This is a genomic window from Streptomyces sp. BK239 (genome assembly GCF_004217285.1).
Classification (GTDB): Bacteria; Actinomycetota; Actinomycetes; order Streptomycetales; family Streptomycetaceae; genus Streptomyces.
In genome coordinates this window covers 397,632-450,826 of the sequence record NZ_SHKS01000004.1, presented here as the reverse complement: position 1 = coordinate 450,826, position 53,195 = coordinate 397,632, and the positions used below count along the sequence as shown (strand labels likewise).

The following is a 53,195-nucleotide window of genomic DNA, read 5'->3' as shown; positions in this document are numbered from 1 at the left end:
CCGATTCTGCGCCCGGGTACGCAAGCAGCCCGACCTGCCGTCCGTTTCCATGCCGGACGTCTACAAACACCCGACCGTTCGAAAGCTCGCAGCCGCCCTCACCGACGACGCTCTCACCGCTGACCCGAGGGACGATCCGGCCACCCTCGCCAAATGCGAGCAACGCTTCGCGGGGGTGCTGGCCGACATCGTGGGCACCGACCACGTGTCCGTCGACAGTCACTTCTTCGACGACCTCGGCGCCGACTCCATGCTGATGGCCCGATTCTGCGCCCGGGTACGCAAGCAGCCCGACCTGCCGTCCGTTTCCATGCCGGACGTCTACAAACACCCGACCGTTCGAAAGCTCGCAGCCGCCCTCGCCGACAGCAAGACCAACACCAAGACCGCCGGCAAAACCAGGCCTGCCTCGCAGCGAGCAACTCCGGCGGCTCGCAATGAGCCGTCGAGGCGGGTGCGCAATGGTGAGTACGTCCTCTGCGGGGCGTTGCAACTCCTGTTCCTCCTGGGCTACCCCGCCCTCACCACGATCGTCGCGGTGAAGGGCTACGAATGGGTCTCGGCCGGCCCGAACCCGGTCGACGTCTACCTGCGGGCGGTCGTGTACGGCAGCGCGATGTTCCTCGGCCTCTGCTCCCTTCCGATCATGCTCAAGTGGCTGCTCATCGGCCGGTGGAAGCCCCAGCAGATCCGCGTCTGGAGCATGGCGTACTTCCGCTTCTGGCTCGTCAAGACCCTGGTCCAGCGGAACCCGATGGCGCTGTTCGTCGGCTCACCGCTCTACGTGCTCTACCTGAAGGCGCTGGGCGCGAAGGTCGGGCGCGGCGCCGTCATCTTCTCCAGGAACGTGCCCGCGTGCACCGACCTGCTCAGTGTCGGCGACGGCGCGGTGATCAGGAAGGATTCGTTCTTCAACGGCTACCGGGCCCACAACGGCATCATCCAGACCGGCGCGGTCAGCCTCGGCAAGGACGCGCTCGTCGGCGAGATGACGGTGCTCGACGTCTGGACCTCGCTGGGTGACGGGGCCGAGCTGGGGCACTCCTCCTCGCTGCACGCCGGACAGACCGTGCCCGACGGGGAGCGCTGGCACGGCTCCCCCGCACAGCCGGCCGACGTCGACAGCCGGCGGATCCCCCCGGTGGACGTCAGCACCCGGCGACGGGTCGTCTTCACGACCGTGCAACTGGTGAACCTGCTTCTGGTGGGTACGCCGTTGATGTTCGTCATCGCGGTCCTCGCGCTCACCAAGATCCCGCAGCTCGTCACGCTGTCGGCCGCGGAATCGGTCTCCTTCACGAGCTGGGCGTTCTTCCGCGACGACGCGCTGGTCATATCCGCCGTGTCCTTCTTCGGCGCCGTGATCGTCGGCCTCGTGTTCGTGGGAACCGTTCCGCGCGTGCTGAATCTCTTCATCAAGCCGGACAAGGTCTACCCGCTGTACGGGTTCCACTACTGGATCCACCGCGCGATCGCCCGCATGAGCAACAGCAAGTTCTACCTCAATCTCTTCGGTGGCACCTCCTACGTCATCCACTACCTGCGCTGGCTGGGCTACGACCTTCGCGGGGTGCGGCAGACCGGTTCGAACTTCGGCGAAATGGTCAAGCACGACACCCCGTTCCTCAGTGCGGTCGGCAGCGGAACGATGGTCGCGGACGGGCTGTCCATCATCAATGCCGATTTCTCGAACTCGTCGTTCCGGCTGTCCCGCGTGTCGATCGGTGCAGAGAACTTCCTCGGGAACCTGATCGCCTATCCCGCGCAGGGCAAGACGGGCGACAACTGCCTCCTCGCGACGAAGGTCATGGTTCCCGTCGACGGACGGGTGCGGGAAGGCATGGGCCTGCTGGGCGCGCCCAGCTTCGAGATCCCGCGGTCGGTCCGGCGTGACAGGCATCTGGACGTGGAGAGCAAGGACGAGCTGCGCGGCCGCCTCCGGGCCAAGAACGTCTACAACACCATCAGCATGGCGCTGTTCCTGCTGGCGCGCTGGCTCCTCATCTTCCTCGTCACCGCGTTCTACCTGGCCGCCATCGACCTCTGGGCCTCCCTTGGTGCGTTCGGGTTCGCACTGGCCACCGCCGGGGTCTTGGTCGGCACAGTCGTCTACAACGTCCTGGTCGACCGGATGATCACACCGCTGCAGGCCTTGCGGCCGCAGGGCTGCTCGATCTACGACCGCGCCTTCTGGCGGCACGAACGTTTCTGGAAAGTGACCACCCTCGGCTATGTCCTCCTCTTCAACGGCACCCCGCTCAAGAACGTGATCTGGCGGCTGCTGGGTGTGCGAATCGGCCGCCGGGTCTTCGACGACGGCCTCCGCATACCCGAGCGGACGTTCACCACGATCGGGGACGACTGCACCTTCAATGTGGACACCGTCATTCAGTGCCACTCGCAGGAGGACGGAGGATTCAAGTCGGACCACATCGTGATCGGTGGCGGCTGCACGCTCGGTGTCGGCACACTCGTCCACTACGGCGTGACGATGGGCGACGGCGCGGTGGTCGCCACCAGCTCCTTCCTCATGAAGGGCGAGGAAATGCCACCGCATGCCCTGTGGGGCGGAAACCCGGCCAGGAAGACGCGTGAGCAGTCGGCTGACCTTCAGCTGCGCAGGAACAGTCTCGACGACCGCGCCGACGCGCTCGTCCGCGGCGACTGACACCCGGCGAACGTGGAACGTAGGGACGATTCGATGGACGATCGGATTGAAGCCGGCCGGGAGTCCTGGCGGGCTGTCCCGCGCGCGGGCGGCGCGACCGCGCTCCCCCGGAGGACGCTCGACCCGGCACCGGGCGTCGCAGAGCGAATCCTTCTACTCCGGCCGGGCCGTTCGACGCCGAGGGCCTGCGCCACTTCTTCGACCTGGACGGCAGGTCGCTGTCGGCGGTGCGACTGGCGATCGCCCTGGAACGCGCAGTCTCCCCGAGGACCTCACCACCACCCGGTCCTCGCCGGTCCGGCCTGCTGGTCACGACAGGCTCGAGACGGCACCGGGCGTGCAGTGTGTCAACGAATCGGTGGCTCCTTCCCGAGTGGACATCGAGGAATCAAGGAGAAACGAGATGTCGACCTCTTCTCAGGCGGCGCTGCTCGAGGTGGACCTGCAACCCGGCAAACCGCCGATTTTGCACACCAGGCCTGCCGGCGACGCGGTGCGCTGGGCAGCCGAGCACCGGATGGCGCTGCGCGCTGTGGTCGCGGAGCACGGATCGGTCCTGGTCCGCGGCCTCGGGCTGCGCGACGCGGCCGAGACCGTCGCCCTCTTCCACCAACTGGCCCGCACCGGTCTGATGACCGAGAGAGAGGCCTTCGCCTCCCGGCGGACCTACGCGGAGGGCGTGTACTCCTCCTCGAAGTGGCCGCCGAACCAGCCGATGTGCATGCACCACGAACTGAGCTACCGGCTCGAGTTTCCCGGCCTGATCCTCTTCGCGTGCCTGTCCGCGCCCACCGAGGGCGGGGCGACCGGTGTGGCGGACTCGACGGCCGTGCTCGACGCGCTGCCCGGTGATCTCGTCGAACGACTCGAGCGGGAGGGTTGGATGCTCGTCCGCAACTACAACGAGGAGATCGGCACGTCGGTCGCCGAGGCGTTCGGCACCGAGGACCGTGGCGCGGTCGAGAGTTACTGCCGCGCCAATGCCATCGAGTTCGAGTGGCGACCCGACGGAGGGCTGTGCACCTGGCAGCGCCGCAGCGCGGTGGTGCGGCATCCGGTCACCGGGCTGCGCTGCTGGTTCAACCAGATCGCCTTCCTCAACGAGTGGACGCTCGACCCAGAGGTGCACGAGTTCCTGGTCGACACCTACGGCGCCGAGGGGCTGCCGTTCACCACCCGCTTCGGGGGCGGCGACCCGATAGGAGAGGACGTCGTGCACCTGCTCAACGAGGTGTACGAGGCGGAGACCATGCGGGAGCCCTGGCAGGCGGGCGATCTGATGCTCGTCGACAACGTCCGCAGCGCACACAGCAGGGAGCCCTTCACCGGACCGCGTGAAGTCCTGGTCGGGATGGTCGACCCGGTACGCCTGGCCGACTGCTCGCCGACCGTCAAGGTGAACGCCGGATGACCACGTACGCCGTGGGACCGTTCGCGGTCACCTCCGGTGCCCAGGTCCACCGCGCGTTGCCGAACCCTCAGGGCAGGGGGTTGGGATTCGTCGGCTGCCAGGCAGAAGCGACGGAAAGGAACCCGCCGAAATGATCACCCGAGTGCCGGACCTCGTTGCGAGGTCCGCCCGACGGAACCCCGGCACGCCCGCCCTGACCGCACGAACGATCACGATCTCCTATGCCGATCTGCACGAGCGGACGGAGCTCGCGGCCGCCGGCCTGCGCGACCTCGGCCTCGAGGGTGGCGAGCGCGTCGCGGTCTTCCTCGACAAGAGGATCGAGACTGTCGTCGCGCTGCTCGCCTGCTCGAGGGCCGGTGGCGTGTTCGTCCCGGTGAATCCCGTGCTGCGGGCCAGGCAGGTGAGGCACATCCTCGACGACTGCGCCGTGCGGGTACTGGTGACCTCCGCGGACCGGCTGCGGACCCTGCGCGCCGAGCTCGCCGCCTGCAAGTCACTCGCCCTCGTCCTCGTGCTGGGCGACTCGCTGGTTGAGGACGAGGAAGCCCCTTACCGCGTGCTCCCCTGGTCGAAGGTCGCCGAACCCGCGAGCCAGGCCGTGTGTCCTCCGACGGGCGGCGTCGACACGGATGTGGCCGCGATCCTCTACACGTCGGGGAGCAGCGGGGCCCCGAAGGGTGTCGTGCTGTCGCACCGAAACCTCGTCGTCGGCGCGGAGAGCGTCAGCACTTACCTGAACAACACGGCGGAGGACCGAATCCTGGCCGTTCTCCCGTTGAGCTTCGACGCCGGGCTGAGCCAATTGACGACCGGCTTCTGCGTCGGCGCCCATGTGGTGCTCTCCGACTACCTGCTGCCGGGGGATGTCGTCCGGCTGTGCGCGAAGCACCGCATCACCGGGCTGGTGGGCGTACCGCCGCTGTGGATCCAGCTCGCGGCCCAGACGTGGCCGTCCGAGGCCGTGGCCGGGGTGCGCTACTTCGCGAACACCGGGGGGCGGCTCCCGCGCGTCACCCTGCAACGACTGCGAGCGATCTTCCCGAACGCAACGCCGTACCTGATGTACGGCCTCACAGAGGCGTTCCGCTCCACCTATCTCGATCCCCGGGAGGTCGACCGGCGGCCCGATTCGATCGGCAAGGCGATCCCGAACGCCGAGATCCTCGTGGTCAGGGAGGACGGCGGCCTCTGCAGTCCGGGAGAGCCGGGTGAACTGGTGCACCGAGGTCCGCTTGTCTCGTTGGGTTATTGGAACGACCCGGAGCGCACGGCCGAGCGGTTCCGGCCACCGCCGAACCGTCCGGCCGCGCTGTGCACGCCCGAACTGGCGGTCTGGTCCGGCGATGTCGTCGTCCGCGACGAGGAGGGCTTCCTGTACTTCGTCGGACGGCGTGACGACATGATCAAGACGTCGGGATATCGGGTCAGCCCGCAGGAGATCGAGGAAGTGGCCTACGAGACCGGCCTGGTCCAGGATGCCGTCGCGCTCGGCCTAGAGGACGAGGCACTCGGCCACCGGATCGTCCTCGTCGTGACACCCTGCGATCCCGCCGGATTCGACCCGGCCGCGGTGACCGCACGCCTGCGGCAGGAACTACCCGGCTACATGGTGCCCGCCGAGGTGATGGTCCTTGACGTCCTGCCCCGATCGCCGAACGGCAAGTTCGACCGGGCATTCCTTCGCCACGAGATCGCCGCCTCCCGCCCTCAGGAGCCCGCATGACCGCAGGCGCCTGTGCGTACCCCGCGATCAGCCGGGTGGCTTCGGACGGGTCATCCGCAGGAAGTACCCGGTCGCCATCGCGAACCGAATGGACGTCCCGGCTGCTGGGACTGTCGGCGTCTTCGACGGATGGTGTAGATCCCAGGCCGCCGTATGTGCACGACCGATGAGGAGAAGCCATATGACTCGCTCGCCAGAGATCTCGCAGGCGGTTTTCGAGGACGTCAAGGCCGTCGTGGTGGTCACGCTGGCCATCGAGGACCGGGCCGATGACCTCGGGCCGGAGACGGAACTGTACGGCAATCTTCCTGAGCTCGACTCGCTCACCGTCGTCAAGCTCATCGTGGCATTGCAGAAACGGTTCGGGATCGAGATCGGGATCGAGATCGTCGGTGAGACCTTCGAGACCCTCGGGCGGCTGGCGGCCTTCGTGGAGTCCAAGGTGCGCTGAGAGCCGCTCCGCGGAGTCGAGTGCTTGGGGGAGGTCGTTCTCGCGGGTCCGGGCCGCTCTGTTGTCTGTCAGTGCAGTCCGCTGTAGGCGGCCATGATGATCTCCATGCCGCGGTCGTCCTCCTGCCGGTCCCGGTCGATCATCTGGTTCATCACATAGGCCACCGTCATGCGTGAGTCGGGGTCGCTCGCGACCAGCGAGCCGCCCCAGCCGCCCCAGCCGAAGGTGTTGCCGAACTTGCCGAAGCCCGCCGTCCAGCACATCGGGGTGCCCAGCACGCGGTCCCCGCCGCGGAACTCTTCCTGCCAAGCGGGCTCGCAACCCCGGGGGGACAGCAGGCGCACGCCGCCGGCCGAACCCCGGTTCGCCAGTACCGACTGGATGAGGGCGACGGAACGAGCGTTGCCGAAGCCGTTCACCGCAGGGATCTGGGCACGGCGCCAGGCCGCGGAGTTGGCATCCCTGACCCGGATCGCGGGACCGGTGTTCTCCCGGGACGCGCCATCCGGTCCGGGCGGTGCGGTGGCGGCGTACTCGTCGGTCAGTGACGGCGGCGGGATGAGCAGTGCGACGCGGTGGTCATGTTCGGGGGAGAGCCCGATGTGGAAGTCCGCGCCGAGCGGTTCGGCCACTTCCTCGGCGAAGAACTCGCCGAGGCTGCGGCCGGTGACGCGACGGACGATCTCACCGACAAGGAAGCCGAAGGTGAGCGCGTGATAGCCGGCGGCCGTTCCCGGCGCCCAATCGGGCGCCTGCGCCGCCAGAGCCGCGCACACGCTCTCCCAGTCGTAGAGCTCCTCGACCGCTGTCAGCCCGGACACGTCCGGCAGCCCTGCGGTGTGCGACAGCACGTGTCGCACCAGCACGTTCTCCTTGCCGGCCGTGGCGAACTCGGGCCAGTAGGCGGCGACCGGGGCGGACAGGTCGAGCTCGCCCCGGTCGGCCAGGATCAGCGCGCACAGGGCGGTCATGTTCTTGGTCGTCGAGTTCACGCCGGCCAGGGTGTCGCGCTCCCAGCTGACGGAGCGGTCGGCATCGGCGTACCCGCCCCAGATGTCGACCACCGGCTCGCCGTTGACGTAGACGGCCGCCGAGGCACCCACGTCGTCCTTGCCGAGCAAAGCTGCAAGAGCCGCCTGGACCGCCTCGAACCGCGGCTCGCAAAACCCCTTAACATCAGTCACGGGCGTAAGCCTCGTGCCAGGTCAGGGCATCCTGCCCGACAATTCCCGCACTGATTTTGTCGGGTGGGCGCGATCACGTCTTCTCTACTCCAGCAAGGCGGCCGCGGGCGCAGCGAGACTCCGCCGTGGGTGTTCTGTGACGGAGACAAGAACGAAGGGCGGATACGCGTGCTGGAGCGGCTGAATCAGGCGCTGGACCACCTGGAGGCCTGCCTCGACCGGGAGATCGACATGACAGAGGTGGCCCGGATCGCGGCGGTGTCGGAGTACCACTTCCGGCGGCTGTTCTCCGCTCTCGCCGGGATGCCGCTCCCGGTCTACGTGCGGCGCCGGCGGATGACGCTCGCCGGGGCTGAGGTGCTGGCCGGGGACCTGACGCTGCTCGATATCGCGGTGCGGTACGGGTACAGCTCGGGCGAGGCGTTCGCCCGGGCATTCCGTTCGGTGCACGGCATCGGCCCGGGCGAGGCCCGGCGCAGGGGTGCTGTGCTCACGGCACAGCCACGCATGTCGTTCCGTGTCGTCGTCGAAGGCAGCACGACCATGCGCTACCGGATCGTCGAGAAGGAGTCGTTTCGGGTCGTCGGCAGGAAGGCCCGGCTCCCACTCGTGCCGGAGGGGCTCAACACGGCGGCCGCGGCGCACTTGGAGAGCCTGGACGAGTCGGTGATCGTGCGGATGAAGAAGCTGGCCGGCCGGGAGCCGGACGGGATCCTGTCGGCGGTGGTGTACCTGACCGACAGCCGGGAGGAGGGCGCCGAGGCGGACTACTGGATCGGCGTGGTGACCGGTTCCGAGGTGGCCGCCGAGGAGCTCGACGCCCTCGACGTTCCGGCCGGGACCTGGGCGGTCTTCGACCATCACGGGCCCTATCCGAGTGGTCTCCAGGAGCTGTGGCGAGACGTGTTCACGCATTGGTTCCCCTCGAATCCGTACACGAGCCGACCAGGTCCGGAGCTCTTGCGGACGCAGCCGGTGGAGATCGGCGCGGAGACCGAATCCCAGCTGTGGATCCCCGTCGAGCGGGAGCGCGGCAGCGCCGGGGCCTGACGGTCTTGGCCTTGTCGAGGTGCCCGTACACCGGGGAGCGGGGGACGCCGAACGGATCGGCGATCTGCTGGACGCCGTTTCGCGGGCGTCGTAGAGCTGCTGGGCGAGCACGGCGTGTTCTGTGCTGAGGCGGTTGCCGCCGGTCCGTCAACTGCTCGTCTGTTCAAGGTCCTTCGAGCGCGATCCGACGACAAGGCATCGGCTCGGGCGTTGCGCCGATGCCGCAACGCCCGGCGCTCACCCGCCGTCATCGCGCCCCCGACGGCCCACGCGCGTCGTCCCGCCCGCCGGCGTCACACAGTGCTGAGCGGGTGGGCCGCCGTGGCCGAACGTGGGGGCCAGGCGTGGGGCGCGAGTATGCCCAGGACGTAGGCGCGGGCCACGAGGGCCGGACGGGTGGCGGCGCCCAGCAGGTGCCGCAGGCGGCTGAGGTGGTAGTCGAGCGTCTGCCGCGACAGTTTCAGCGAGGCGGCTATGTCGCTGTTGCTGCTGCCCTGCGCCAGCAGAGACAGGATGCGGATCTGCGCGGCGGTCAGCGGCGGATGCGCCTCATGGGCGAGGCTCTGATGGGTGATCACCGCCCAGACGTGCCGAGCCCGACTGGAGGAATGGCCGATAGTCGTCAGGTGGAGCTCCGCCCGCCGCTGCAGTCCATGGGTGTCGACGAGCACGGCGGTGGTCTCGACACGTCGGGTGCGGCGGGCTATCAGACTGTTCCAGCGACGGTGCAACTGTTCGAGATCGGGTCCCGGTCCTGGGGCCAGCAGTGTGTGGGCGCGGCGGCCCACGAGGTCGGTCAGGCCGAGGTGGAAGAGTTCGGCTGCCGCCACGCTCGCCTCGATCACGCGCCCGTTCGCCGACAACAGGGCGCAGGGCAGGCCGCTGTGGTCACGCAGGGCGCTGAGGTTCTCCTCGGCCTCCTGGCGCTGCGCCGTGGCCCGCACATGGTCGGTGATGTCCACGTAGATGCCGGCGACGCACGTACGGGACTGTTCCCGCACCGGGAAGCGGTGGCCGACCGCGCGGCCCGTGGTGCCGTCCTGACGCACGTAGTGCAGGGTGTGGCGGACGGGCGTGCCCCTGGTGAGTATCTGCTGGTCAAGTGCCCTGAACCGGTCGGCCTCGGCCGGGGCGTCGAAGTCCTCGATGTATCTGCCGACCAGCTGTTGCGGCACGGTGCCGTAGAGGTGCGCGTAGGCGTGGTTGGCCCACAGGTAGCGTCCGTGGCGGTCCCGGATGAAGGCGGCCGCCGGAGCGAGGTCCACGAGGTCCGCGAAGGCGGCGTAGCCGGAGGGTACCGCGAGCCCTGCTCCCTGCTGCCGCGGGTCCGGGGCATGCCGTGAGCCGCCCGGGTCGCCGGAGTCGTCCGACTCACCTGTCCGCAAGGGCCCGCCTGCCTCCCCCTCCCCCGTCTGCCACGGCTCGTCGGCTTCCCTCCAGAACACGGGAAGGTTCTCGAGCAGTGTCTTGAGGCTTGGGTCGCCCACAACGGTCTCCGTTCGCATACGACTGTTTGACGCACAGTCACATGTCGTTGGATATACCGCCCGTTACAGAACACAAGCTCGATTCCCGGCCGACTTGCCGGGAGCTGCCTGGCCCCCGTCGCCTTACCGCTCGGGCCTGGCTCCGGGGACGAAAGTCTGCGAATCACCTCGGCGACTCAGGCATTTGCCTGAGTCGTGAGCGCCCTCTGCGGCGATATGGACGGGTACAGCCTGGTCCCCTGGAGTGTGCGGGCGGACACGCCGGACGCCGTTCCCCGCCCGCGATCCCCGGGCCCGTCACCGCACCACCGGTGCCGAGGAGGGCCTCTGCCGACCAGGTGAATGGAGACGAATTCCTGTGAGCACGGTGCTGTTGGTGCATGCCAAGGGTGGTCCGCCGCTCGGCCATGTCCTGTCCCGGACGGCTGCGAGGGCGGACGTGCACCTGCTGGCGCTCAGCGCTCTTCCCGCCGCCGTGGCGGGTTCCGCCGCCGGACTGTGCGCCTCGGTCACGACGCCGGACGACGCCGACCGCCGCGACCTGGTCTCCCTGATCGTCTCGCACGCCCAGGAGGTGGGCGCGGACGCCGTGCTCACCTTCTCCGAGTACGCGGTCGTGGCCGTCGCCGAGGCCTGCGAGAAGCTCGCTCTGCCGGGCGCGGGCGCGGCCGCCGCACTCGCACGCGACAAACGGTTGATGCGCAGCACCTGGCAGCGAAGCGGCCTGCCGCAGCCTGCGTTCCGCCCGGTCGCCACGGAGGCGGATCTGCAGGCGGCGGTGAACGCCCTGTCCTGTCCGCTGCTGCTCAAGGCGGCCTGGAGCGCGGGATCCACCGCCCACCAGATCATCACCTCCCCCGACGAGGCGTCCGCCGCCTGGGCCCGCTCGCGTCAGGTCATGGCGGAGTCCGCCCAGTTGGGGTACGCGGAGCTGCACGTCGCCGAGGCGAACGCCCACTTCGTGGTCGAGGAGATCGTCAGCGGCACCGCGGCGGACTGGTTCGACGAGCCCGGCTGGGGCGACTATCTCAGCGTCGAGGGCGTCGTGGCGAACGGCGTCTTCCACCCCGTCTGCCTCAGCGGCCGGATGCCCACCATCGAGCCCTTCACCGAGCGCGCCGGCATCACCCCCGCCCTGCTCTCGCCGGCCGCGCAGGACCGCGTCGTGGACCTGGCGCGCCGCGCCGTCGACGCTCTGGGCCTGCGCGACTGCGGGACGCACACGGAGATCAAGCTCGGCCCCGACGGCACCATGTGGCTCATCGAGACCGCCGCCCGGTTCGGCGGCGCGATGACCGTGCCGCAGATCGAGGAGGTCTTCGAACTCGACCTGGTGGGCATGCTCGTCGACCACCTTCTGGGACGCCCGGTCGCCTGGCCGGAGCAGGCCCTGACACCGGCGCAGGCACGAGGGGCGGCAGGCTCCCTCGTCGTCCTCGCCGTGGACGGCCGCGGCGAGGCCTGGCACGACCGCAGGGTCTGGGACTTCCCCGTCGTCGCGTCGGACGTCCCGCTGAGCCCGGGCAGCGAACTGTCGGTGGTGGCGGAGAGCTCCCTGCCCGACGGCAGTGTCGTGCCGGTCTACGACCCCGCCGCGGGCGCCAACACCATGGCGGCCCTGTGCCTGCTCTCCGCCGCCGACCCGCGGACCGTGCTGCGGGACTTCGAGACCCTGGTGGACGCCCTGCCCCGGGTGCTGCCCGCCGCGCAGTCCGAGGAGGTCCCCGCATGAGCACCCACCTGGCCACCGGAGCCGCCGAGACCGCCACCGACCGCACGGTCGTCGACGAGAACCTCTCCCTGCCGCTCTTCCGCACGCTGTCGGGGGTCCTCGCGGGCCACCCCTACCTCAAGGTCGTCGTCGACCGCGCGGAGAACACCTGGCACCTGCTCGACACCGACGCGCACCCCTTTCACGTCAACTACATCGCCACCCGGGTGCTGGGGATGGACCTGGACGCGCTGGACGCGCAGCTGGACGCGTTCAACGCCTCCGTCTACACCGATCCCGAGCGCCGGTTCCTGCTCGGTGTGCTGTCTCTGCACACCGAGCAGAACGACGGCAGGGAGCGGCCGTTCCTCGTCCTGGAGACGACCGAGGCCGACACCATGCACGGCGAACTGCTCACTTTCTTCTACGAGTTCGTCCGGTCCCGGGTGGACAGCAGTCTCCCGCTGCTGCTCAAGCCCGCCAACCACGGACAGGAGGAGGAGCTGTCGGCGATCAGCGAACAGCGCGTGCCCCGCATTTTCAGCCACGAGCTGTTCGGCTCCCGGGAGCGCACACCGCTGAACCCCGGCGAGGCCACCGGGCGGCTGCGCTTCTTCCGGACGGCCGGGGAGTACAGGGCGGCGGAGTCCGGCCTGGGCTGGGCTGACATCGTCGCGATGCCCTGCCTGCCCGACGACGTACCGCGCGTGGCCGGCTTCATCAACACCGCGCCGATCACACCGCTTTCGCACACCAACGTCCTCGCCTCCGGCTGGGGCATCCCCAACGCGATCGTCCGCGACCTGGAACAACTCGTCGACAAGGACCGCCTCGACGACGCGTGGGTGCGCTACCGGGTCGCCGAGGAGGACATATCGCTGCAGCGCCTCGATGACGAACCCGACCTGCGGGCGCCGGCCTGGCACCAGCAGCGCATCCGACTCGAACCGCCGCTGCTCGAAGACGCCCCCGTGCTCTCCCTGCACCGCCTGCGCAGCGCCGACCGCGACCGCTACGGCACGAAGGCCGCCAACCTCGGCGAGCTGCACCACGTCCTCGACAGCCGCACGGTGGACCTGACCTCCTTCTACGGCCGGCCCCGACCGCCGCGCGAGGACCTCTACGGCCACCTCGCCACCCGCCTCGGTCTCAGCGCCTTCACCGTGGAGCAACTCCGGTCCAGGGCAGCCGAGTTCGTCGCCGAGTCCGTCGGAGCCCCGGAGGGCGTCGCCCTCCCCTTCGCCCTCCAGCAGCAGTTCCTCGCCTCCTCTCCGGCCCTCCAGCAGGGCATCGGCAAACTGAAGATGGCGCTCGAACTCGACGCCACCGACGTCCTCGACTCGCTGTGCCTGCACCTGCAGCACCTGATCCGGCACGTCCCCGTCCCCGAGTCGGTCACCCGGCAGATCGACCAGGCCTTTCCCGCATCGGCGGCCACGCGCGGACGACTGGTGGTGCGCTCCTCCTCCAACGCCGAGGACCTCCCCGGGTTCTCCGCGGCGGGCGTCTACGACTCCGTCACCACCGTCCATGGCACGGGTGAACTCCTCGACGCCGTACGCCAGGTGTGGGCCTCCCTCGTGTCTCCCCGCAGCGTGCGGCTGCGCCACCAGGTCGGCATCTCCCTGGACGACACCTACATGGGCGTGATCATCCAGGAATACGTGCCCGCCTCCCTGGGCGGCGTCCTCGTGACCTGCAACCCGACCCGCCGGGACGACTTCCGCAACGTCTACATCAACTGTTCCCCGGGCTCGCCGGAGCAGGTGGTCGACGGGACGGTGCTGCCCCAGCAGTACCTGTACAACACCGTGGAGGGCGGCGGCCGTACCGTCGCGCTGGGCTCGTGGAACCAGGGGCTGTCCGCCGCCGTCCGCGCCCGGCTCGCCGACCTGTCCCTGACCGGACGGCTCCTGCAGTCCCACTTCAGCGAGGCCGACGTGGACAAGCCCCTCGACATCGAGTGGCTGATGACCGAGCAGGGCGACTTCCGGCTGGTCCAGATCCGCCCCTACGCGCTGTGAGGGCGCTTCCCGGCCGGCCTCGCCCCGGCACCGGAGCGGGCACGGGCCTGACCGACACCGCCCGCCGGATCATCCGGCTCAACTACGGCTTCCAGCTGCTGTTCAACCTGCTGTGGTGGATGCCGGTGTTCTACGCCTACCAGAAGGCGGCCGGCCTCTCGGACGGGCAGATCTTCGGCATCCAGAGCATCTACTACGTGGCCTTCTGCCTGCTGGAGATCCCGACCGGGCTGATCGCCGACCGGATCGGCACCCGCAACTGCCTGCGAGCCGGCGCGGTGGTGATGACGGCCGCGAACCTGGCCCCGGTCGTCAGCGCCTCCTACACGGGGTTCCTCGTCCACTTCCTGGCCATCGCCGCCGGCCGGTCGCTCACCTCGGGCGCGGCGAGCGCCTACCTGTACGACGGACTGCGGGCGGAACGGTGCGACGAGCACTATCTGCGCGCGGAGGGCACCGCGCGGGCACTGGGGCTGGCGGCGAAGGTGTTGTGCTGGCCGCTGGTCGGACCGTTGATGACTCTCGCGCACCCGGCCCCGTACGTGCTCAGCGCCGTGAGTGCGGCGGGCTCCCTCGTCTGCGCCGTGCTGCTGCCCCGCCTCACCGGAGCGGAAGCCGGAGCGGACACGGGCCGGGGCGGCGGCGGGCGCCGGGGCGGCGCCTTCCTGCGGGACGCGGGAACCGCGTTGCGCTGCGTCGCCTCCTCACCGTGGCTGGCAATGGTGATGGTGCAGGGCGTGGCGGTCTTCACGCTGTCGCGCATCTGCCAGGTCAACCTCTTCCAGCCGATCCTGCTGGACCACGGCATCGGCGAGGCCTCGCACGGCGGGGTGCTGGCCGCGATGACCGTGGCGGAGGCGGTGGCGTCCGCCCGGCCCCAATGGCTCAGCCGCAGACTGCCGCCGGTCGCCTGGGTGTCCGTCCTGAGCCTCGCGCTGGCGGGCGCCCTGGCGGCCATGGCCCTGGGCGGGCCGTGGACCGCCGTCGTGCTGCTCTGCCTGTTCGCCGCCGCCACCGGTTTCGCGTTCCCCGTCCAGCGCAAACTGGTCAATGACGCGATCCCCGCGCACGCACCGCGGGCCACCCTGCTGTCGGTGGAGAGCATCGTGGACCGCGCCGTGTGTGCGCTGGCCGCGATCGCCGCGGGCGCGTACCTGTCGGCCGGGCGTCTGGACGCCCTGCTGTGGCACAGCGCGCTGGCCACCGCGGTGCTGCTCGGGGTCTTCCAACTGCTGCTGCGCAGCGGGGTGGTCGACCGTTCGGGCCAGGGCGGGAACCGGGCGATGCCGTCGCAGGCGGGCGGTCGCGCGGGAGTCGGCACCACGTCAGCGGGGGTGGGCGACGGTGCTCCCGACCCGGCGGACGCGGGCGCGGCGGCAGAGACCGGCCGCGAGGAGGCCCTCGAACCGGACCAGGCCGCCCGGAGACCGCGTACGACGTGACGGCCGGGTGATCGGACCCGTCGAACCCAGACCGGGCCACCGGCCGATCAGACCTGCGACGGCCCCCGAAACGGCGACCGTGGTGCGGGCGCCGATCCGTCGTCGTACGCCCGGATCAAGGGCGTACGACGACGGGGCGGTCCCTGCTGGGCTACGGCCGCAACAGAGGCCGGGGCTGTGATCAGCCGGGGCGACGGCCGAGGAGTTCGACCAGTCCCGCCGGCAGGAACACGGGCCGGTTCGGCCGACCGACCTGGTACGACAAGAAGCCCAGCGAGGAGGCGACGGACACCTCCTGGGCGGTCTCCGCCTGATAGACGACCCGGCAGCCGGCTGAGTCGTCCTTGGCGCGCTGCCACAGGACCGGGGACGGCTTGCGTTCGGCCTCGGTGCGCGGCGTGCGGATCCGGTCGCCGAAGTCCGCCCAGGCGAAGGGCACCGGGCCCCGCCACGTCGCGTCGACCTCGGTCCGGAGCCGGGCGGCGCGTTCCGCGTCGGTCGTGCCCCAGGAGGGCGGGACGTTGGTGATCAGGCCGACCCTGATGTGGCGTCCCCGCAGGTTCCGCAGGTACGAGGCCGCCCCGGGCAGGTAGGTGGTGCTGCCGTCGTCGGCGGTGTGCACCAGGGTCTCCCCCAGGTCGAAGTACACGACAGGACAGGCCCGTTCGGCGTGTGCAGGCGTGGTGGCGGCCGCACCCGGGCCCTTGCCGGCCTCCTCGGGGCCAGCCGCGGTCGCCGGCGTGCAGAGCATCGCCGACACCAGGGCTGCGCCCAGTGCGAGGCCCGCACGGGCCGGCCTGTTGGACGCGGATCCGTTCATGTGCGCCGTCACCCCTTCTCTGTCATAGGCATGACACGCTAACGCTCCGGTGGTCTCTCGGTGGGCCGAGCACACGACTGGCTTGAACCCGCCCCTGGCCCGGGGCGGGCCTTCGTGGCCCTGTCGCCCTCGTGCCGCCTGGTCGGCGACGAGCAGGGTGGTACCGGCCGGACGACCACCCAGCCGGGCGTAGATGCGCGCGAGGGCCTCGTCGGCGTGGGCGAGGAAGACGGTGGGCACGCCGTGGTCACGGGCGTGGGCCCACCCGGTGGCCGGCGTCGGGCCGTTCCGGCCGCCATGGCCGCCATGACGGCGGTGCCGAGCCCCTGCCGTCGGGCGGCGGGAAGCGTGCCGATGCCGCCGATCTCCGTGGCGCAGGCCGCCGGGTGATGGTGCCCCACGGCGAGGGGGGTGCCATCCGGCGCGAAGGCGGCGACGAGAGCCTTAAGGGCGCATATGTGGTTGTGATCAAAGGGTGGTCCGGGTGGGGTGCTTGAGCCAGATAAGGTGCCTCCGAAGCCAGTATGGGGGGGGTCTCGTTGGAGCGACGGAAGCTGATCGGGATCGGGGCGGGGCTGGCGGTCCTACCCGCCTGGTGGACCCTGTGTCAGGTGGCGAACGGGGCCAAGAGGGACTGGCACACCGACACCACACCGCTGGAGCGGGCGTTCCCGCTGTTGGGCCCGCTCACCGACGCCAAGTGGGTGAGCAGCCGGGACGACGATCGGGGCATACCGTCGCCGGAGCTGGTGATCTCTGGCTTCGCCCGGCTGACACCGGGGAAACTTACCAAGCTGACGGCGGCCCACGCCTTCGTCTCCGAGGGGCCGACCGATGACTTCTCCTCGTGGTTCGAGAAGTCGCTCAAGGGCGAGGGGCCGGCGAACCCCCAGTGGATCCGGTCGCACGAGCTCGACCGCGACGGCAGCGGCTACTCCACCAAACTGTGGTTTGACCGTCGCAGCGACACCGTCCGCTTCCGGGCACTCAACTCGTACGGCTAGAGCGCGTCGATTGCGATCAATGTGCGGTCCACGTGAGATCCCTGATCCGGATCATCAAGGCGCGAAGGTGGAAGCTGGCGAGGTAGCTGTCTGGGGTCTTGTCGTATCGGGTGGCGATGCCTTGCCAGGCCTGAGTTTGTTGATCAGACGCTCGACGGCGTTCCGTTCCTTGTAGAGGGCGGCGTCGTGGCTGATGGGCCCGCCCGCCTCTGGAGCCCTTCTTCCTCCGGTTGGCGGCCTGGTCCACCGCTGACGATGGTGCCGCAACGTCATCACCCACGCGACCGGTGCCGCCTTGTCGTCCCGCAGCAGTCCTACCGTGCGGCGCGCTGCCTGCTGCAGTTTCTCCCCGGTGAGGGTCACCGCCCGGCTCCGGTACGCCGGCCGTAGGTCGCCGGGTCCGCCGGCCGCCGTGCCTTCGGCAGGCCCTCGACCACCAGCCGGTAGGACTCGGTGACCAGCTCCTCGACCAGGCCGCGGTCGAGGGCGCCGCCATGCAGGGTGATCCAGTGCTTCTTGTTCATGTGGTAGCCGGGAGTGATTTCCGCGTACTGCTCACGCAGCACGGCCGACTCCTCGGGGGCGGACTTGAGGATCACCATCGGCTCCCCGGTCACCTCTGTGACCAGCATGAACACTTTGCCGCGCACCTTGTGCACGTCCCACTCGGGGCCGAAAGGATGCTCCAGCCCCGAGCCGGGCAGTCCCTCGGCGCACGCGGCGGCCAGCCGCTGCACTTCTGCGCCGTCCATGACCCGTGTCTCCTTCCTCCTCCGCTGCGGACCCTGCCTCACGGTCAGGACGCGACCGCCTCGGTCGCGGTCTGTGTGAACGCCCAGTTGGAATGCACGATCCGCCACTCGCCGTCGATCAGCCGGTACGCCTCCGTGGCGTTCCAGGCCCGCAGCTGCCGCTCCGTGCCGTCGTCGTCGAGCACGTAGGTGTTGAGGTTGTAGGCCAGGACCGCGAAGTCGCCGCCGTCGCTCACGTGCACGACGGGGTTCAGATACTCGCTGCGCACGATCTGCGGGTTCGAGTAGAGCGCGTCGATGTGGGCGACCACCTGGTCGCGACCCACGATCACGTCCTTCAGGATCGGGTCGAAGCAGCTGATCTCCTCGGCGTAGTTGTCGAGGTAGCCGCGGTTGTCACCGGCGCTCCACCGCTCGTTGAAGCCCTTCTCCAGCTCCAGAACGGTGGCGCCGATCGCTGCCTTGTCGAAGCTCATGCGTGTCCCTTCGCGGACGCCGGACGGTCGAATCCGGCGACACGTGTGCAGTTCCGGTACCGGCCGGCACCGGCGGCCCCGTCGCGGGCCTGAGAACCACTTTGTCCCGGGGTTGTCCGGTTGGGACGCTAAACTGCGGACACATGATGGTCATCGACGGACAGACTGCCGAGGACGAGACCACCGGCCCCGCCGTGGGCCCAGCGCCCGCCCCGCTGTACGGCTTCCAGCCGCCGGCCGGAACCCCGTACAGCTTGGAGGTCACCACGATCGAGGACTTCCACGCCGATCACGACGACTGGCCGTGGAACCCGCCGCGCCCGGGTCGGGCCACCTTCCACTACCTGATCCTCGTGACGTCCGGCGTCCTGAAACACGACGTCGACCACATCACCCACACCGTCTCCCCCGGCCAATGGCTCTGGGTACGCCCCGGACACACCCAGTGCTGGCACCCGCCCTCCACCGCCACCGGCCCCTTCATCCTCTTCGAGCCGGACGTCCTGGACGCCGGCACCGCCCGCCTGCTCGCCCCCGCCACCGCGCACGACGCACCCGCCGTCCTCACCCCGCACCCGGACGACGCCCCCTGGGCCGAACGCACCGCCCACCAACTCCTCGACGAGCACCGCGCCTTGGGACGGCGCCCCCTCGACCTCCACCACGCACTGCGCCGCAACCTCCTCCAAGCCCTCCTGCTGCGCCTCGCCCACAGCCCCGGCGCCCCGGCCACCCCCTCGCCCACCACCCGCCGCGCAGCACTCCACCAGCGGTTCCTCGACGCCCTGGAACTCCACTTCCGCGAACTGCACCACGTCGACGACTACGCCCGGCTCCTCGGCTGCTCGGTGCGCACCCTCACCCGCACCGCCCAGGACGTCGGCCACCCCGGCGCCCGCCAGGTGATCGACGAACGCCGCCTCCTCGAAGCCCGCCGCCTGCTCGGCCCCGCAGGCTGGACCGCCCGCGCCGTCGCCACCCACCTGAACTTCCCCGACCCCGCCGACTTCGGCCGCTTCTTCCGCCACCACACCAGCCTCACCCCCGCCGCCTGGGCGGTACAGGCAGAACACCAGAAAAGCAGCTCAGTCCGTTCAGCCGTTCGGGAGGGCGAGCCAGGTTGAGGCCGACGATGCCGCCGATCGACGCTCCCTAGAACGGCTGAGCGTCTGACAGGTGCGGCGCCGACGGTGCTCGTGGGCCTGGTCGTTGGCGCGCTGCTCGGCGGCGGTGCCCGAGTCGGTGTCGGGGACGGGGTGGCCGGCCTCGAGGTGCGCCCGTAGGTCAGAGCAGTCCTTGGACTGCGGTGTTCATGGGCTGGGCGGCTCGTACACTGACCAAAATGGAGGACCACACGGCCACCGGGGTCTGTGCACGTCCGGCGCCCGTCTTGCGGAAGTACGTCGACTCGTATGTCGGCTTCGACCTCCGCGGGCTCCCGACGGGGGTGCACTGCGGCCCGCCGAGCCGCGCGCTCACTGCGGTGATCAGCCTGTCAGATCCTCTGGAGGTGGCGGCGGGCGTTGACGACGGGTCACCGGTAACACGATTCGGCAGCGTGGCCGGCGGTCTGATGTGCCGGTCCGTCGCGATTCACCACGACGGGCGCCAGCAAGGTGTTCGAGTATCGCTGACACCGCTCGGGGCCCGGGCCATCTACGGCATGCCCGCCGCCGAGCTCGCCCACCGACTGGTCCCACTTGAAGAGCTTCTCGGAGCCCTTGCCGTCGAGCTGGTCGATCGGCTCCGATCGGCGACGACATGGGCGGCACGGTTCACCGCGCTGGACGAATTGCTCCTCCGAGCTGTAGGCCGTGGCGCCTGCGGCGACCATGTGCGCTGGGTGCGTCCCGAGGTAGCCGAGGCATGGCGCCGCCTCGTCGCCGCGCGGGGTTGCGTCCAGGTTGGCGCGGTCGCCGCGGAACTCGGCTGGAGCCGCCGGCACCTCACCGAGCGGTTTCGCGGTGAGGTGGGCCTGTCGCCGAAGACCTTCGCCCGCGTCCTGCGCTTCGAGCACGCGCACGAACTGGCGGCGGCCCAGGACCCGCTCCCGTGGGGCGAGGTGGCAACCCTGTCCGGCTATGCCGACCAGGCCCATCTCGTCCGGGACTGGCGCGAGTTCACAAGCCGATCGCCGACGGCATGGCGTCGCGGCGAAGTCCTCCTCGGAGCCGGGTAGCCGACATCCGTCTGTCCTTCGCGTCGGCTTCTCTTCCCTTTTCTTCAAGACCGCGCGATCGCTGTCGTGGACGATCATCGGCATGAGACTCGTCAACCACGAACGCGATGCCATGGACCTGCGGACCACCCCCGTGCACCTCGGACTGGGATCGAGAGCGAAACCCGTCGAGGGCTTCACCTGGGACCCGAAGGTGCTCCAGGCCTACAGCGCCGCGGTCGCGGCGGACGGCGCCGAGGGCCGGATGGTGATGATCTTCGACGGCGACGGGCCCGGCGACCACTGGGAGAGCCACCCTGCGGGCGACGAACTGGTCGTCTGCCTCAGCGGGTCCGTGACGGTCACTCGCGACGTGGACGGGGTGCCCGACCGCGTTCTGCTCGGGCCGGGCGAGGCCACCGTCAACCCGGCCGGGGTATGGCACGTGGTCGACATGGAGGGACCGGCGTCCATCCTGGCCATCACTGCGACCCTCGGCACCGACCACCGCCCTCGCACCGACGCACGCCCGACCCAACGCGTCGGTACGCCCAGCCCGGAGGAAGCGCCGTGACGACACGCATCGCGTGCCTCGGCGACAGCCTCACCCGCGCGCAGTTCAGCGTCGACTACCTGGATCTTCTCGGACGACGCCACCCTCCCGGTGACGTGCGGCTTGCCCGTTTCGGCGCCAACGGCGACTTCGCCCACAACCTCTTGCAGCGCCTCGATACCGTCGTCACGAACCCACCCGATGTGATCACCGTGTTGATCGGGACCAACGACGCCCGAGCGAGCCTTGCCGGCTACCCCGTCGAGCAGGTCATGAAGCGTAAACAGCTCCCCGTTCGCCCGTCGGCCGGCTGGTTCCAACAGTGTCTGGGAGCCGTCGTCGCGCGGCTGCGAGCGGAGACCGACGCGACGATCGGTCTGCTGTCGCTGCCGGTACTCGGCCAACAACCCGACGGAGCAGCGGCACAGGCATCGCAGGCGTACAGCCGGATGATCGCCGAGGTCGCCGCCGCCAACGAGGTGGCCTACCTTCCGCTGCACGAACGCCAGATCGAGGAACTGCGCCAAGCGGACCCGCCGCCGATTCCATACCGGGAGGCGACGCCCGCAGCGGTCGTCGGCGTCCTCGTCCAGCGCGCAGTGCTGCGCCGCAGCCTCGACACGATCTCGCGGCGGCGAGGTCTTGTGCTCACGACCGACCACATCCACCAGAACAGCCGCGGCGCCACCCTCATCGCCGAGGTCATCGACGCCGGTCTGCTGACCCAGTGCGTGTAGCCGGTTCCGGCGCCCGGCCAGTCGGATGCCTTCTACCGCCCAGCTGCTGCCCCGCCTCATCGCCCGCCGCACCCGCGGCCCGCTGTTCCCCACCGACCGCAAGGCCCCGGCCGGAACACCGACGCTCGACGTGTGCCCCGAGAATATCTCGGTCACGTCCGGAACAACTCACCGGCGTGCACTACCCATTACCCGCAGAACCGACTTCTCAGAAATGAGCGGGATGCTCCCTTCCCTTCAGGTCGGCCCGTACACCGTCATCGCGCTCGCCGACGGCGCGGGCCCCTTCTTCTCCCCCAGGTCCGAGGCGTTCCCCGACGCCACCGTCGCGCAGTGGGCGGCGGCCGACCAGCTCGACCCCGGCGCGCTCGACGCCGACGGGCGCTGGCAGCTGCAGTTCCGTGCGTTCGCGATCCGCAGCGACCAGGGCGTGACGCTGGTCGACGCGGGGATCGGCCCGGCCGACAGCCCGGCGGCCTCGTGGGCGCCCGTGCCCGGGGCCCTCCCGGATTCCCTGGCTGCCGCGGGTATCGAACCGTCCGAAGTCGACACCGTGGTGCTCACGCACCTCCACACCGACCACGTGGGATGGGCCGTCGTCGGAGGCGAGCAGGCGCGGCCGTTCTTCCCGAACGCCGCGTACCTGTTGCAGCAGGCCGAACTGGACGCGGTCGAGGAGGTCAACCCGCAGCTGCGATCCACTGTGACCGACCCGCTCCTGAAGACCGATCAGCTAAGGCTGCTCGACGGCGACGCCCGGCTGCGCAGCGGGGAGCGCGTGTTCGCCACGCCGGGTCACACCCCCGGGCACCAGAGCGTGCTCGTCGCGTCCGGGCAGGATTCGGTCGCCGTCACCGGTGATCTGCTCGTGCACGCCATCCAGCTGCTCCACCCCGAACTCGCCTACGCCCACGAGATGGACCCTGAGCAGGCAAGGGCCTCAAGAGAGCAGGTGCTCCACAGTCGGACCGCCGGCACCCTCCACCTCGCGACCCCGCACCTGACCGAGCCGTTCATCGTCCGCTGACCGACCCGGCAGGGCCGGCGGTCGTACCCGTCAAAGCGACATGCTCGAGGGCGCGAGGGTGCGGACCGCTCGTGGTGTCTCCGTCGGCTGGTTCGGCGGCCGAAGGCCGCTGTGTGCCGCCGTCCAGCTTCCTCGGTGTCAACGGAACAGCTCCGGAGCTGGGCGGAGTTGTCGAGGTAGCCGCCACCTGCCTGATCACCCGCCGACACGTCCAACGCCTTTGTCAGGACCTCTTACTGACTCTAACAAAAGCGGTGTGATCATGTGACTGTCGGCTTGATCGTTCGTTGATGTGGCCATGGGGAAGCGTCAGTCGCGGCCGTGGATCGTGTCGGACGAACTGTGGTCGCTCATCGAGCCGTTGCTGCCCGATCCGCCGCCGAAGCGGGTGGAGGGGCGGCCGCGGGTGCCTGACCGGCAGGCTCTGTGCGGGATCCTGTTCGTTCTGCATACCGGCATCCAGTGGGAGTACCTGCCCCAGGAACTCGGGTTCGGCTCGGGCATGACCTGCTGGCGCCGCCTGGCGGCCTGGAACGAGGCCAGTGTCTGGGACCAGCTCCACCAGCTGCTGCTGAATGAGCTGCGGTCGAAGAACCAACTGGACTGGAGCCGGGCGGTGATCGACTCCTCCCACGTCAGGGCCGCACGCAGGGGCCCAAAAGCGGACCCAGCCCGGTCGACCGCGCACGCCCGGGCAGCAAGCACCACGTCATCACCGACGGCCAGGGGATCCCGCTCGCGGTGTCGCTGACCGGCGGAAACCGCAACGACGTCACCCAACTCCTGCCCCTGCTGGACAAGATCCCGCCGGTGGCGGGAGTCGTCGGCAGGCCCCGACGGCGGCCCGACATGCTCTTCGCGGACCGCGGCTACGACCACGACAAGTACCGCCGGCTGCTGCGGCAGCGGGGGATCCGTCCGGTGATCGCCGAACGGGGACAGCCGCACGGCACCGGCCTGGGCACTTTCCGCTGGGTCGTCGAGCGCACGATCTCCTGGCTGCACGGCTTCCGCCGCCTGCGGATCCGCTGGGAACGACGCGCCGACATCCATGAGGCCTTCCTCGGCCTCGCTGTCTGCCTGATCACCCACCGACACGTCCAGAGGCTTTGTTAGCGCCAGTTAGGCCTGGCCCGCGATTGATTCGATGTGGGTGGGTGGGCTGCCGGTGGTTCCGTGCCGCCGTAGCCGCCGCCCGAATCGCCCGGACTTTCAGAGCGGCACGATGCCGCAAGTACAAGATCCGAGCCCCCTTCCTTTATCTGCGGGGCGCGGGATACCCCTGGACTGTGAGCGGCCGGTTGGCGGGCTCAGTGCGGAAGGGAGCGGGCTGTGGGCGAGGAACGGTTCGAGGACGGCTGGTGGGTTGACGAGCGGTGCACGAATTGCGACGCTGCTAGGCAGCTCGCCCCCGGCTTGATCGGCGAGGTCGACGGCCGCTCGGTTGTTCTGCGCCAGCCGAGCAGCCGAGCCGAGCTCCGGCAGCTGAACGCCGCGGCGCACGCCTGTCCCACCCGGTCGATCCGTCCCCCGGCCGGGCGGCTGGAGGCGGCACAGGACCCCTTTCCGATGGCCCTGGACGACACCGTGCACCTGTGCGGGCACAACTCCACGCACACCGCGGGGGCCAACTCCTACTTACTGCGCCGCCCCGACGGCACCACGATGATGGTGGACACGCCGCGCTGGAGCACATCGTTGGCCGCGCGCTACGAGGGGCTCGGCCCTGTCACAGATGTCCTGCTCACCCACCGCGACCACGCCGCGCACGGCCGCCGCTACGCCGACCGCTTCGGCGCCCGGCTGTGGATCCACGAGGGTGACCTCGATGCCCGCCCCGGACGCCGACCGTGTGCTTCACGGCACCGGCCCAGCGAAGATCGCCGAAGGGGTGGTCGCCTTCCCCTTCCCGGGGCACACCCGAGGCAGCGTGCTGTTCCTCGCGGACGAGCGGTACTGCTTCAGCGGCGACAGCTTCTACTGGTCGCGCGCTACAGCGGACATCGAGGTGGCCGACAGTGTCACCTGGTACTCCATCAGTGAACTGGCCGCCTCCTTGGCCCGGGACGCCAACCGGCTACGCTTCGAGTGGCTGCTGCCAGGCCACGGCGACCGTCGGCGCCTTCCCGCCGACGACATGGCCGAGCGGCTGCGGGGGCTGGCGGCGCGCACCCGCGAACTGCGGCCCCGTCCCATCGACTTCACCGCGATGCGCTGGTAACGACCCGACTCGCGGGGTCGATCCAGGTTGGCCATGACATGACGGTGGCCGCGTGGGTTCTTCAGGTGTGAACAAGAAGTGGCCCCGCTCGGCCAGGCCGACCGCCGGCTGTCCCCGCACTTGATCAACCCACACAGTTGGAGCTGTTCTCGCCCCCGGCGCGTGTCTGGAGGCGGGCACAGGTACATCCAGCCGCCCACGATGACACCCGAGGCCGAACAACTCCTCGCCAATTCTCGGCAGTTCACAGCCGACCAGCACTGGACCACCCCTTCCCGGGACATCAACGCCAAGTCCTGCGGCTTCTCGTCGCCTGGCTCGGTATCGACGCCCCCTCCTCGAGACTGATGCTGGTCAGGACGTCGCGTCGCAGCCTTCCTCGACCAGCGCGGCCTACTCGTTCCCCTGGAGCGGACGCATTTGGATCAGACCGCGCAGTCTCCGTGAGATCACCCAGAAGGACATCGAGGACATACTCAGCAGCCGCACGGGAGAACAAGCCCCTCCACGCGCTGGGGCCACAGCAGAGCCATCTCTACTGCTGTTGCGGTGCGATGGCTTTGAGCCAGTCCTCGACGGCGAGGACATCTGCCCACTGCGGGAACAGCTTCTCGGTGAGTATCCGGTGCACCTCGGGGTCGGTGTCGAGGCAGGCATCCGCCAGGACGGTCAGGCCGAAGTCCAGGTCGATGGCGTGCCACAGGGTGGACAGCACTACAGCGCTGGTGGCGATGCCGGTGAGAACAAGGCTGTCGATATCGCGAGCCCTGAGTACCAAGTCGAGGTCGCTGCCCGAGAACGCGCTCCCCCGCCTCTTGGTGACCACGACGTCGCCCCGCTGGGGGGCAACGTCGTGATGGATCTCGGTGCCAGGGGCCCCCTCGGTGAACAGACCGGCCCGCACGGCGTTCGTCATCACCTTGTTGCGAGGGCTGACTTCCAGGTCGTCGGGCCGTAACCGGAGCACCACGTAGATCACGGGGATGCCGGCAGCCCGGGCCCCGTCGATCGCCCTGCGCAAGCGCGGAAGATATCCGGAACCGTCGTCGGCGATGGCCACGACGTCCCGTTGGACGTCCATCACCAGAAGTGCGCTGTTCGCCATGCTTGCCGTCCCTTCTCCGTTCGTGAACACGATCAAGTCTGGTGGATCAACCGAGCTGCGGTGGAGGTTTCGGAGACCGTCATCAGCGTCGCGCCGCAGTGCGCCCATGACCGGTGTCAGTTCTCGTCGACGCCTTCTCGCCCTGTGAGCACCAAGTGCTGTCCAGACTCGGTGACAAGCGGTGTCGCCCGTCAGTCACGAAGCCAGCCCGACTTGGAGCGTCAGCCCAAGGTCTGCGTCAGCTCGCTACGGCTCGACGAGTGGACGATCCGGCCATGTGCCCCGTTGACGATCGGCATGTACGGCGGAACGTGGCCGCACTCGACGTCGGCGATGATCGGCACGCTCAGGGACCCGAGCGCGTCGAGGACAGCCTCACGGTGGCTGAGGGAACTGTGGCCCGGTGCGCTGCTCCAGCCGAAGAGGATGGCGTTCGCGCGGTCGAAGAATCCGCACCCGCGCGGGTACGTGCGACCGGGCGATGACGCGCCGCTCATGGACATCACCAGCATCAACCCCTCGGTCGGAGGTGCGGCCGGCGGGATGACCCGGCCCAGACTGGAGCCGTTGCGCGGGAAGCCGGTCAGGCTGGCCGACCGCGGCTGGCTTCGGAAACCGCCCGACGGCCGGTTCACCACTCGCCTGTGACCAGGGACGCTGCCGCTTCCCGAGTCTGTTCATCCGGGGCGTTTCTCTGCCCGTGCAGCGGTCCGTACGCCCCTTGATGGTGCGGGAGCGCGGGGTGAGCCTGCGGCCGTGGGGTTTGCATGTGCCGTAGCGGCACGTGGTCCAGTAGGCGGCAAGTACGACATTGAGAGGTTCCCTCGCATGCCCCTTCCTGCGATTCCCCGCCGGGTCAAGATCGGCGATGCCGCCGCGTTCGCCGGGACCACCCCCCGCGCCATCCGCCACTACCACGCCATCGGGCTCCTCGCCGAACCGGAACGCGGCAGCGACGACCGCCGCCGCTACGGATACGACGACATGATCCGCCTGCTGTGGATCCGCAAGATGGCTGATGCGGGTATCCCCCTGGATGACATCCGGGCCAGCTTTGAGGGCGCCACCGGCATCGAGCAGTCCCTGGCCCGGCTGGAGAAATCCCTAGCCTCCAAGGCGGCCGCCATCGAAGCCCAGCAGGCCGCCGTGCACCGCCTCCGCGAGGCGGGCAGCCCCCTGGGTCTGCTCTCACCGCTGGTCAGTGGCCGCCTGCACGATCTGCCGCCCGGATCCCTGCGCCCGGCCGATCTCGACACCCTTCTGGTCACGGAGCGTATCTTCGGCCCCGAGGGGGCCGCCGCCCAGGCCAACCGGTTCATCGCCCTGGCCACCCACCCCGAACTGCGGGCCGAGGAAGACCGCCTGGCCAAGGCCGAGGGGGCCCTGGACGACACCATGTCCCCCGATGACCCCAGCATCGAAGACCTGGCTGCCCAGCGGTGTGCTCATGAGACCGCCTTGGGAGCCACCATCGACAGATCCGGCCTGGACGAGGCCCTCGACGAACTCCTGGACCAGGACGACGAGCACGCTGGTGAGGAGGAAGACGCGGCGAGGATGAGCGTGGTGGAGGCCATCGGCAAGATGCCGTACGACTTCTCCCCGGCCCGCGTCCGGTACGAGGAACGTGTCATCGAGCTGCTTCACCCGGCCGATCAGGACGGCGATGCCCCACAGACCTGCTGACTGGCATCGGCGCTCGGGGCGAGCCCGACAAGAGCAGCCTGGAATGGCAGCACGAACGTAACCACGGTGCCCCCGGCGGCCGTTGGGCTCTGTGTGAAGAGAGCCGAAGAGCACGCCGAGGGCACCTGCCCGCTTGTCCACAGGTGCCGTCTGCCGCTGGGCACGCGCACCGTCAACCACTTCGACGGTCTGCTGCGGCGCCATCTGAAGGCGATCCGGTCCCGGTGGCGGATCCTGCCTCGGCCATCCCCTGGGTGTCCTTCAACGACTGGCCGACCGGACGGCGGCCGTCCCCGAACGCGACTCCGCGCACGTGGTACCGCCACGCATCGCGTCTTCAGGCGGGCCGATGTCACGGCCAGCTCGTCAGGCATTGACGGCTGCGCTGCACCGGTGGGGTCAGCGACAGCCGGTCTCAGGGCCGTCAGGTCCAGAGCAGTGGTGTTCTTTCAGGAACGGCGGGTGAGACGGCAGGTCGTCAGAATGACGATGCAGGGCGGGGCAAGGGGACGAACCTGGCGGTGTTCTTCAAGTCAGTCCGAGGTTTCGGGTGGCCGTCTCGTGATCGGCTCAAGGCGCGCTCCGGCGCGCAGCAGGCCGCCTTCAGGATGCTCCGTCACGGTTCCCCTGGTGAGGGACGTCGAACCGCTGGGCTGGATTGCCGACCGCGTCATCAGGCAGGCGTGCGGCATCGTCACCGAACAGTCCGGCAACTGGGGGACCCTCGATGGCCGGGTCCGCCCACCCTTGACGTGTGGGAGATGGCAGTAGTCGTAGAGCCGGCGGGCGACCCAGATGTGTGCCGGCCGCTCGCTCCACCAGTCCTCGATGTCCAAGGAGCTTCGTCTTTGCTGCTCGCACGCGGCAGGTCCTGTTCCGGGCCGAGGGACCAGCGCACGTAGAGGCCACGACGGCTGGTGACCAGCCGGGTCAGTTCATCAAGGCTGGTCACGGTGGGCAGATCGGGAGTGGAGCGCATGGAGCGGTCGACGCGAAATCGATCAGGCGGTGAGGAGGGAGTCGTCCTGCGGGCGGGCGCCGGGCAACCGGTGGCGGGCGGCGATGAGCGCGGCGTCGATGTCACGCGTGCCGGTTGACACGCACAGGGTGTAGGCGACGTCGTCCATGCGCTGGCGCACCTCCGGGCTGCCCTCTTCGGCATGCAGGATCCGCAGCGCCTCGTACTGCTCGATCAGGTTCGCCAGTACTGCGGGGTGTGCCATGAGCATCGCAAGTCTCCCCGATCACCAGAACCAACATGGCCTGTACACCGACCTGAGTTCCCAGGGCCCCAGCCGTCATTCCCCCGCATCTCGAGGAGGCGGCCAGGGTCCTGTGGGCGGTGTCCGGGCCTCAGTCGGTGGACAGGGCCTGGAGCAGCTCGCCGACCTCGGGGTCGGGCAGGAGCGGGCGACGTCGCCCTGGGTCACCATGCCGACCAGGTCGTGTTCGTCGATCACCGGCAGACGGCGGACCTTGTGCTCGGTCATCGTGCGCAGAATCTCTTCCACGTCGTCGTCGGCGCCGATGGTGACCGCCTCGCCCTGGGCCAGGTCCCCGGCCGGACAGGCAGCGGGGTCCTTGCCCGCGGTCGCGATCTTGGCAGTGGACGCCGCACGTGTTCCCAGACGACACCATCGGTAACGTCAGCGAACAGCGCACGGGATCTGGGTGAAGCGCAGGGAGGAGCGGTAGAAGTCCCAGGCGCTGCGCGAAAGGCGGGTGCCGAAGTGTTCGTCGGCGCCGACGGCCTTGAGGGTGGGGAGGCCCTGGACGGCGTCGAGGTAGTCGGCGCTCAAGGCCCGCCAGCCGCGCATGCAGTCGGTGAGCATCCGCCGCATCCGGCGGCGCAGCAATCTGGGCGCGGCCGCCGCGACGACGGCGGTGACCGCGACGAGCGCCGCGACCGGCGGGCCGATCACCCCGAGGACGGCGACGATGCCGAGCCTGCCGACGACGGAGACGAGGACCTGGGGCAGGAAGACGCTGACGAACCGGTCCACGCTGTCCTGGAGTGTGGTCAGGACCGCACCGGTGCGCTGCCGTGTCACATGGGCGGGGCCCAGGGTCAGCAGATGACGGTACAGGCGCAGCCGCAGGTCGGTCCTGACCCGTTCCGCGGCGCGGGCGGCGGCGACCTCGCGAGCCCGGACGAGCACGGCACGGACGGCGACGAGGGCGAGCGCGCCGCAGCAGGCCCAGACGGCACCGGTCAGGTCGTGGCGCAGTCCCCGGGCCACGGCGAGGGTGAGCAGCAGGCTCTGGCCCACGTAGCAGGCCGAGACTCCGACGCCCGCGGCCACGCTCGCGAGGAGAGCGAGGGGACCGGGTCTGGCGTAGTGGAGCAGTGAGGTCAGCACGCGGGCTCCTCCTCGGTGGCGTCCAGGGGTACGACGGAGTCCGGGGAGCCGGGGTCGTCCAGGGGTTCGCACCGCAGGGCGTGCTCGCCCGGCGCGATCTCCACCTGCCGTGCCCGGACGCCGAACACCTCGGCCATCGAGGGTGGTTGCAGCACGTCGCGCGGCGGTCCGGCGGCCATGACCACACCGTCGGCGAGCACGCACAGCCGGTCGCAGTAGCGCAGGGCCAGGTCGAGGTCGTGGAGGGCCAGGACGGTGGTGATGCCCAGGCCTCGGATCATGCGGAGAGCTTCCAACTGGTGGCGTATGTCGGGGTGATTGAGGGGTTCGTCGAGCACCAGGACACGGGTCTGCTGGGCCAGGGCGCGGGCCAGCAGGACGCGCTGGTGTTCGCCGCCGGACAGGGTGGCGATGTCGCGGTCGGCCAGGTGCTGGGCGCCCACCCTGGCCAGCGCCTGCTCGACGATCCAGCGCGGTGGACACCTCACGCGCGGCAACCACCCGTCTCACCGCCCACCTGGACGGGCACCCGGAACTCGCCGCCCGCGTAAGGGTGGTGTGCCAGGACTTCTTCGACACCACCAGGGATCTGGGCGACGGCTACGCGACGGCCGTGCTCGGCGACACCTCGATCAACATGTTCGCCGACGGCGAGGCGCTCACCGCGCTCCTGCACCGCGTCCGGCCGCTCCTCGCCCCGGGCCACGGCGTCTTCTGCTGTGCCGTCCTGACGGAACCGGCACTGACGACCTACGCCCGCCGCAACGGCGTTCTGGCCACCGATTTCACCGACGGCCAGGGCACGCAGCACCTGCTCTTCGCCGCCGTGCGCCACGACCCCGCCGGCCCGTACTTCTCCCGCACCCTCTTCCTGCCCGACGGCACACGCAACGACGGTGAACCCGTCGCGTACCTGGCGGCCGTCCGTGAACGCCTCTGGACCCGGCGCGCCCTCGAACCTCACGCCGAGGCAGCGGGGTTCAAGGTGGTCAGCAGCGTGCCCGCCGTCGCCCGTGACGACAAGGCAGGTCGGGTCGACATGGAGGTCTTGGTGCTCGCTCCTCACAACTGACCTGCTGCGGACCAACTACCGCCGAAACCCTTCCTTCATGCAGGAAGTATTCAGGTGTAATGCCTGCTGCCTACCGTCCCTCCAGTCCCCGAACCCGCATCAAGGAGGGCGTGGCGTGAGCATCGAGCCACGATTGGCAGAAGGCACCGCTCAGGAAACCGCGCAGAAGCCGGAGTCCGCCGCAGCCGGCCAGGCGGTCAAGGAGACGCTGGAGGACTACACCCTCCGCTTCGCGCCCCGCAGTTACCGCCGCTGGACCCCGATGGTCGTGGCGACGACCGCCCTCGGCGGCATCGCCTACATGGCCGACTTCTCCATCGGCGCCGGCATCGGTCTGGCCCACGGCACCGGCAACGCGCTCGTCGCGATCGCCGTCGCCGCCGTTGTCATCTTCGTCACCGGCTTCCCGCTCGCCTACTACGGCGCCCGCTACAACATCGACCTCGACCTGATCACCCGCGGCTCCGGATTCGGCTATTACGGCTCCGTCCTCACCGGCGTCATCTTCGCCAGCTTCACCTTCATTTTCTTCGCCCTCGAAGGCTCGATCATGGCCCAGGGCCTGAAACTCGGGCTCGGACTGCCGCTCTGGCTGGGCTACTTGGTCTCCACGCTGATGGTGATCCCCCTGGTCGTCTACGGCATGAAGGCGCTCAGCAAGCTCCAGGTGTGGACGACGCCCGTCTGGCTACTGCTGATGGTCGGCCCGCTGATCTACCTGATCGCCACCGACCCCGGCACGGTCGACCGCTTCCTCGCCTATGCCGGCACGGACGGCGAGGGCGGCGTCAACACCGCATCCGTCCTTCTCGGCGCCGGTGTCTGCCTGTCACTGATCGCCCAGATCGGTGAGCAGATCGACTACCTCCGCTTCATGCCGCCCAAGACCGAGGCCAACAAGCGGACCTGGTGGACCGCGGTGGTCATGGCCGGGCCCGGCTGGGTGGTGCTCGGCGCGCTGAAGCAGGCCATCGGCGTCTTCCTCGCCGTCTACATCCTGGCCAAGGTCGGCCCGGACGCGGCGCCCGAGCCGATCCAGCAGTTCCGTGGCGCCTTCGACGCGATGATGCCGTCCTGGCTGGTCGTCCCGCTGGCCGTGGCCCTCGTCGTGATCAGCCAGATCAAGATCAACGTCACGAACGCCTACTCCGGCTCGCTGGCGTGGACCAACTCCTTCACGCGTATCACCAAGCACTACCCCGGCCGCATGATCTTCGTCCTGGTCAACCTCGGTTTCGCCCTCGTGCTGATGGAAGCCGACATGTTCAGCTTCCTCAACGACATCCTCGGCTTCTACTCCAACTGCGCGATCGCCTGGGTCGTCACCGTCGCCACCGACATCGGCGTCAACAAGTACCTGCTGAAGCTGTCCCCGCTCCAGCCGGAGTTCCGTCGGGGCATGCTGTACGCGGTCAACCCGGTGGGCGTGGTGGCCTTCGTCGCGGCCTCCGGCCTGTCGATCGCCATGTACTTCCACGGCCTCGGCGACACGCTCCAGCCGTACTCCCCCGTCGCAGCCGCCGTCATCGCGTTCGTCCTCACGCCGCTCATGGCGATCGTCACCAAGGGCAGGTACTACCTGCGCCGCAGCGACGACGGCATCGCCGAGCCGATGCTCGAATCGGACGGCAACCCCAGCGCCGTGACCTACGACTGCCACGTCTGCCACCAGCCCTACGAGCGCCCCGACCTGGCGGCCTGCGCCACTCACCACGCGGTGGTCTGCTCGCTGTGCCTGAGCACCGACAAAGTCGGCGACCACATACTGCCCGCCGCGCCGTAGCCACCGCCGGACCGACAGAAGGGCTCCCGCGAGTCACGTCCTCGCGGGAGCCCTTCGTCATACCGCCTGCCGGGTGAAGGTTGAGAAGACGATCACGAGGCAGGACGTCCGGTGCGCGCTACGGCGCGAGCAGCAGGCTGTCGCCGCGCTCCTTGGCGGCGGCGTAACGGCGGGCCACGTCCTGCCAGTTGACGACGGCCCACATGGCCTCGATGAAGTCGACCTTCTGGTTCTTGTACTGCAGGTAGAAGGCGTGCTCCCAGGCGTCGAAGACCAGGATCGGGGTGGATCCCTGGCCGACGTTGCCCTGGTGGTCGTAGACCTGCTCGACGATCAGGCGACCGGAGAGCGGCTCGTAGGCGAGGACGCCCCATCCTGAGCCCTGGGTGGTCGCGGCAGCCTTGGTCAGCTGGGCCTTGAAGCCGGCGAAGGAGCCGAAGGACTCGGTGATCGCGTCGGCGAGGTCCCCGACGCCGTCGGCGGCGAGCGGCTCGCCGCCGCCGTCGCCGGTCATGTTGTGCCAGTAGATGGAGTGCAGGATGTGGCCGGAAAGGTGAAAGGCCAGGTTCTTCTCCAGGCCGTTGATCGAGCCCCACTGCTCCTTGTCGCGAGCTTCGGCGAGCTGCTCCAGGGTGTCGTTCGCGCCCTTGACGTACGCCGCGTGGTGCTTGTCATGGTGCAGCTCGATGATCTGCGGGTTGATGACCGGTTCGAGCGCCGCGTAGTCGTAGGGGAGCTCCGGGAGCGAGTAAACCGCCATGTCCAACAACCTCCGACATAATTGCCACTGATGTGCAGTTGCACGCTAGCAGCAGATGAAGCGGATCGCCGATCAGGCATAGGTCCTAGGTCGTGTCCGCAAAGTGGCGCCGTCGTTGGTTTGTTCGTGGTGCGTCGTCATGAGCTGACCGATGAGTCGTGGGCGGTGATCGAGCCGTTGCCGGCCCCGCCGCCGATGGGCCGACCGGTGCGGGACCGTCGGCAGGTGGTCAACGGGATCCTGTGGAAGTTGTCGACCGGGGCGGCCTGGCGGGACCTGCCCGAACGCTATGGGCCGTGGAAGACGGTCTGTGAGCGCTTCCGCCGCTGGTCGGCCGACGGCACCTGGGACCGGCTCCTGGCACGCGTTCAGCAGCACTGTGATGCCGTCGGCACTGTCGACTGGACGGTCGTGTGTGTCGACTCCACGACCGTGCGGGCCCACCAGCATGCGGCCGGGGCCCGAGAAGGGGGCTCTGGCCGGGCGAGGCGATCGGCCGGTCCCGCGGCGGGCTGACCACGAAGATTCACCTCGCCTGCGACGGACAGGGCCGCCCGCCGGCCTTCACCCTGACCGCTGGGAACGTCAACGACTGCACCCAGTTCGAGCAGGTCATGGCCCGCATCAGCGTCAGCCGGTGCGGGCCTGGCCGGCCCAGGACCCGGCCCGAGCGAGTCGTCGCGGACAAGGGTTACTCGTCCACGAAGATCCGCTCCTACCTGCGCAGACGCGGTATAAGGCAGCCATTCCAGAACGGATCGATCAGATCAACGGCCGGATCCACAGAGGCGAGAGCCGCTGCCGGCTCGACCGCGCGGCCTACCGGCGCCGCAATGTTGTCGAACGCTGCTTCAACAAGCTCAAGCACAACAAGGCCCTGGCCACCCGATACGACAAACGGGCCCGCCATTGCCAAGCCCTGGTCACCCTCGCCTGCCTACGACTCTGGCTGCCCTGACTTTGCGGACACGCCCTAAGGGCGCGTATGCGGTTGTGATCAATAGGTGGTCCGGGTGAGGTGCTTGAGCCAGACACGGTGCCCCCGAAGGCAGCATGGGGGATCTCGTTGGAGCGACGGAAGCTGATCGGGGTCGGGGTGGGGCTGGCGGTCCTGCCCGCCTGGTGGACTCTGTGTCAGGTGGCGAACGGGGCCAAGAGGGACTGGCACACCGACACCACACCGCTGGAGCGGGCGTTCCCGCTGCTGGGCCCACTCACCGACGCGACACCTCCCGGACCGCCGTAAGCGCGTTCGATCACGTTCGGGCCCGTGCCGCGTAGAGAGGACCGGCGGCCCGGCTCAGCTCAGCCCAGGAAGCTCAGTCGGACCTGACGGTTGACGTTGTCCTTGTTGGTGTCCACCAGGCAGACCGACTGCCACGTGCCCAGTTGCAGCCTTCCGTTGACGACCGGCAAGGTCGCATGGGGTGGGACGAAGGCCGGTAGGACGTGGTCGCGGCCGTGGCCGGGGCTGCCGTGGCGGTGTTGCCAGCGATCGTCTGCGGGGAGCAGGGTGTGCAGGGCGGCGAGGAGGTCGTCGTCGCTGCCCGCGCCCGTCTCGATCACCGCGATGCCGGCGGTGGCGTGCGGGACGAAGACGTTGAGCAGGCCGTCGCGACCGGCCGCCTCCTCCCGGAGGAAGCCCTCGCAGTCACGGGTGAGGTCGACGACGCTCTCCTGTGAGCCGGAGGCGATGTGCAGGACTCGTGTGGTGAACGCTTCTGGCATGTTCCCATCCTGACCCGGATGCCGGATTCCACACCCGGCCGGCGGTTCGGCGAGTGGAGCGCGGCAGTCCGATCCGCGAGACGGCGTTGACCATGGTCGGGCCGTCTGGCTACGTTCAGTCGCATGTTGCGTTCAGCCTTCCTCACCACGCGCGGTCATATCGACCTGCTGCGGGTGGCCTCCGCCGCGTGTCGTCGCGGCTGCTGACGCCTTCCCCTCTCCACCTTCGCGGTCTCTTCGCCTCCGCCCTCCTCTTCAGCTGCGCCCTCGCGTGAGTCGGTCGGCCATGCCACTGTGCCGGGTGCGCGGGATTCACCCCCTCGGCCCTGCTTGCCGTCACCCGTCCGGTCGCGGTTGAAGTCGTCGATCCGGTCGGGTTGCGCTCTGACGTGACCCGGCGGCGCGGAGGCATGCCCCCACTGGTCGCCCCTCCTCCTGTGGAGCCCCCATGAGCATCAGTCACGCCCCACCCGAGTCTCCCGAATCCGATATTTCGCCTTTGTCGGCCTCGTCGCCTGCCGTCAAGGCGAGCGACGCCCCTTCCGGGCGCGAAGACTCCCCCGAGCTCGAACCACTCCTCCCCCGCTCCGCCCGCCGCACCCGCGTGCCCCGCTGGCTACGCCGGACCGCCGGACCGCTCGTCCTTCTGGGGTTGTGGCAACTCCTCAGCAGTACTGGCGCGTTGACGCCCGACGTGCTCGCGTCGCCCGGCCGGATCGCGCAGGTCGCCGGCGAGCTGGTCTCCGACGGCTCGCTCCCCTCCGCCATAGGCACCTCGCTTCAGCGTGTGGCAGCCGGGCTCGCGCTCGGCATCGTGGTCGGCACCGGACTCGCCCTGCTCTCCGGGCTGTTCCGGATCGGCGAGGATCTCGTCGACGCGCCGGTCCAGATGCTGCGGACGGTTCCCTTCGTCGGTCTCATTCCGCTGTTCATCATCTGGTTCGGCATCGGCGAGGCCCCGAAGGTCGCGATCATCACGCTCGGCGTGACCTTCCCGCTGTACCTGAACGTCTACGCCGGTATCCGCGGCGTGGACGCCCAGTTGATCGAGGCCGGGGAGTCCCTCGGACTGTCGCGCTGGGGTCTGGTGCGGCATGTCGTGCTGCCGGGCGCACTGCCCGGCGCCATGACCGGCCTGCGCTATTCGCTCGGCATCGCCTGGCTCGCCCTCGTCTTCGCCGAGCAGGTCAACGCCGACTCCGGCATCGGGTTCCTCATCGGGCAGGCGCGGGACTTCCTGCAGACCGACGTGATCGTCGTCTGCCTCATCGTCTACGCCTTCCTCGGCCTCCTCGCCGACTTCGTCGTCCGTTCTCTCGAAAGGCTGCTGCTGCAATGGCGACCGACGTTCACCGGCCGGTGACCCCCACCTCGGCCGTGCGGGTCGAGGGGCTGACCCGCTCCTTCGACGGCCGCGCCGTCATCAACGACCTCCGACTCGCCATCCGGCCGGGCGAGTTCGTCGCGCTGCTCGGCCGCAGCGGCTGCGGCAAGTCCACTCTGCTGCGCATCCTCGCCGGGCTCGACCGCGACATCGAGGGCACCGTGCTGGTGCCGCGCCGCAAGGCCGTCGCCTTCCAGGCACCGCGTCTCATGCCGTGGAAGAAGGTGTGGCGCAACGTGCTGCTCGGCCTCCCGGGCCGTCCCGAACGCTCCGTCGCGGAGCAGGCGTTGGAGGAGGTGGGCCTCGGCCACCGCACCGACGCCTGGCCGAAGACCCTCTCCGGTGGCGAGGCCCAACGCGTCTCGCTGGCCCGCGCCTTGGTCCGCGAGCCCGATCTGCTGCTGCTCGACGAGCCGTTCGGCGCGCTCGACGCCCTCACCCGGATCAAGGCCCAGCGCCTGGTGGACGAGCTGTGGCGGCGGCGCGGGTGCGCGGTGCTGCTGGTCACCCACGATGTGGAGGAGGCGGTCCTGCTCGCCGACCGCGTCCTGGTGATGGACGACGGTGTCATCGCCCACGAGCAGCACATCGACCTCGAACGCCCGCGTGACATCGCCGACCCGCGCTTCGCCGAGCTGCGCGCGGAGTTGTTGCAGCGGCTCGGGGGCGACGCCACGGCCGCCGAAGCTCCGGATACCGCCCAGCCCGCCCAAGTCGCCAAGGCCGACGAAGCCGCCCGAGCCGCCGCCTGACCAGAGGAAGCGGCTCCGATCACCGCATCCTCCTGCCCCGTCTCCTCGTCTGCCCGTCTCCTGTTCCCCTCCCCCCACGTCCACGAATCCCCCCACGGCCACGAAACGGATCCCCCATGCGACGCTCCCTCGCCTCCGCTGCCCTGCTGCTTCCCCTCGCTCTCCTGCTGACCGCCTGCGGTGGCGCCTCTTCGGCCAGCACAGGCACCGACGGCGGCACCGACGGCAAGGGCTCCGTCACTCTCAACGTCGGGGACCAGAAGGGTGGTTCCGAGGCCATCCTGCGAGCCGCCGGCGAACTCGACCACCTGAACTACAAGATCAAGTGGTCCACCTTCACCTCGGGTCCGCCCCTACTGGAAGCCGTCAACGCCAAGGCCGTCGACGTGGGCGGCGTCGGCAACACCCCGCCCGTCTTCGCGGCCGGCGCCGGATCCGGCATCTCGGTCGTCGCCGCCTGGCACGGCACGTCCAAGGGCGACACCATCCTCGTCCCGAACGGCTCGAAGTTCACACAGACCTCCCAGCTCAAGGGCAGGTCCGTCGCCGTGGCGCAGGGCTCCTCCGCGCACTACCAGCTGGTCGCGTCGCTGAAGGCCGCGGGGCTGAGCCTGAGCGACGTGAAGGTCAAGTACCTCCAGCCGGCCGACGCGCTCGCCGCGTTCACCTCGGGCAAGGTCGACGCATGGGCGGTGTGGGACCCGTACACCTCGCAGGTGCTCCAGGCGAAGCAGGGCCGGGTGCTCACCACCGGCGACGGCATCACCAACGGGCTCACCTTCCAGGTCGCCGCGCCCGCCGCGTTGAAGGACGCGAAGAAGGCCGCCGCCATCAAGGACTACCTGGACCGGCTTCGGCGGGCCACCGCCTGGGTGTACGACCATCAGGAGGAGTGGGCGAAGGTGTGGGCGAAGGACACCCGGCTGCCGTACGAGGTGGCGCTCGCGTCGGTACGGCGGACGAACGCCACGCGGGTCGCGGTCGCCGTCGACCAGCCGCTCATCGCCTCCGAACAGAAGATCGCCGACGCGTTCACCGAGTTGAAGCTGATTCCGCGGAAGGTCGACTTCGGTGAGTTCGTCGACCGTCGGTACAACGGGAACCTGCCCGCCTCGACGAGCGCCCCGCACGCGTCGTCCTGACCCGCGGGCACCTCGACGGGGTGCCGTCGTCGGCCGGGCAGGCGCTTCACACCTGGCGGAGGCGAGCCGGCCCGCGCGGGGAAGATCCACGCCCTCGGCGCTGTTGGCAGAGGCGTGAACGACATACGCGAGGTCGAGGTGGTCGTGACAGGCGCCGGGCAGGCGGGCCTGTCCAGCGCCTATCACCTGCGGCGCACCGGCTTCGTCCCGGAGCGCGACTTCGTGGTGCTGGACCACTCCCCCGGCCCGGGCGGCGCCTGGCAGTTCCGCTGGCCCTCACTGACGTACGGCAAGGTGCACGGGATGCATGCCCTGCCCGGCATGAAGCTGACGGGCGCGGACGCTGCGCGGCCCTCGTCCGAGGTCATCAGCGAGTACTTCGAGCGCTACGAGCGCACGTTCGACCTGCGGGTGCGCCGGCCGGTGGACGTGCGGGCCGTGCGCTCGACGAGCGTCGACGCCGGCGCGGTCGGCGCGCAGGACGGGTCCGCGCCCCGGGGGCGGCTGCTCGTGGAGACTTCCGACGGTACTTGGTCCGCGAAGGCCCTGATCAACGCCACCGGCACCTGGGACCGGCCGTTCTGGCCGCGCTACCCCGGCCAGGAGACGTTCCGGGGACGGCAGTTGCACACCGCGCAATACCCCGGGCCCGAGGCCTTCGCCGGCCTGCGCGTGGTCGTGGTGGGCGGGGGCGCGTCAGGCACGCAGCACCTGCTGGAACTCGCCCCGTACGCGGCCGACACCACCTGGGTGACCCGGCGTCCGCCCGTGTTCCGCGAAGGCCCCTTCGACGAGAACGCGGGTCGTGCGGCGGTGGCGCTCGTGGAGGAACGCGTACGGCGGGGGCTGCCGCCGAAGAGCGTCGTCTCCGTGACCGGCCTGCCGCTCAACGACGCGATCCGCCGGGGGCTGGCGGACGGCGTGCTCGACCGGCTGCCCATGTTCGACCGGCTCACCCCGGACGGGGTGGAGTGGAACGACGGGCGGCACGTGAGCGCCGACGTCGTCCTCTGGGCGACCGGCTTCCGGCCCGCCGTGGACCATCTCACGCCGCTGAGGCTGCGGGAGCCGGGCGGCGGCATCCGCGTCGAGGGCACCCGCGCGGTCGCCGATCCCCGCGTCCACCTCGTCGGCTACGGTCCGTCCGCGAGCACCATCGGCGCCAACCGGGCCGGACGCTCGGCGGTGCGGGAGATCGCCCGGCTGCTCGCGCAGGGCGAGGAAGAGCGGGAAGCGGCCGCTGCCGCGTGATGTTCGCTCGCGAGACCAAGACAACGCGGCGTTCGGGTCACCGGACCTTCGACGGACTCGGCACGGCCTGCGCGCTCTGGTTCCGGTTGAACTCCGCGACGTTGCGCTGGTGCTCCTCGTAGCTCGCGGTGAAGCGTGTGTCGCCCGGCTTGACCGTGACGAAGTACAACCAGTCGCCCGGCGTCGGATTGATCGCCGCCTGCATCGCCTCCTCGCCAGGATTGTCGATCGGCGTCGGAGGCAGCCCCATGCGCTGGTAGGAGTTGTAGGGGCTCGCGACGCGGGTGTCCTTCTCCGTGGTTCTCACCGTGTAGCGGTTCAGGGCGTAGTTGAGGGTGGAGTCCATCTGCAGCGGCATGCCGCGCTCCAGACGGTTGATGACGACGCGGGCCACCTTGCCCATGTCGTCCTTGGTGGCCGCCTCGGCCTGGACGATGCTGGCGATGGTGACCGCCTGATAGACGTTCATGGCGTTGCGCTGCGCTCCCGCGGCGATCGGCGCGCCGTTGAACTTCTTGTTCGCCGTGTCGACCATCGACGCCAGGAGGGCTTGCGGCGTGGTCTTCTCCTCCAGCGGGTACGTCGCCGGGAAGAGGTAGCCCTCCGGGTTGCCCTCGGCGTCGTTCGGCAGTCGCAGGTCGGCGGCGGGCAGGGTCTTCCTAGTGGTGCCGGCGGGCAGGGCGAGGGTCTTGTCGACGGCCTCGTAGACCTGGTTCGCGCGCCAGCCCTCGGGGATGACCAGCGAGGTGGGGCGCTTGTTCTCCTTGTGGTCGTCCGGGGTCAGCAGCGGCACCGCCACGGCGGCGCCGGCCACGACAGCTCCGGTCGCGATGAGGGTGAGACGGCCCCGGCGGGTCAGTCGCATCGTTCTCCGTGACGGAGTGTTCATCTGCATGCGGGCACGGTAACCCGCACATCGTCACAAACCTGACATCACCGGCCATATTTTCATCTTGTCGGCTCCAGTCGCGCGTCCCGCCGCACCAGAGCCGCGTACCGCCCTCCGCTCGCCAGCAACTCCTCGTGCGTGCCGCGTTCGGCCACCCGGCCCGCGTCGAGCACCACGATCTGGTCGGCGCTGCGGATGGTCGACAGCCGGTGGGCGATGGTGAGGGTGGTGCGGTTGGCGGAGAGGGCGTCGATCGCCTCCTGGACGGCGTGCTCGGTTCGGGTGTCCAGGGCGCTGGTCGCCTCGTCGAGGATGAGCACCGGCGGGTCGCGCAAGATGGTGCGGGCGATGGCCAGGCGCTGTTTCTCGCCTCCGGAGAAGCGGTGGCCGCGCTCGCCCACGACGGTGTCGTAGCCGTCGGGCAGTGCGGCGATGTGGTCGTGGATCTGGGCCGCGCGCGCCGCCGCGTGCAGTTCCTCGTCGGTGGCGTCCGGCTTGGCGAAGCGCAGGTTCTCTGCGACGGTGGCGTGGAAGAGGTACGTCTCCTGCGAGACGACGCCGACCGCGCGTGCGAGGGTGTCGAAGTCCAGGTCGCGGACGTCGACTCCGTCGAGGGTGACCCGGCCGCCGGTCACGTCGTACAGGCGGGGCACCAGACAGCCGAGCGTGGACTTGCCCGCGCCGGTCGGTCCGACGACGGCGAGGCTGCCGCCGGCGGGGACGGTGAGATCGATGCCGTCCAGGACGGGACCCGCCGCCCCGCCCTCGCCCCGGCCGTCTCCGTCGGTCGTGCCACGGGCGTCTTCACGGCCTCGCGCGCCGTCGTCGTACCGGAAGGACACGCTCTCGAAGCGGATCTCCCCCTTCACCTGGTCCAGGTGGACCGGGTCCTCGCGTTCGGTGATGTCGACGGGGAGGTCGAGGTACTCGAAGATCCGCTGGAAGAGCGCGAGGGAGGTCTGGATCTGCACACCGGTCGACAGGAGACTGACCGCCGGGCGGAACAGGCCCTGCTGGAGCGAGACGAACGCGACGATCGTGCCGAGGGAGACGTCGGGGCCGCCGAGCTGGAGGGCCATGCCCGCGGTCCAGTAGATGAAGGCCGGCATGGCCGACATGACGATCCCGATCACGGCCATGCGCCAGCGGCCGGCCATGTTCGACCGGACCTCCAAGTCGACCAGGCGCTCGGACTCGTCGGCGAAGGACCGGGTGAGGGAGTCGGCGCGGCCCATGGTGCGGCCGAGGAGAATGCCGCTGACCGACAACGACTCGGTGACCGTGGCCGCCATCGCCGCCATCTGCTTCTGGCGCCGGGTGGTGATTCTGCGGCGCTCGTCGCCCACGCGGCGGCTGATCCACACGAAGACCGGGAGCAGCAGCAGCGAGACGACGGTCAGACGCCAGTCGAGGGCGATCATGGCGACGACCGTGGCGACGACGCTGGTGAAGTTCGAGACCAGGGAGGTCGCGGTCGAGGTGACGGTGGCCTGCATGCCGCCGATGTCGTTGGCGATGCGGGACTGCACCTCGCCGGTGCGCGTGCGGGTGAAGAACGCGAGCGACATCCGCTGGAGACGGCCGAAGACGGCGGTGCGCAGGTCGTGCATGACGCGCTGGCCGACCGTTGTGGAGATCAGGGTCTGCAGGACGCCGAACACGCCGGACAGGACGGCGCTGAGGATCATGCCGAGGGCGAGCAGGCTCAGCAGGCCGGTGCGGCCCTCGGGGATGGCGACGTCGAGGATCTCCTTGAGGAGGAACGGCGTGGCCACGGAGACCAGCGACGAGGCGGCGACCAGCAGGCCGACGACCGCGAGGCGGGCTCGATAGGGGCGGAACAGCCGCAGGATGCGGCGCACCTGCCGAGGCTGCTGTGGGTCGGCCTCGGCGGGCGGGGACCAGAGCTCTGGCGTGTCGGGGCGCATGGGCTCCTTCGAAGGTGAGACGGGCGGAGTTTGAGAGCGTAGCTCATTGTTACCTATACTCACAATGAACGGGGTCCTGATATTGTTCCCGCATGACCACCCCTGATCCCGAAGGCGCGCTCGCCGAGCAGCTGTTGCGGTTCACCCGCCGGGTGCACCGCATCCAGAAGCGCCATCTGGAGCTCTCCGACCTGGGCGTCACCCCGGCCCAGTCACGCCTTCTGCGCACGCTCAACCACTTCGGCGCGCCCCCGCGCATGGCCGATCTCGCGGAGCGGCTTGAGGTGGTGCCCCGCGCGGTGACCACGCTGGTCGACGGTCTGGAGGCGAACGGCAAGGTGCGCCGGGTCCCGGATCCGACGAACCGCCGGGTGATCCGCATCGAGCTCACGGACGAGGGGCGCGAGACGCTCCGTGAACTGCACCGGGCGCGGCAGTCGGCCGCGCGGGAGATCCTGGCTCCGCTCACCGGACTGGAGCGGGCGGTGCTCGGGGAACTGCTGGACACGCTGGTCGACGGGGCCCCCTCCGCCCACTGCGGGATCCCCGGGAACGGCTGAATCCGGGCCCCGACAGGCCCGGACCGACCGAAGTCGCACCTTCCGCCAGAAGACCTCGGCAGCGGGCTCCTTGGCCTACGGCTGCGCCGGGATGCCCCCTCCGGCCGTCGCCTCCGCCTCGCCGGCGAGGGTCCTCTTCGCCTGCTCGATGTCCAGCGCGCCCTCCCACCGGGACACGGCGAAGACCGTCACGCAGTCGCCGAGGAGGTTCGTCACGACGCGCATCGCGCCCGTGACGCGGTCCACCCCGAGCAGCAGGGCCACGGCGCCGGCCGGGACGACCCGACGATCGCGAAGACGACCTCCTGTGCCTGCTCGACGGCGGGCGGGACCTGGGGCACCTCGGTGTGCCCGAGGTGCAGCAGCGCCGCCCCCACCAGGCAGGCCAGGACGAGCACTTGGAGCAGCGAGTTCTCCGCTAAGGCGCCGACGAAACCGGTGGGCAGCGCGTCCAGTGCGAACTCCGTCGCCGAGGGCAGCGCACCGCCGCCCGTCTTGGCGTCCACGGCCGAGGCGCCGAGCGTGGAGGGGTTCACACGCATGCCGGAGCCGGGCTGGACGACGTCGGCCGCGAGGAGGCCGATCAGCAGGGCGAGGGTGCTCGCGACCTCGAACCAGATCAGCGCCTTGAGTCCGATCCAGCCGAACGCCTTCAGGTCACCGGCCTTGGCGATGCCGACGACCACGCGGAACACCAGCGGGGAGATGATCGTCTTGATGAGCCGGAGGAAACCGTCGCCGAGCGACTGAAGGCCCGCGGACACGCCGGGCCACAGCTTGCCGAAGACGATCCCCAGTTCGAACTGCCGTGCTGTCGCTGGAAAAAACGGGTTGATTCCGAGCACCCGTCAACGCGAACCTTTCACGGTTTGCTGCGAAGCCCGCGCGGACCCGTGCGTGCGCCCTCCTCTCCCCCACCTGACACGAGCCACTGGGACGTCATGCAGATCCAAGACCTTCCGTATCCCGACCCGGGTGTGCCGGACGCACGCTCGGGTCCCCGCTTCCTCTGGTGGCTCGGCCGCAACCAACTGGGCGGCCAGTTCAAGGCTTTGGCCTGGGGGCTGCTCCACTTCGTGTCCGTCTCGGCGCAGCCCTTCTGCGTCGGATACGCCGTCGAGGCCGCCGTCGACCGCTCGGGCTCCCGACTCGCCCTCGCCGGCGGGCTGATGCTCCTGCTCGGCGCCGCCATCGCCATCGGCGACACCTTCCTGCACCGGGCCGCTGTCACCAACTGGATCACCGCCGCCGCCCGCGTCCAGCAGCTCCTCGCCCGCAAGGCCGCACATCTGGGCTCCGCGCTGAGCCGTCGGGTCGCCGCCGGTGAAGTCGTCGCCGTCTCCACCGGCGACGTCGAGAGGATCGGCTGGTTCGTGGAGGCGGTGTCACGCTTCACCGCCGCCGCCCTCACCGTCGTGCTCGTCTGCGTCGGCCTGGTCGTCTACCAGCCGGCCCTCGGGATCGTGGTCGCCGTGGGCCTTCCCGTGCTGGCGCTCGCCGTGCTGCCGCTGCTGCCCCGCGCCACACGCCGGGCCGACGACCAGCGCGCGAAGGCCGGACGTGCCACCGAACTGGCTTCGGACACCGTGGCCGGCCTGCGCGTGCTGCGCGGCATCGGCGGCGAGGAACTCTTCCTCGACCGCTACCGGCGCGCCTCCCAGGAGGTCCGGCACGCGGCCGTTCGCAGCGCCCGCATGTGGTCCCTGATCAGCGCCATCCAGGTACTGCTGCCGGGCCTGCTGATCGTCGTCGTGGTGGTCTACGGCGTTCACCTGGCCCGCACCGGCAGCATCACCATCGGTGAACTCGTCGCCGTCTACAGCTCCGTCATGGTGCTCACCTATCCCCTCAGGCATTTCGAGGAGATCGCCATGGCCTACTCGTTCTCCCGACCGGCGGCGCAGCGTGCCGCCCGCGTCCTGTCGCTGCAACGGGCGACGGACACCGACGGCAGACGCGACGCCGACCTCCCCGGCGGCGACCTGTTCGACCCGGAGACCGGGCTGCTCGCCCCGGCCTCACGGCTCACCGCCGTGGTGTGCGGCGATCCGGACGCGGCCGGTCTGCTCGCGGAACGCCTGGGCGGGCACTCCTGGCAGGACGGCCCGTCCCCACTGCTCGGCGGGGTCCCGCTGGACGAGCTGCCGCTGCACTGCGCGCGCACCGCCGTCCTCGTCCAGGACAAGGACCCGGTGCTGCTGTCGGGGTCCCTCCGCGACCTGCTGGACGTGCCCGCCTCGGGCGCCGTCGACGCGGCCGACGCGCTGGCTGCCGCCCGGTGCGGTGACGTGCTCGACGCGCTCGTGCAGGGCTCGTTGGAGGCCGACGACCCCATGGACGCGCGCATCACCGAACGCGGGCGCTCCCTCTCGGGCGGGCAGCGACAGCGGCTCGCCCTCGCACGCTCGCTGTTCACCGACCCGGAGGTCCTCGTCCTGGACGAGCCCACCTCCGCCGTCGACTCGCGCACCGAGGCCCGTATCGCCGAAGGGCTGCGCGCCCTGCGGTCCGGCCGAACCACCGTCGTGTTCACCTCTTCGCCGCTGCTCCTGGACCGCGCGGACCGCGTCGTCCTGGTGCACGAGGGCCGGGTCGAGGCGGTCGGCACCCACCGCGAACTACTGGACACCGAAGGGCGATACCGCGCTGTGGTGACCCGGGAGGCCGACGAGGACACCGCGCTGAGCGGCGCCCTCAAGGGACTCACCCACGACGAACCGCGACAGATCGAGGAGACGGCATGATCGGCGTGGCGCCCCCCGCCTACGACCCGGCGGCCCCCAGGACGGCGAGCACCCTGCCCGTCGGCGCCCCCGCGACCGTACGCGCCTACGTGGCCGAACTGCTGCGCCGGCACCGGCGCGCGTTCCTGCTCCTCGTGGCCGTCAACACGGTCGCCACGATCGCCTCCATGGTGGGGCCGTGGATCCTGGGCGACCTCGTCGAACGACTCTCCCAGGGGACGCGCGACCTCCGGCTGGAGCTCAGCGCCACCCTGTTCGTGCTCGGCCTGCTCCTGCACGCCACGTTCGTACGACAGGTGCGCCTGCGCGGCGCGATGCTCGGCGAGCGGATGCTGGCCGACCTGCGCGAGGACTTCCTCGTGCGGGCGGTCCGACTGCCGCCGGGCGTGCTGGAACGGGCCGGGACAGGCGACCTGTTGTCCCGCATCACCACGGACATCGACCGGCTGGGCAACGCCATGCGTGAGGCCGTTCCCCAGCTGACGATCGGCGTGATGTGGGCGGCGCTGCTGCTCGGCGGACTGGTCGTCACCGCGCCGCCCCTCGCCCCTGCCGTGCTGGTGGCGGTGCCGTTGCTGGTGGGGGTCTGCCGCTGGTACTTCAAACGTGCGCCGGCCGGCTACCGCTCGGAGGCCGCGGGGTACGCCGCCGTGGCCGCCGCCCTCGCCGAGACCGTGGACGCCGGCCGCACCGTCGAGGCCCACCGCCTGGGCGACCGCCGCGTCGCGCTGTCGGAGCTGCGGATCGAGCAGTGGACGGCCTGGGAGCGGTACACACTGTGGCTGAGGTCGGTGCTCTTCCCGGTCATCAACATCATGCACGTCACCGTCCTCGCCTCGGTGCTCATGCTGGGCGGGGTGTTCGTGCTGAAGGGCTGGATCGGCGTGGGCCAGCTCACCACGGGCGCGCTCCTCGCGCAGATGCTCGTCGACCCGGTGAACCTGATCCTGCGCTGGTACGACGAGCTCCAGGTGGCGCAGGTGTCGCTGGCCCGGCTCGTCGGTGTCCGCGACATCGCCTCGGACACCGGGGAGCCCGGCCTGGAGCCGGCCGGGCGGGACGTGCTCGCCGACCGCGTCCACTTCGGCTACCGCGAGGGCGTCGACGTGCTGCGCAAGGTGTCCCTCGAGGTCGCTCCGGGGACCCGGCTCGCGCTGGTCGGCCCCTCGGGGGCGGGCAAGTCGACGCTCGGCCGGCTCCTCGCCGGGATCTACGCCCCGCGCGAGGGGCGGATCGCCCTCGGCGGCGCGGAACTGTCCCGGATGACCGCCGAACGCGTCCGCTCGCACGTGGCGCTGGTCAACCAGGAACACCATGTCTTCGTCGGCTCGCTGCGCGACAACCTCCGGCTCGCCCTGCCCCACTCCCGGCTCAGCGCTGACGACGGCGCGCCGGTGGACGGCACGGACACCGGGGGCACTGGGGACGCCGCGGACGCCGAACTGTGGGCCGCGTTGGCCGCGGTCGACGCGGACGGCTGGGCCCGGGCGCTGGACGACGGCCTGGACAGCGAGGTCGGCTCCGGCGGGCTCGCGCTCACCCCGGCCCAGGCCCAGCAGATCGCGCTCGCCCGCCTGGTGCTGGCCGATCCGCACACGCTGGTCCTCGACGAGGCGACCTCCCTCCTCGACCCTAGGGCCGCCCGCCATCTGGAACGGTCCCTTGCGCGCGTCCTGGACGGCCGTACCGTCGTCGCCATCGCGCACCGCCTCCACACCGCCCACGACGCCGACGTCATCGCCGTCGTGGAGAACGGCCGGATCACGGAGCTGGGCAGCCACCCGGAGCTGGTCGCGGCCGACGGGGCGTACGCGGCGCTCTGGCGGTCCTGGCACGGGTGACGGGAGGCCGCCGCGCATCCGGCGCGCGCCCGGGGGCCGGGGAGCAGGCGGCGCCGACGCCTGTTCCCCGGCCCCCGTCGCCTCTGCCGTTGCGCGCCACCGAACCGGGGTGGAACGCTGGAAAGCGGTACCCGCGCGGAGGGCAGCCGGACCGGTCCGTCCGGAAGGCGCCGCGCCCGGCCGGGGCTCCGTGCGGCTGTCTTCCGCAGCCCGCCCCGGTGAGGACGGGTCCGTCACCCCTTGGAGGTACCCGTGAACAGCGCCGACGGATGGGGGGACGACGTCTACCAGCCCGATGCCTCCGACATCCAGGACGACGCGGGACTGCTCGACGCGGAGGACACCCTGATGGACGACGGGGTCGCCGACCCGCTCGACCGGGGCTGGTCGCCTCCGGAGAGGCCGTGGGCCGTCGAGCACCTCGGTGTGACGGCCGCGGAGCGCAGGCAGGGCGAGACCCTCGACCAGCGGCTCGCGGAGGAGTTGCCCGATCTCGCGCCCCAGGACGGCGACGGCATCGGCGACTGCGACGGCACCGACGGGGAACTCCTGGACAACGAGGTCGGCTCCGCCCGCTCCGGCCGGCTCCTGGCGCCGGACGAGGGAGCCCACGAGGACGAGGAGAGCGCCCTGATCGCCACGGACGTCGGCATCGACGGCGCGGCCGCCTCCGCCGAGGAAGCCGCGGTGCACATCGTCGACGAGGACACCCTGTACGGCTGACCCGGCCACCGCCGGCGTGACGACAGTCGGAAGTGGCGGCAGGACCGCCCTGCCCCGGTCCCACGACCCGGTTCCGCTCCCGCGCCGGGAGCGTCCCCCACCGTACGAGGAGTACGCATGCAGCAGGACAAGCACCCCGACTACCACCCGGTCGTCTTCCGGGACCGCGCCGCCGGATACGCCTTCCTGAGCCGGTCCACCGCGACCAGCGACCAGACCATCGACTGGGACGACGGCGAGACCTACCCGGTGGTGGATGTGGAGATCTCCTCGGAGAGCCACCCCTTCTACACGGGCAAGGCTCGCACAGTGGACTCGGAGGGCCGCATCGCACGGTTCGAGCGGCGCTACGGCGAAGGTTCGACGACGCCCTGAGCCGACGACTGCCGCGGCCCGCCTCAGTCGAATCAGATGAAGTTGAGCGCCGCCGCGCCGCCCACCCCGCCGAGCAGTATGAACACCGGCATCAGCACCTTGAGTTCGACCCAGCTGCCGGCCCGGAACCGCAGCGCCTTGGGCGGGCCGATCGGGTACCAGCGCTTGCGCCCGATCGGGATGGGCCACAGCACCGGGCAGCCCGAGACGGTCAGCGCGTCCCCGATGTCGTGCACCAGCGCGCCCAACAGGATGGGCAGGCCCAGCCACAGGTACTCCTGACCGGGGTCGGTGAAGAGCCAGTCCGAGCCGTTGCCGGGCTTGTCCAGGATCCCGGCGACTATCCACGCGCTGGTGGCCGCCAGCAGCCACACCAGCACGTCGCTGCTGGATCCGCGCGTCGCCCGCCACAGCAGGCCTTCGATGGCCAGCACCAGGTGCACGAAGAGGATCGCCAGCACCGCCCAGCGGCCGCCGGTGATCGCCAACGCCGAAGCGCCCGCGCCGATCAGGACCGCCCACAACCAGGTGTGCGTCAAGGTGCGGTGCCCGCCGGAGCGGCGCGGGTCGCCCTGCTTCCTGGTGGCCTTGTAGACGGCGTAGGAGAGCTTGTCGACGATCTCGCACACCCAGCGCGAGACCGGCCCGAAGGCACGGGAGATCGTCGCGGCCTTGTGGTCGAGGTCCGGGGCGAGCGCGGCCCCGGCGCAGATCAGCGCGCCCGACAGCAGGACCGGCCAGGGCATCGTGTGGCCGGAGGCGGCCGCCGCCGCTCCGACCCCGAGCCAGGCGGCGGCGCCCGACAGTGAGTGTGCTGGTCCCATCATGGCCGTTGCCCGCCCTGTTCCTCGTGTGCCGCTGTCCAGTTGACCGGGTGCGATGACGCTCCGTCGGCGACACAGCGTATCGGCCGTGATCTTCGGTCCGGCAGCCGATTCCCGCCTCGGGCACCTGGGCAGGCAAGATGGGGGCGTGACCCTCATCGATCAGCTGCCGCCGACCGCAGATCCCGACGCCCTGTACGAAGCCTTCGAGTCCTGGGCCGAGGAGCGGGGTCTCACGCTCTACCCCCACCAGGAGGAGGCGCTGATCGAGGTGGTCTCCGGGGCGAACGTGATCGTCTCGACGCCCACCGGCTCCGGAAAGAGCATGATCGCGGCGGCCGCGCACTTCGCCGCCCTGGCCCGGGACGAGGTCACCTTCTACACCGCACCGATCAAGGCGCTGGTGTCGGAGAAGTTCTTCGAACTGTGCAAGATCTTCGGCACGGAGAACGTCGGCATGCTGACCGGCGACGCGTCCGTCAACGCCGACGCCCCCGTCATCTGCTGCACCGCGGAGGTGCTCGCCTCGATCGCGCTGCGCGACGGCAAGGACGCCGACGTCGGCCAGGTGGTCATGGACGAGTTCCACTTCTACGCGGAGGGCGACCGCGGCTGGGCCTGGCAGATCCCCATCCTGGAGTTGCCGCAGGCGCAGTTCGTCCTCATGTCGGCGACGCTCGGCGACGTCTCCTTCTTCGAGAAGGACCTCACCCGCCGCACCGGCAGGCCCACCGCGGTGGTCCGCTCGGCCACCCGGCCCGTGCCGCTGTCCTACGAGTACCGGTACACGCCGCTGACCGAGACGCTCACGGACCTGCTGGTGACCAAGCAGGCCCCCGTGTACATCGTGCACTTCACGCAGGCCCAGGCGGTGGAGCGGGCACAGGCGCTGATGAGCATCAACATGTGCTCGCGTGAGGAGAAGGAACAGATCGCCGAGCTGATCGGCAACTTCCGTTTCACCACCAAGTTCGGCCGCAACCTCTCGCGGTACGTGCGGCACGGCATCGGTGTGCACCACGCCGGCATGCTGCCCAAGTACCGGCGGCTGGTGGAGAAGCTCGCCCAGGCCGGCCTGCTGAAGGTGATCTGCGGAACGGACACGCTGGGCGTGGGCGTCAACGTGCCCATCCGCACCGTGCTGTTCACGGCGCTCACCAAGTACGATGGCAACCGTGTGCGCACGCTCCGGGCTCGCGAGTTCCACCAGATCGCGGGCCGCGCCGGCCGGGCCGGGTTCGACACGGCGGGCTTCGTGGTCGCGCAGGCGCCGGAGCACGTCATCGAGAACGAGAAGGCGCTCGCCAAGGCAGGCGACGACCCGAAGAAGCGCCGAAAAGTGGTGCGCAAGAAGGCTCCGGAGGGCTTCGTCGCCTGGACGGAGAACACCTTCGAGAAGCTGATCGACTCCGAGCCGGAGCCGCTGACGTCCCGGTTCCGGGTGACGCACACGATGCTGCTGTCGGTGATCGCCCGCCCCGGCAACGCCTTCCAGGCCATGCGGCATCTGCTGGAGGACAACCACGAGCCGCGCAAGCAGCAGTTGCGGCACATCCGGCGCGCCATCGCCATCTACCGCTCGCTGCTCGACGGCGGCATCGTGGAGAAGCTCGACGAGCCGGACGCCACGGGCCGCGTCGTGCGTCTCACCGTGGACCTGCAGCAGGACTTCGCGCTCAACCAGCCGTTGTCCACCTTCGCACTCGCCTCGTTCGAGCTGCTCGACCCGGAATCGCCGTCCTACGCCCTCGACATGGTCTCGGTCGTGGAGTCCACCCTGGACGACCCGCGCCAGATCCTGGCCGCGCAGCAGAACAAGGCGCGCGGAGAGGCCGTCGCCGCGATGAAGGCGGACGGCGTCGAGTACGAGGAGCGCATGGAGCGCCTCCAGGACATCACCTACCCGAAGCCGCTGGAGGAGTTGCTCTTCCACGCGTACGACACGTACCGCAAGAGCCACCCGTGGGTCGGCGACCATCCGCTGTCGCCGAAGTCGGTGATCCGCGACATGTACGAGCGGGCGATGTCGTTCACCGAGCTGGTGTCCCACTACGAGCTGGCCCGCACCGAAGGCATCGTGCTGCGCTACCTGGCCAGCGCCTACAAGACCCTCGACCACACCATTCCGGACGACCTGAAGTCCGAGGACCTCCAGGATCTGATCGAGTGGCTGGGCGAGATGGTGCGCCAGGTCGACTCCAGCCTGCTGGACGAATGGGAACAGCTGGCCAACCCGGAGGAGATGACCGCCGAGGAGGCTCAGGAGAAGGCCGACGAGGTCAAGCCGGTCACCACGAACGCGCGCGCCTTCCGTGTCCTCGTCCGCAACGCGATGTTCCGCCGCGTCGAGCTCGCCGCCCTGGACCACGTGGACGAACTGGGCGAGATGGACGCCGAGTCCGGCTGGGACGCCGACGCGTGGGGCGAGGCGATGGACAAGTACTGGGACGAGTACGACGACCTCGGCACCGGCCCGGACGCCCGAGGCCCCAAGCTGCTGGTCATCCAGGAGGAGCCGCAGAACGCGCTGTGGCGGGTCCGTCAGATCTTCGACGACCCGAACGACGACCACGACTGGGGCATCAGCGCGGAAGTCGACCTCACGGCCTCGGACGCCGAGGGTCGCGCGGTGGTCCGCGTCACCGACGTGGGCCAGCTGTGAGCACCGGACCGGTCGCCCGCCGGGATGCCGGGGCACGCGCCGGAACACGGTCAGGAACAAGGTCGCAAGCAGGCGCGGAACAAGGCGCCGGAGCAGGCACAGGAGAAGCGCACCGATGACGAATCCCGCCGAGAGGCTCGTCGACCTGCTCGACCTGGAGCAGATCGAGGTCAACATCTTCCGCGGCCGCAGCCCGCACGAGTCCCTCCAGCGGGTCTTCGGCGGCCAGGTGGCCGGCCAGGCACTGGTCGCGGCCGGCCGCACCACGGACGGGGACCGGCCCGTGCACTCGCTGCACGCGTACTTCCTGCGTCCGGGCCGGCCGGGCGTGCCGATCGTGTACCAGGTCGAGCGGGTGCGGGACGGGCGCTCGTTCACGACGCGCCGGGTCACCGCCGTGCAGCAGGGCCGCACGATCTTCAATCTCACCGCCTCCTTTCACAAACCTGAGGAAGGTCCTTTCGAGCACCAGCTGCCGCCGGCCCGGGAAGTGCCGGACCCGGAGTCCCTGCCTACGGTCACCGAGGAGGTCCGGGAGCACCTGGGCGCGCTGCCCGAGCAGTTGGAGCGGATGGCGCGCCGCCAGCCCTTCGACATCCGGTACGCCGACGGGCTGCGCTGGAAGCCCGAGGAGATCAAGGACGCCGAGCCGCGCAGCGCGGTGTGGATGCGCGCTGTCGGTCCGCTGGGAGACGACCCGCTCGTGCACACCTGCGCGTTGACG

General features: G+C 70.0%; 48 protein-coding genes and 6 pseudogenes (1 of these 54 only partly in view). 35 read left to right on the top strand and 19 right to left on the bottom strand.

The genetic code is table 11. The annotated features are described in order from the left end of the window. The 4 genes from EV567_RS15445 to EV567_RS15430 all read left to right on the top strand — a co-directional run. Positions 1–2,668 (top strand): Pls/PosA family non-ribosomal peptide synthetase (locus EV567_RS15445; RefSeq protein ID WP_242620820.1); only part of this gene is annotated, 2,668 nt, incomplete at its 5' end. A 403-nt stretch (positions 2,669–3,071) separates the two neighbouring features. Then, on the top strand, positions 3,072–4,079 hold the full coding sequence (locus EV567_RS15440; protein WP_130440279.1) for a TauD/TfdA family dioxygenase: 1,008 nt from the start codon (positions 3,072–3,074) through the stop codon (positions 4,077–4,079). Positions 4,080–4,209: 130 nt separating this feature from the next. Next, complete coding sequence (locus EV567_RS15435; protein WP_130440277.1) at positions 4,210–5,805, top strand: acyl-CoA ligase (AMP-forming), exosortase A system-associated; 1,596 nt, start codon at positions 4,210–4,212, stop codon at positions 5,803–5,805. Between the two features lie 181 nt (positions 5,806–5,986). After that, complete coding sequence (locus tag EV567_RS15430; protein ID WP_130440275.1) at positions 5,987–6,256, top strand: acyl carrier protein; 270 nt, start codon at positions 5,987–5,989, stop codon at positions 6,254–6,256. A 68-nt stretch (positions 6,257–6,324) separates the two neighbouring features. Here EV567_RS15430 and EV567_RS15425 read toward each other — a convergent pair whose 3' ends face one another. Continuing rightward, positions 6,325–7,440, bottom strand: coding sequence for a serine hydrolase domain-containing protein (locus tag EV567_RS15425; protein WP_130440273.1), 1,116 nt, complete (start codon positions 7,438–7,440; stop codon positions 6,325–6,327). Between the two features lie 168 nt (positions 7,441–7,608). Between EV567_RS15425 and EV567_RS15420 the strand changes: the two genes are divergently transcribed. Next, a complete protein-coding gene (locus EV567_RS15420) occupies positions 7,609–8,490 on the top strand; it encodes an AraC family transcriptional regulator (RefSeq protein WP_130440676.1) in 882 nt (293 codons plus the stop codon). 293 nt (positions 8,491–8,783) lie between these two features. Here the strand turns inward: EV567_RS15420 and EV567_RS15415 are convergent, their stop codons facing one another. After that, a complete protein-coding gene (locus tag EV567_RS15415; RefSeq protein ID WP_242620819.1) occupies positions 8,784–9,875 on the bottom strand; it encodes a PAS domain-containing protein in 1,092 nt (363 codons plus the stop codon). Positions 9,876–10,335: 460 nt separating this feature from the next. On the opposite strand from EV567_RS15415, the gene EV567_RS15410 reads away from it, so the two are divergent. From EV567_RS15410 to EV567_RS15400, 3 genes are read left to right on the top strand one after another with little or no spacing between them, the layout of a single operon-like run. Further along, the gene (locus tag EV567_RS15410) at positions 10,336–11,709 is read left to right on the top strand and encodes an acetyl-CoA carboxylase biotin carboxylase subunit family protein (protein WP_130440269.1); all 1,374 of its coding nucleotides are present in this window, start codon (positions 10,336–10,338) and stop codon (positions 11,707–11,709) included. After that, positions 11,706–13,712, top strand: a complete 2,007-nt coding sequence (locus EV567_RS15405; RefSeq protein WP_130440267.1) for a PEP/pyruvate-binding domain-containing protein — start codon at positions 11,706–11,708, stop codon at positions 13,710–13,712. Before EV567_RS15410 ends, EV567_RS15405 begins: the two co-directional genes overlap by 4 nt. Continuing rightward, positions 13,709–15,154, top strand: a complete 1,446-nt coding sequence (locus tag EV567_RS15400) for an MFS transporter (RefSeq protein ID WP_407071596.1) — start codon at positions 13,709–13,711, stop codon at positions 15,152–15,154. Before EV567_RS15405 ends, EV567_RS15400 begins: the two co-directional genes overlap by 4 nt. A gap of 181 nt (positions 15,155–15,335) precedes the next feature. Here the strand turns inward: EV567_RS15400 and EV567_RS15395 are convergent, their stop codons facing one another. Continuing rightward, complete coding sequence (locus EV567_RS15395; protein WP_130440674.1) at positions 15,336–15,974, bottom strand: hypothetical protein; 639 nt, start codon at positions 15,972–15,974, stop codon at positions 15,336–15,338. Between the two features lie 114 nt (positions 15,975–16,088). On the opposite strand from EV567_RS15395, the gene EV567_RS28505 reads away from it, so the two are divergent. After that, positions 16,089–16,364, top strand: coding sequence for a hypothetical protein (locus EV567_RS28505; protein WP_165430387.1), 276 nt, complete (start codon positions 16,089–16,091; stop codon positions 16,362–16,364). 221 nt (positions 16,365–16,585) lie between these two features. Further along, positions 16,586–16,978, top strand: coding sequence for a hypothetical protein (locus EV567_RS15385; RefSeq protein ID WP_130440265.1), 393 nt, complete (start codon positions 16,586–16,588; stop codon positions 16,976–16,978). Positions 16,979–16,994: 16 nt separating this feature from the next. Here the strand turns inward: EV567_RS15385 and EV567_RS15380 are convergent. The 3 genes and pseudogenes from EV567_RS15380 to EV567_RS15370 all read right to left on the bottom strand — a co-directional run. Beyond that, positions 16,995–17,222 (bottom strand): annotated as a pseudogene (locus EV567_RS15380) (IS5/IS1182 family transposase); the annotation flags it as partial. A 115-nt stretch (positions 17,223–17,337) separates the two neighbouring features. Then, complete coding sequence (locus tag EV567_RS15375; protein ID WP_130440263.1) at positions 17,338–17,730, bottom strand: MmcQ/YjbR family DNA-binding protein; 393 nt, start codon at positions 17,728–17,730, stop codon at positions 17,338–17,340. Between the two features lie 44 nt (positions 17,731–17,774). Next, complete coding sequence (locus EV567_RS15370; RefSeq protein ID WP_130440261.1) at positions 17,775–18,206, bottom strand: nuclear transport factor 2 family protein; 432 nt, start codon at positions 18,204–18,206, stop codon at positions 17,775–17,777. 143 nt (positions 18,207–18,349) lie between these two features. On the opposite strand from EV567_RS15370, the gene EV567_RS15365 reads away from it, so the two are divergent. The 8 genes and pseudogenes from EV567_RS15365 to EV567_RS28615 all read left to right on the top strand — a co-directional run bounded on the left by EV567_RS15365 (position 18,350) and on the right by EV567_RS28615 (position 24,902). Continuing rightward, positions 18,350–19,330: a helix-turn-helix domain-containing protein gene (locus tag EV567_RS15365; protein ID WP_407071595.1), complete on the top strand. Its 981-nt coding sequence runs from the start codon at positions 18,350–18,352 to the stop codon at positions 19,328–19,330. 218 nt (positions 19,331–19,548) lie between these two features. Further along, a complete protein-coding gene (locus EV567_RS15360; protein ID WP_130440259.1) occupies positions 19,549–20,385 on the top strand; it encodes an AraC family transcriptional regulator in 837 nt (278 codons plus the stop codon). An 82-nt stretch (positions 20,386–20,467) separates the two neighbouring features. Then, positions 20,468–20,938 (top strand): cupin domain-containing protein, encoded by a 471-nt coding sequence (locus EV567_RS15355; RefSeq protein ID WP_130440256.1) that lies wholly within the window; start codon positions 20,468–20,470, stop codon positions 20,936–20,938. Beyond that, on the top strand, positions 20,935–21,654 hold the full coding sequence (locus EV567_RS15350; protein ID WP_130440254.1) for a GDSL-type esterase/lipase family protein: 720 nt from the start codon (positions 20,935–20,937) through the stop codon (positions 21,652–21,654). The genes EV567_RS15355 and EV567_RS15350 overlap by 4 nt, the downstream gene beginning before the upstream one ends. Positions 21,655–21,877: 223 nt before the next feature. Further along, on the top strand, positions 21,878–22,681 hold the full coding sequence (locus tag EV567_RS15345) for an MBL fold metallo-hydrolase (protein ID WP_130440252.1): 804 nt from the start codon (positions 21,878–21,880) through the stop codon (positions 22,679–22,681). A gap of 298 nt (positions 22,682–22,979) precedes the next feature. Then, positions 22,980–23,797, top strand: a pseudogene (locus EV567_RS15340) (IS5 family transposase). Between the two features lie 216 nt (positions 23,798–24,013). Further along, on the top strand, positions 24,014–24,724 hold the full coding sequence (locus EV567_RS15335) for a 4Fe-4S domain-containing protein (RefSeq protein ID WP_407071594.1): 711 nt from the start codon (positions 24,014–24,016) through the stop codon (positions 24,722–24,724). Beyond that, positions 24,690–24,902, top strand: coding sequence for a hypothetical protein (locus tag EV567_RS28615; protein ID WP_407071593.1), 213 nt, complete (start codon positions 24,690–24,692; stop codon positions 24,900–24,902). The genes EV567_RS15335 and EV567_RS28615 overlap by 35 nt, the downstream gene beginning before the upstream one ends. A 535-nt stretch (positions 24,903–25,437) precedes the next feature. Here EV567_RS28615 and EV567_RS15330 read toward each other — a convergent pair. Beyond that, positions 25,438–26,007 carry a cysteine hydrolase family protein gene (locus EV567_RS15330; RefSeq protein ID WP_130440250.1) on the bottom strand — a complete coding sequence of 190 codons (570 nt, stop codon included), beginning with the start codon at positions 26,005–26,007 and terminating at the stop codon, positions 25,438–25,440. 221 nt (positions 26,008–26,228) lie between these two features. Continuing rightward, positions 26,229–26,642: a hypothetical protein gene (locus EV567_RS28610; protein ID WP_407071592.1), complete on the bottom strand. Its 414-nt coding sequence runs from the start codon at positions 26,640–26,642 to the stop codon at positions 26,229–26,231. Positions 26,643–26,835: 193 nt separating this feature from the next. Between EV567_RS28610 and EV567_RS15315 the strand changes: the two genes are divergently transcribed. Further along, a complete protein-coding gene (locus EV567_RS15315; protein ID WP_130440246.1) occupies positions 26,836–27,693 on the top strand; it encodes a MerR family transcriptional regulator in 858 nt (285 codons plus the stop codon). A 533-nt stretch (positions 27,694–28,226) separates the two neighbouring features. Here the strand turns inward: EV567_RS15315 and EV567_RS28500 are convergent. The 5 genes and pseudogenes from EV567_RS28500 to EV567_RS15290 all read right to left on the bottom strand — a co-directional run bounded on the left by EV567_RS28500 (position 28,227) and on the right by EV567_RS15290 (position 30,541). Next, positions 28,227–28,672 (bottom strand): annotated as a pseudogene (locus EV567_RS28500) (DUF6098 family protein). Between the two features lie 22 nt (positions 28,673–28,694). Beyond that, complete coding sequence (locus EV567_RS15305) at positions 28,695–28,922, bottom strand: DUF5133 domain-containing protein (RefSeq protein ID WP_130440244.1); 228 nt, start codon at positions 28,920–28,922, stop codon at positions 28,695–28,697. A gap of 124 nt (positions 28,923–29,046) precedes the next feature. Next, positions 29,047–29,294, bottom strand: a pseudogene (locus EV567_RS15300) (CBS domain-containing protein); the annotation flags it as partial. 45 nt (positions 29,295–29,339) lie between these two features. Further along, positions 29,340–30,053 carry an ABC transporter transmembrane domain-containing protein gene (locus EV567_RS15295; RefSeq protein ID WP_165430385.1) on the bottom strand — a complete coding sequence of 238 codons (714 nt, stop codon included), beginning with the start codon at positions 30,051–30,053 and terminating at the stop codon, positions 29,340–29,342. After that, complete coding sequence (locus tag EV567_RS15290; protein WP_407071591.1) at positions 30,047–30,541, bottom strand: ATP-binding cassette domain-containing protein; 495 nt, start codon at positions 30,539–30,541, stop codon at positions 30,047–30,049. Before EV567_RS15290 ends, EV567_RS15295 begins: the two co-directional genes overlap by 7 nt. Between EV567_RS15290 and EV567_RS15285 the strand changes: the two genes are divergently transcribed. Both EV567_RS15285 and EV567_RS15280 read left to right on the top strand, forming a co-directional pair. Then, complete coding sequence (locus EV567_RS15285) at positions 30,529–31,125, top strand: hypothetical protein (RefSeq protein WP_130440240.1); 597 nt, start codon at positions 30,529–30,531, stop codon at positions 31,123–31,125. The genes EV567_RS15290 and EV567_RS15285 overlap by 13 nt on opposite strands. 133 nt (positions 31,126–31,258) lie before the next feature. Further along, positions 31,259–32,908: an allantoin permease gene (locus EV567_RS15280; protein WP_130440668.1), complete on the top strand. Its 1,650-nt coding sequence runs from the start codon at positions 31,259–31,261 to the stop codon at positions 32,906–32,908. Between the two features lie 118 nt (positions 32,909–33,026). Here EV567_RS15280 and EV567_RS15275 read toward each other — a convergent pair whose 3' ends face one another. Next, complete coding sequence (locus EV567_RS15275; RefSeq protein WP_130440238.1) at positions 33,027–33,668, bottom strand: superoxide dismutase; 642 nt, start codon at positions 33,666–33,668, stop codon at positions 33,027–33,029. Positions 33,669–33,797: 129 nt separating this feature from the next. Here EV567_RS15275 and EV567_RS15270 point away from each other — a divergent pair. After that, a pseudogene (locus EV567_RS15270) lies at positions 33,798–34,626 on the top strand (IS5 family transposase). A gap of 108 nt (positions 34,627–34,734) precedes the next feature. After that, a complete protein-coding gene (locus EV567_RS15265; RefSeq protein WP_130440236.1) occupies positions 34,735–34,914 on the top strand; it encodes a hypothetical protein in 180 nt (59 codons plus the stop codon). 59 nt (positions 34,915–34,973) lie between these two features. On the opposite strand, the gene EV567_RS15260 is transcribed toward EV567_RS15265, so the two are convergent. Then, the gene (locus tag EV567_RS15260; protein WP_130440234.1) at positions 34,974–35,396 is read right to left on the bottom strand and encodes a secondary thiamine-phosphate synthase enzyme YjbQ; all 423 of its coding nucleotides are present in this window, start codon (positions 35,394–35,396) and stop codon (positions 34,974–34,976) included. Positions 35,397–35,519: 123 nt separating this feature from the next. On the opposite strand from EV567_RS15260, the gene EV567_RS28605 reads away from it, so the two are divergent. The 5 genes from EV567_RS28605 to EV567_RS15240 all read left to right on the top strand — a co-directional run bounded on the left by EV567_RS28605 (position 35,520) and on the right by EV567_RS15240 (position 39,925). Next, positions 35,520–35,603, top strand: coding sequence for a putative leader peptide (locus tag EV567_RS28605; RefSeq protein WP_351089754.1), 84 nt, complete (start codon positions 35,520–35,522; stop codon positions 35,601–35,603). 241 nt (positions 35,604–35,844) lie between these two features. Next, a complete protein-coding gene (locus tag EV567_RS15255) occupies positions 35,845–36,759 on the top strand; it encodes an ABC transporter permease (protein WP_130440232.1) in 915 nt (304 codons plus the stop codon). After that, positions 36,732–37,532 carry an ABC transporter ATP-binding protein gene (locus tag EV567_RS15250; protein WP_242620816.1) on the top strand — a complete coding sequence of 267 codons (801 nt, stop codon included), beginning with the start codon at positions 36,732–36,734 and terminating at the stop codon, positions 37,530–37,532. Before EV567_RS15255 ends, EV567_RS15250 begins: the two co-directional genes overlap by 28 nt. Before the next feature lie 116 nt (positions 37,533–37,648). Continuing rightward, positions 37,649–38,674: an ABC transporter substrate-binding protein gene (locus EV567_RS15245; RefSeq protein WP_130440230.1), complete on the top strand. Its 1,026-nt coding sequence runs from the start codon at positions 37,649–37,651 to the stop codon at positions 38,672–38,674. Between the two features lie 114 nt (positions 38,675–38,788). Then, a complete protein-coding gene (locus EV567_RS15240) occupies positions 38,789–39,925 on the top strand; it encodes an NAD(P)-binding domain-containing protein (RefSeq protein ID WP_130440228.1) in 1,137 nt (378 codons plus the stop codon). A gap of 37 nt (positions 39,926–39,962) precedes the next feature. Here EV567_RS15240 and mltG read toward each other — a convergent pair whose 3' ends face one another. Both mltG and EV567_RS15230 read right to left on the bottom strand, forming a co-directional pair. Continuing rightward, positions 39,963–40,820, bottom strand: a complete 858-nt coding sequence (gene mltG / locus EV567_RS15235; protein WP_130440226.1) for an endolytic transglycosylase MltG — start codon at positions 40,818–40,820, stop codon at positions 39,963–39,965. A gap of 53 nt (positions 40,821–40,873) precedes the next feature. Beyond that, the gene (locus tag EV567_RS15230) at positions 40,874–42,742 is read right to left on the bottom strand and encodes an ABC transporter ATP-binding protein (protein ID WP_130440224.1); all 1,869 of its coding nucleotides are present in this window, start codon (positions 42,740–42,742) and stop codon (positions 40,874–40,876) included. A gap of 92 nt (positions 42,743–42,834) precedes the next feature. Here EV567_RS15230 and EV567_RS15225 point away from each other — a divergent pair, with 92 nt between their 5' ends. After that, the gene (locus EV567_RS15225; RefSeq protein WP_130440222.1) at positions 42,835–43,302 is read left to right on the top strand and encodes a MarR family winged helix-turn-helix transcriptional regulator; all 468 of its coding nucleotides are present in this window, start codon (positions 42,835–42,837) and stop codon (positions 43,300–43,302) included. Positions 43,303–43,377: 75 nt separating this feature from the next. Here EV567_RS15225 and EV567_RS15220 read toward each other — a convergent pair. Next, a pseudogene (locus EV567_RS15220) lies at positions 43,378–44,147 on the bottom strand (cation:dicarboxylate symporter family transporter). A 96-nt stretch (positions 44,148–44,243) separates the two neighbouring features. On the opposite strand from EV567_RS15220, the gene EV567_RS15215 reads away from it, so the two are divergent. The 4 genes from EV567_RS15215 (at position 44,244) to EV567_RS15200 (ending at position 48,985) form a co-directional block, all read left to right on the top strand. Beyond that, complete coding sequence (locus EV567_RS15215; RefSeq protein ID WP_130440220.1) at positions 44,244–46,046, top strand: ABC transporter ATP-binding protein; 1,803 nt, start codon at positions 44,244–44,246, stop codon at positions 46,044–46,046. Then, positions 46,043–47,887 carry an ABC transporter ATP-binding protein gene (locus tag EV567_RS15210; RefSeq protein WP_130440218.1) on the top strand — a complete coding sequence of 615 codons (1,845 nt, stop codon included), beginning with the start codon at positions 46,043–46,045 and terminating at the stop codon, positions 47,885–47,887. The genes EV567_RS15215 and EV567_RS15210 overlap by 4 nt, the downstream gene beginning before the upstream one ends. Positions 47,888–48,139: 252 nt before the next feature. Beyond that, positions 48,140–48,610 carry a DUF5709 domain-containing protein gene (locus EV567_RS15205; protein ID WP_130440216.1) on the top strand — a complete coding sequence of 157 codons (471 nt, stop codon included), beginning with the start codon at positions 48,140–48,142 and terminating at the stop codon, positions 48,608–48,610. 117 nt (positions 48,611–48,727) lie between these two features. Continuing rightward, on the top strand, positions 48,728–48,985 hold the full coding sequence (locus EV567_RS15200) for a type B 50S ribosomal protein L31 (RefSeq protein WP_130440214.1): 258 nt from the start codon (positions 48,728–48,730) through the stop codon (positions 48,983–48,985). Positions 48,986–49,017: 32 nt separating this feature from the next. Here the strand turns inward: EV567_RS15200 and EV567_RS15195 are convergent, their stop codons facing one another. Continuing rightward, entirely contained in the window at positions 49,018–49,812 is a 795-nt protein-coding gene (locus EV567_RS15195) for a metal-dependent hydrolase (RefSeq protein WP_130440212.1), read from the bottom strand. Positions 49,813–49,957: 145 nt separating this feature from the next. Here EV567_RS15195 and EV567_RS15190 point away from each other — a divergent pair, with 145 nt between their 5' ends. Both EV567_RS15190 and EV567_RS15185 read left to right on the top strand, forming a co-directional pair. After that, on the top strand, positions 49,958–52,471 hold the full coding sequence (locus EV567_RS15190; RefSeq protein WP_165430384.1) for an RNA helicase: 2,514 nt from the start codon (positions 49,958–49,960) through the stop codon (positions 52,469–52,471). Positions 52,472–52,586: 115 nt separating this feature from the next. Further along, a protein-coding gene (locus tag EV567_RS15185) for an acyl-CoA thioesterase II (RefSeq protein ID WP_130440210.1) crosses the window boundary here: on the top strand, positions 52,587–53,195 show its 5' portion. The gene runs 258 nt beyond the window's last position; only the first 609 of its 867 coding nucleotides appear in the window; its start codon is at positions 52,587–52,589; the stop codon falls past the right edge of the window.

What these genes read in the sequence shown, in the direction of transcription:
- EV567_RS15440 (WP_130440279.1), top strand. Translation starts at nt 3,072, where the DNA reads ATGTCGACCTCTTCTCAGGCGGCGCTGCTCGAGGTGGACCTGCAACCC.
- EV567_RS15435 (WP_130440277.1), top strand. Translation starts at nt 4,210, where the DNA reads ATGATCACCCGAGTGCCGGACCTCGTTGCGAGGTCCGCCCGACGGAAC.
- EV567_RS15430 (WP_130440275.1), top strand. Translation starts at nt 5,987, where the DNA reads ATGACTCGCTCGCCAGAGATCTCGCAGGCGGTTTTCGAGGACGTCAAG.
- EV567_RS15405 (WP_130440267.1), top strand. Translation starts at nt 11,706, where the DNA reads ATGAGCACCCACCTGGCCACCGGAGCCGCCGAGACCGCCACCGACCGC.
- EV567_RS15395 (WP_130440674.1), bottom strand. Translation starts at nt 15,974, where the DNA reads ATGAACGGATCCGCGTCCAACAGGCCGGCCCGTGCGGGCCTCGCACTG.
- EV567_RS15375 (WP_130440263.1), bottom strand. Translation starts at nt 17,730, where the DNA reads ATGGACGGCGCAGAAGTGCAGCGGCTGGCCGCCGCGTGCGCCGAGGGA.
- EV567_RS15370 (WP_130440261.1), bottom strand. Translation starts at nt 18,206, where the DNA reads ATGAGCTTCGACAAGGCAGCGATCGGCGCCACCGTTCTGGAGCTGGAG.
- EV567_RS15365 (WP_407071595.1), top strand. Translation starts at nt 18,350, where the DNA reads ATGATGGTCATCGACGGACAGACTGCCGAGGACGAGACCACCGGCCCC.
- EV567_RS15360 (WP_130440259.1), top strand. Translation starts at nt 19,549, where the DNA reads ATGGAGGACCACACGGCCACCGGGGTCTGTGCACGTCCGGCGCCCGTC.
- EV567_RS15355 (WP_130440256.1), top strand. Translation starts at nt 20,468, where the DNA reads ATGAGACTCGTCAACCACGAACGCGATGCCATGGACCTGCGGACCACC.
- EV567_RS15345 (WP_130440252.1), top strand. Translation starts at nt 21,878, where the DNA reads ATGCTCCCTTCCCTTCAGGTCGGCCCGTACACCGTCATCGCGCTCGCC.
- EV567_RS15330 (WP_130440250.1), bottom strand. Translation starts at nt 26,007, where the DNA reads ATGGCGAACAGCGCACTTCTGGTGATGGACGTCCAACGGGACGTCGTG.
- EV567_RS15315 (WP_130440246.1), top strand. Translation starts at nt 26,836, where the DNA reads ATGCCCCTTCCTGCGATTCCCCGCCGGGTCAAGATCGGCGATGCCGCC.
- EV567_RS15305 (WP_130440244.1), bottom strand. Translation starts at nt 28,922, where the DNA reads ATGCTCATGGCACACCCCGCAGTACTGGCGAACCTGATCGAGCAGTAC.
- EV567_RS15275 (WP_130440238.1), bottom strand. Translation starts at nt 33,668, where the DNA reads ATGGCGGTTTACTCGCTCCCGGAGCTCCCCTACGACTACGCGGCGCTC.
- EV567_RS15260 (WP_130440234.1), bottom strand. Translation starts at nt 35,396, where the DNA reads ATGCCAGAAGCGTTCACCACACGAGTCCTGCACATCGCCTCCGGCTCA.
- EV567_RS28605 (WP_351089754.1), top strand. Translation starts at nt 35,520, where the DNA reads ATGTTGCGTTCAGCCTTCCTCACCACGCGCGGTCATATCGACCTGCTG.
- EV567_RS15255 (WP_130440232.1), top strand. Translation starts at nt 35,845, where the DNA reads ATGAGCATCAGTCACGCCCCACCCGAGTCTCCCGAATCCGATATTTCG.
- EV567_RS15250 (WP_242620816.1), top strand. Translation starts at nt 36,732, where the DNA reads ATGGCGACCGACGTTCACCGGCCGGTGACCCCCACCTCGGCCGTGCGG.
- EV567_RS15245 (WP_130440230.1), top strand. Translation starts at nt 37,649, where the DNA reads ATGCGACGCTCCCTCGCCTCCGCTGCCCTGCTGCTTCCCCTCGCTCTC.
- mltG (WP_130440226.1), bottom strand. Translation starts at nt 40,820, where the DNA reads ATGCAGATGAACACTCCGTCACGGAGAACGATGCGACTGACCCGCCGG.
- EV567_RS15230 (WP_130440224.1), bottom strand. Translation starts at nt 42,742, where the DNA reads ATGCGCCCCGACACGCCAGAGCTCTGGTCCCCGCCCGCCGAGGCCGAC.
- EV567_RS15225 (WP_130440222.1), top strand. Translation starts at nt 42,835, where the DNA reads ATGACCACCCCTGATCCCGAAGGCGCGCTCGCCGAGCAGCTGTTGCGG.
- EV567_RS15215 (WP_130440220.1), top strand. Translation starts at nt 44,244, where the DNA reads ATGCAGATCCAAGACCTTCCGTATCCCGACCCGGGTGTGCCGGACGCA.
- EV567_RS15210 (WP_130440218.1), top strand. Translation starts at nt 46,043, where the DNA reads ATGATCGGCGTGGCGCCCCCCGCCTACGACCCGGCGGCCCCCAGGACG.
- EV567_RS15200 (WP_130440214.1), top strand. Translation starts at nt 48,728, where the DNA reads ATGCAGCAGGACAAGCACCCCGACTACCACCCGGTCGTCTTCCGGGAC.
- EV567_RS15195 (WP_130440212.1), bottom strand. Translation starts at nt 49,812, where the DNA reads ATGATGGGACCAGCACACTCACTGTCGGGCGCCGCCGCCTGGCTCGGG.